The sequence below is a fragment of the Beduini sp. genome, from assembly GCF_047239305.1.
GTDB lineage: Bacteria > Bacillota_I > Bacilli_A > Erysipelotrichales > Coprobacillaceae > Beduini.
On the sequence record NZ_JBKTEM010000012.1, the window covers coordinates 1 to 57671 of the forward strand.

At 36.8% G+C, this 57671-nt stretch carries 61 protein-coding genes, 1 other RNA gene and 1 riboswitch (1 of these 63 running past the window's edge); of the genes, 9 read left to right on the forward strand and 53 right to left on the reverse strand.

What is annotated here, in order from left to right:
- Window positions 1–167: 167 nt before the first annotated feature.
- The 18 genes from dtd to gpsB form a co-directional block, all read right to left on the reverse strand.
- Window positions 168–617 (reverse strand): D-aminoacyl-tRNA deacylase, encoded by a 450-nt coding sequence (gene dtd, locus ACLRVU_RS12800; RefSeq protein ID WP_412892147.1) that lies wholly within the window; start codon window positions 615–617, stop codon window positions 168–170.
- Window positions 614–1837: a tRNA (adenosine(37)-N6)-dimethylallyltransferase MiaA gene (gene miaA, locus ACLRVU_RS12805; RefSeq protein ID WP_412892148.1), complete on the reverse strand. Its 1224-nt coding sequence runs from the start codon at window positions 1835–1837 to the stop codon at window positions 614–616. The genes dtd and miaA overlap by 4 nt, the downstream gene beginning before the upstream one ends.
- On the reverse strand, window positions 1830–2180 hold the full coding sequence (locus tag ACLRVU_RS12810; RefSeq protein WP_412097122.1) for a phage holin family protein: 351 nt from the start codon (window positions 2178–2180) through the stop codon (window positions 1830–1832). Before ACLRVU_RS12810 ends, miaA begins: the two co-directional genes overlap by 8 nt.
- On the reverse strand, window positions 2181–3980 hold the full coding sequence (mutL, locus tag ACLRVU_RS12815; RefSeq protein WP_412892149.1) for a DNA mismatch repair endonuclease MutL: 1800 nt from the start codon (window positions 3978–3980) through the stop codon (window positions 2181–2183).
- 3 nt (window positions 3981–3983) lie between these two features.
- Window positions 3984–6506: a DNA mismatch repair protein MutS gene (gene mutS / locus ACLRVU_RS12820; protein ID WP_412892150.1), complete on the reverse strand. Its 2523-nt coding sequence runs from the start codon at window positions 6504–6506 to the stop codon at window positions 3984–3986.
- A gap of 48 nt (window positions 6507–6554) precedes the next feature.
- Window positions 6555–7034, reverse strand: coding sequence for an outer spore coat protein CotE (gene cotE, locus ACLRVU_RS12825; RefSeq protein ID WP_412892151.1), 480 nt, complete (start codon window positions 7032–7034; stop codon window positions 6555–6557).
- Window positions 7035–7093: 59 nt separating this feature from the next.
- On the reverse strand, window positions 7094–7420 hold the full coding sequence (locus ACLRVU_RS12830; RefSeq protein ID WP_412892152.1) for a YlbF family regulator: 327 nt from the start codon (window positions 7418–7420) through the stop codon (window positions 7094–7096).
- Window positions 7413–8858: a tRNA (N6-isopentenyl adenosine(37)-C2)-methylthiotransferase MiaB gene (miaB, locus tag ACLRVU_RS12835; protein WP_412892153.1), complete on the reverse strand. Its 1446-nt coding sequence runs from the start codon at window positions 8856–8858 to the stop codon at window positions 7413–7415. Before miaB ends, ACLRVU_RS12830 begins: the two co-directional genes overlap by 8 nt.
- Window positions 8859–8940: 82 nt before the next feature.
- Complete coding sequence (locus ACLRVU_RS12840) at window positions 8941–9168, reverse strand: hypothetical protein (protein ID WP_147553219.1); 228 nt, start codon at window positions 9166–9168, stop codon at window positions 8941–8943.
- Between the two features lie 58 nt (window positions 9169–9226).
- Complete coding sequence (locus ACLRVU_RS12845; protein ID WP_041138509.1) at window positions 9227–9487, reverse strand: stage V sporulation protein S; 261 nt, start codon at window positions 9485–9487, stop codon at window positions 9227–9229.
- 47 nt (window positions 9488–9534) lie between these two features.
- Window positions 9535–10302, reverse strand: coding sequence for a TIGR00282 family metallophosphoesterase (locus ACLRVU_RS12850; RefSeq protein WP_412892154.1), 768 nt, complete (start codon window positions 10300–10302; stop codon window positions 9535–9537).
- Window positions 10303–10341: 39 nt separating this feature from the next.
- The gene (gene rny / locus ACLRVU_RS12855; protein WP_041138511.1) at window positions 10342–11901 is read right to left on the reverse strand and encodes a ribonuclease Y; all 1560 of its coding nucleotides are present in this window, start codon (window positions 11899–11901) and stop codon (window positions 10342–10344) included.
- Between the two features lie 268 nt (window positions 11902–12169).
- The gene (gene recA, locus ACLRVU_RS12860) at window positions 12170–13213 is read right to left on the reverse strand and encodes a recombinase RecA (RefSeq protein WP_147553223.1); all 1044 of its coding nucleotides are present in this window, start codon (window positions 13211–13213) and stop codon (window positions 12170–12172) included.
- A gap of 38 nt (window positions 13214–13251) precedes the next feature.
- Complete coding sequence (locus tag ACLRVU_RS12865) at window positions 13252–13707, reverse strand: CinA family protein (protein WP_412892155.1); 456 nt, start codon at window positions 13705–13707, stop codon at window positions 13252–13254.
- A complete protein-coding gene (gene pgsA / locus ACLRVU_RS12870; protein ID WP_412892156.1) occupies window positions 13707–14282 on the reverse strand; it encodes a CDP-diacylglycerol--glycerol-3-phosphate 3-phosphatidyltransferase in 576 nt (191 codons plus the stop codon). The genes ACLRVU_RS12865 and pgsA overlap by 1 nt, the downstream gene beginning before the upstream one ends.
- A 3-nt stretch (window positions 14283–14285) precedes the next feature.
- Window positions 14286–15233: a helix-turn-helix domain-containing protein gene (locus ACLRVU_RS12875; RefSeq protein ID WP_412892157.1), complete on the reverse strand. Its 948-nt coding sequence runs from the start codon at window positions 15231–15233 to the stop codon at window positions 14286–14288.
- Window positions 15234–15434: 201 nt separating this feature from the next.
- Window positions 15435–15757: RNase P RNA component class B (rnpB, locus tag ACLRVU_RS12880), an RNA gene on the reverse strand.
- Window positions 15758–15797: 40 nt separating this feature from the next.
- Window positions 15798–16139, reverse strand: a complete 342-nt coding sequence (gpsB, locus tag ACLRVU_RS12885; protein ID WP_147553232.1) for a cell division regulator GpsB — start codon at window positions 16137–16139, stop codon at window positions 15798–15800.
- Window positions 16140–16261: 122 nt separating this feature from the next.
- On the opposite strand from gpsB, the gene recU reads away from it, so the two are divergent.
- The 3 genes from recU to ACLRVU_RS12900 all read left to right on the forward strand — a co-directional run bounded on the left by recU (window position 16262) and on the right by ACLRVU_RS12900 (window position 22640).
- A complete protein-coding gene (gene recU, locus ACLRVU_RS12890) occupies window positions 16262–16849 on the forward strand; it encodes a Holliday junction resolvase RecU (protein ID WP_412892158.1) in 588 nt (195 codons plus the stop codon).
- On the forward strand, window positions 16850–19672 hold the full coding sequence (locus tag ACLRVU_RS12895; RefSeq protein WP_412892159.1) for a transglycosylase domain-containing protein: 2823 nt from the start codon (window positions 16850–16852) through the stop codon (window positions 19670–19672).
- Window positions 19673–20000: 328 nt separating this feature from the next.
- Window positions 20001–22640 (forward strand): Ig-like domain-containing protein, encoded by a 2640-nt coding sequence (locus ACLRVU_RS12900; protein ID WP_412892160.1) that lies wholly within the window; start codon window positions 20001–20003, stop codon window positions 22638–22640.
- Between the two features lie 55 nt (window positions 22641–22695).
- Here ACLRVU_RS12900 and nth read toward each other — a convergent pair whose 3' ends face one another.
- The 11 genes from nth to ACLRVU_RS12955 form a co-directional block, all read right to left on the reverse strand.
- Window positions 22696–23358 carry an endonuclease III gene (gene nth / locus ACLRVU_RS12905; RefSeq protein WP_412892161.1) on the reverse strand — a complete coding sequence of 221 codons (663 nt, stop codon included), beginning with the start codon at window positions 23356–23358 and terminating at the stop codon, window positions 22696–22698.
- On the reverse strand, window positions 23351–23953 hold the full coding sequence (locus tag ACLRVU_RS12910; RefSeq protein WP_412892162.1) for a DnaD domain-containing protein: 603 nt from the start codon (window positions 23951–23953) through the stop codon (window positions 23351–23353). Before ACLRVU_RS12910 ends, nth begins: the two co-directional genes overlap by 8 nt.
- A gap of 5 nt (window positions 23954–23958) precedes the next feature.
- Complete coding sequence (locus ACLRVU_RS12915; RefSeq protein WP_412892163.1) at window positions 23959–24426, reverse strand: hypothetical protein; 468 nt, start codon at window positions 24424–24426, stop codon at window positions 23959–23961.
- Window positions 24427–24495: 69 nt separating this feature from the next.
- Entirely contained in the window at window positions 24496–25182 is a 687-nt protein-coding gene (locus ACLRVU_RS12920) for a zinc metallopeptidase (protein WP_412892164.1), read from the reverse strand.
- Window positions 25183–25262: 80 nt separating this feature from the next.
- A complete protein-coding gene (locus ACLRVU_RS12925) occupies window positions 25263–25538 on the reverse strand; it encodes an HU family DNA-binding protein (RefSeq protein WP_041138522.1) in 276 nt (91 codons plus the stop codon).
- An 89-nt stretch (window positions 25539–25627) separates the two neighbouring features.
- Entirely contained in the window at window positions 25628–27100 is a 1473-nt protein-coding gene (gene spoIVA / locus ACLRVU_RS12930) for a stage IV sporulation protein A (RefSeq protein ID WP_412097118.1), read from the reverse strand.
- A gap of 102 nt (window positions 27101–27202) precedes the next feature.
- Window positions 27203–27445, reverse strand: a complete 243-nt coding sequence (locus ACLRVU_RS12935; protein ID WP_412097117.1) for a stage VI sporulation protein F — start codon at window positions 27443–27445, stop codon at window positions 27203–27205.
- A gap of 44 nt (window positions 27446–27489) precedes the next feature.
- A complete protein-coding gene (locus ACLRVU_RS12940) occupies window positions 27490–28491 on the reverse strand; it encodes an NAD(P)H-dependent glycerol-3-phosphate dehydrogenase (RefSeq protein WP_412892165.1) in 1002 nt (333 codons plus the stop codon).
- 1 nt (window position 28492) lies between these two features.
- On the reverse strand, window positions 28493–29800 hold the full coding sequence (gene der / locus ACLRVU_RS12945; RefSeq protein WP_147553255.1) for a ribosome biogenesis GTPase Der: 1308 nt from the start codon (window positions 29798–29800) through the stop codon (window positions 28493–28495).
- Window positions 29785–30468, reverse strand: a complete 684-nt coding sequence (gene cmk, locus ACLRVU_RS12950) for a (d)CMP kinase (protein ID WP_412892166.1) — start codon at window positions 30466–30468, stop codon at window positions 29785–29787. Before cmk ends, der begins: the two co-directional genes overlap by 16 nt.
- A 43-nt stretch (window positions 30469–30511) precedes the next feature.
- The gene (locus ACLRVU_RS12955) at window positions 30512–31276 is read right to left on the reverse strand and encodes a hypothetical protein (protein ID WP_412892167.1); all 765 of its coding nucleotides are present in this window, start codon (window positions 31274–31276) and stop codon (window positions 30512–30514) included.
- A gap of 122 nt (window positions 31277–31398) precedes the next feature.
- Here ACLRVU_RS12955 and ACLRVU_RS12960 point away from each other — a divergent pair, with 122 nt between their 5' ends.
- Complete coding sequence (locus ACLRVU_RS12960; RefSeq protein WP_147553261.1) at window positions 31399–31596, forward strand: ferredoxin; 198 nt, start codon at window positions 31399–31401, stop codon at window positions 31594–31596.
- A 134-nt stretch (window positions 31597–31730) separates the two neighbouring features.
- Here ACLRVU_RS12960 and ACLRVU_RS12965 read toward each other — a convergent pair whose 3' ends face one another.
- Entirely contained in the window at window positions 31731–33104 is a 1374-nt protein-coding gene (locus tag ACLRVU_RS12965; protein WP_412892168.1) for an MATE family efflux transporter, read from the reverse strand.
- Between the two features lie 127 nt (window positions 33105–33231).
- Window positions 33232–33765 carry a hypothetical protein gene (locus ACLRVU_RS12970; RefSeq protein WP_412892169.1) on the reverse strand — a complete coding sequence of 178 codons (534 nt, stop codon included), beginning with the start codon at window positions 33763–33765 and terminating at the stop codon, window positions 33232–33234.
- Between the two features lie 140 nt (window positions 33766–33905).
- On the opposite strand from ACLRVU_RS12970, the gene ACLRVU_RS12975 reads away from it, so the two are divergent.
- Genes ACLRVU_RS12975 through ACLRVU_RS12990 form a run of 4 tightly spaced genes read left to right on the forward strand, consistent with a single transcriptional unit; the run spans window position 33906 to window position 36764 of the window.
- A complete protein-coding gene (locus ACLRVU_RS12975; protein WP_147553272.1) occupies window positions 33906–34925 on the forward strand; it encodes a D-alanyl-D-alanine carboxypeptidase family protein in 1020 nt (339 codons plus the stop codon).
- Entirely contained in the window at window positions 34918–35475 is a 558-nt protein-coding gene (locus ACLRVU_RS12980; protein ID WP_147553274.1) for a hypothetical protein, read from the forward strand. Before ACLRVU_RS12975 ends, ACLRVU_RS12980 begins: the two co-directional genes overlap by 8 nt.
- On the forward strand, window positions 35468–35962 hold the full coding sequence (locus ACLRVU_RS12985; RefSeq protein WP_147553277.1) for a hypothetical protein: 495 nt from the start codon (window positions 35468–35470) through the stop codon (window positions 35960–35962). Before ACLRVU_RS12980 ends, ACLRVU_RS12985 begins: the two co-directional genes overlap by 8 nt.
- Before the next feature lie 40 nt (window positions 35963–36002).
- Window positions 36003–36764: a pseudouridine synthase gene (locus ACLRVU_RS12990; RefSeq protein ID WP_147553280.1), complete on the forward strand. Its 762-nt coding sequence runs from the start codon at window positions 36003–36005 to the stop codon at window positions 36762–36764.
- Window positions 36765–36775: 11 nt separating this feature from the next.
- On the opposite strand, the gene ACLRVU_RS12995 is transcribed toward ACLRVU_RS12990, so the two are convergent.
- Both ACLRVU_RS12995 and ACLRVU_RS13000 read right to left on the reverse strand, forming a co-directional pair.
- Window positions 36776–37897: a hypothetical protein gene (locus tag ACLRVU_RS12995; RefSeq protein ID WP_412892170.1), complete on the reverse strand. Its 1122-nt coding sequence runs from the start codon at window positions 37895–37897 to the stop codon at window positions 36776–36778.
- 4 nt (window positions 37898–37901) lie between these two features.
- Entirely contained in the window at window positions 37902–39029 is a 1128-nt protein-coding gene (locus tag ACLRVU_RS13000) for a hypothetical protein (protein ID WP_412892171.1), read from the reverse strand.
- Window positions 39030–39149: 120 nt separating this feature from the next.
- Window positions 39150–39268, forward strand: a riboswitch (FMN riboswitch).
- Window positions 39269–39346: 78 nt separating this feature from the next.
- Here ACLRVU_RS13000 and ACLRVU_RS13005 point away from each other — a divergent pair.
- Window positions 39347–39991, forward strand: a complete 645-nt coding sequence (locus tag ACLRVU_RS13005; protein WP_412892172.1) for an ECF transporter S component — start codon at window positions 39347–39349, stop codon at window positions 39989–39991.
- 33 nt (window positions 39992–40024) lie between these two features.
- On the opposite strand, the gene ACLRVU_RS13010 is transcribed toward ACLRVU_RS13005, so the two are convergent.
- The 20 genes from ACLRVU_RS13010 to ACLRVU_RS13105 all read right to left on the reverse strand — a co-directional run.
- Window positions 40025–40825: an HAD-IIB family hydrolase gene (locus ACLRVU_RS13010; protein ID WP_412892198.1), complete on the reverse strand. Its 801-nt coding sequence runs from the start codon at window positions 40823–40825 to the stop codon at window positions 40025–40027.
- Between the two features lie 15 nt (window positions 40826–40840).
- Entirely contained in the window at window positions 40841–41251 is a 411-nt protein-coding gene (locus ACLRVU_RS13015; RefSeq protein WP_412892173.1) for an RrF2 family transcriptional regulator, read from the reverse strand.
- On the reverse strand, window positions 41248–41661 hold the full coding sequence (locus tag ACLRVU_RS13020; protein WP_412892174.1) for an RrF2 family transcriptional regulator: 414 nt from the start codon (window positions 41659–41661) through the stop codon (window positions 41248–41250). The genes ACLRVU_RS13015 and ACLRVU_RS13020 overlap by 4 nt, the downstream gene beginning before the upstream one ends.
- An 83-nt stretch (window positions 41662–41744) precedes the next feature.
- Window positions 41745–42782 carry a S66 peptidase family protein gene (locus ACLRVU_RS13025; RefSeq protein WP_412892175.1) on the reverse strand — a complete coding sequence of 346 codons (1038 nt, stop codon included), beginning with the start codon at window positions 42780–42782 and terminating at the stop codon, window positions 41745–41747.
- Entirely contained in the window at window positions 42779–43639 is an 861-nt protein-coding gene (locus ACLRVU_RS13030; RefSeq protein WP_412892176.1) for an MBL fold metallo-hydrolase, read from the reverse strand. The genes ACLRVU_RS13025 and ACLRVU_RS13030 overlap by 4 nt, the downstream gene beginning before the upstream one ends.
- A 72-nt stretch (window positions 43640–43711) precedes the next feature.
- Window positions 43712–44722, reverse strand: coding sequence for a P1 family peptidase (locus ACLRVU_RS13035; protein ID WP_412892177.1), 1011 nt, complete (start codon window positions 44720–44722; stop codon window positions 43712–43714).
- A 52-nt stretch (window positions 44723–44774) separates the two neighbouring features.
- The gene (locus tag ACLRVU_RS13040; RefSeq protein ID WP_412892178.1) at window positions 44775–46439 is read right to left on the reverse strand and encodes a Na/Pi cotransporter family protein; all 1665 of its coding nucleotides are present in this window, start codon (window positions 46437–46439) and stop codon (window positions 44775–44777) included.
- Between the two features lie 231 nt (window positions 46440–46670).
- A complete protein-coding gene (pyk, locus tag ACLRVU_RS13045) occupies window positions 46671–48098 on the reverse strand; it encodes a pyruvate kinase (RefSeq protein WP_412892179.1) in 1428 nt (475 codons plus the stop codon).
- Between the two features lie 92 nt (window positions 48099–48190).
- Window positions 48191–48784, reverse strand: coding sequence for an SMC-Scp complex subunit ScpB (scpB, locus tag ACLRVU_RS13050; RefSeq protein ID WP_412892180.1), 594 nt, complete (start codon window positions 48782–48784; stop codon window positions 48191–48193).
- Window positions 48781–49506 (reverse strand): segregation/condensation protein A, encoded by a 726-nt coding sequence (locus ACLRVU_RS13055; RefSeq protein ID WP_412892181.1) that lies wholly within the window; start codon window positions 49504–49506, stop codon window positions 48781–48783. The genes scpB and ACLRVU_RS13055 overlap by 4 nt, the downstream gene beginning before the upstream one ends.
- Window positions 49507–49577: 71 nt before the next feature.
- Window positions 49578–50891, reverse strand: coding sequence for a spore germination protein (locus ACLRVU_RS13060; RefSeq protein WP_147553312.1), 1314 nt, complete (start codon window positions 50889–50891; stop codon window positions 49578–49580).
- The gene (gene spoVAE, locus ACLRVU_RS13065; protein ID WP_412892182.1) at window positions 50888–51238 is read right to left on the reverse strand and encodes a stage V sporulation protein AE; all 351 of its coding nucleotides are present in this window, start codon (window positions 51236–51238) and stop codon (window positions 50888–50890) included. The genes ACLRVU_RS13060 and spoVAE overlap by 4 nt, the downstream gene beginning before the upstream one ends.
- On the reverse strand, window positions 51238–52239 hold the full coding sequence (gene spoVAD / locus ACLRVU_RS13070; protein ID WP_147553316.1) for a stage V sporulation protein AD: 1002 nt from the start codon (window positions 52237–52239) through the stop codon (window positions 51238–51240). Before spoVAD ends, spoVAE begins: the two co-directional genes overlap by 1 nt.
- On the reverse strand, window positions 52223–52660 hold the full coding sequence (gene spoVAC / locus ACLRVU_RS13075; protein ID WP_412892183.1) for a stage V sporulation protein AC: 438 nt from the start codon (window positions 52658–52660) through the stop codon (window positions 52223–52225). Before spoVAC ends, spoVAD begins: the two co-directional genes overlap by 17 nt.
- A 69-nt stretch (window positions 52661–52729) precedes the next feature.
- Window positions 52730–53365, reverse strand: a complete 636-nt coding sequence (locus ACLRVU_RS13080) for a DUF2238 domain-containing protein (RefSeq protein ID WP_412892184.1) — start codon at window positions 53363–53365, stop codon at window positions 52730–52732.
- 57 nt (window positions 53366–53422) lie between these two features.
- The gene (locus ACLRVU_RS13085; RefSeq protein ID WP_412892185.1) at window positions 53423–54229 is read right to left on the reverse strand and encodes a Cof-type HAD-IIB family hydrolase; all 807 of its coding nucleotides are present in this window, start codon (window positions 54227–54229) and stop codon (window positions 53423–53425) included.
- Between the two features lie 91 nt (window positions 54230–54320).
- Window positions 54321–54890, reverse strand: a complete 570-nt coding sequence (locus ACLRVU_RS13090) for a Maf family protein (RefSeq protein WP_412892186.1) — start codon at window positions 54888–54890, stop codon at window positions 54321–54323.
- Window positions 54883–57033 carry a polyribonucleotide nucleotidyltransferase gene (gene pnp, locus ACLRVU_RS13095; protein ID WP_412892187.1) on the reverse strand — a complete coding sequence of 717 codons (2151 nt, stop codon included), beginning with the start codon at window positions 57031–57033 and terminating at the stop codon, window positions 54883–54885. The genes ACLRVU_RS13090 and pnp overlap by 8 nt, the downstream gene beginning before the upstream one ends.
- Window positions 57034–57157: 124 nt before the next feature.
- Complete coding sequence (gene rpsO, locus ACLRVU_RS13100) at window positions 57158–57424, reverse strand: 30S ribosomal protein S15 (protein WP_147553331.1); 267 nt, start codon at window positions 57422–57424, stop codon at window positions 57158–57160.
- A 113-nt stretch (window positions 57425–57537) separates the two neighbouring features.
- Window positions 57538–57671, reverse strand: partial view of a GNAT family N-acetyltransferase gene (locus ACLRVU_RS13105; RefSeq protein WP_412892188.1) — the 3' portion only. 355 nt of this gene lie beyond the right edge of the window; the window shows 134 of its 489 coding nt (coding positions 356–489); the start codon falls outside the window, past its right edge; its stop codon occupies window positions 57538–57540.

A 57671-nucleotide genomic window follows, 5' to 3' on the forward strand; every position in this document is an offset into this window, starting at 1 on the left:
CTGATTGGACTGCCTGTTTATATTACCACGTCCTTTCTCCTTTGACAAGTCTTTTCTTGCTTTTTTTTACTTTTTTTGCATTTTTGTCAATTTCTGTGGTAATCCTACTATATTATTATCCACTTTTATTTTTTTATACAAAAAACATCTGAAAAATTTCAGATGTTTTATAGAATTTCATTTGAATCTAAAATTATGGTAACAGGTCCGTCATTTAGAAGTTCGATTTTCATATCGGCTCCAAAGATCCCCGTCTCCACTTTCACTCCCCTGTTTTTAATATAAGTATTGAAGTGATCGTAAAGCATGGTTGCTGTTTCCCCTTTAGCGGCTTGAATGAAACTTGGGCGCCTTCCTTTTTTACTGTCAGCATACAAGGTAAATTGTGAAATCGATAGGATTGCTCCATTCACATCTTCTAACGCCAAATTCATTTTATCTTCATGGTCACTAAACACACGCAGACCAATCATCTTACTTGCCATTTTTTCAACGATTTCAACAGTATCGTTTGAGGTAAATCCAACTAAAGCCAAATAGCCTTGGTCGATTCGCCCAACAACTTTACCATCTACCTTTACCTGTGCATAAGTGACTCTTTGTAATACAATTTTCATACAAGCTCCTTTATTCGTACTAATTTATCGATTTGAATGCCTTCATCATCCCATTCAGGCTTAACATAGCTGCATAATTTTTCATCCAGTCCCTGCTGATACAGTGATTTCAATTCTTTCATGGAAATCAGCGTCTCATCAAAATATATAACAATTAAAACTTGGTGATGATAGCGCTGTGTACGAAGCTCATACATTGTAGGATTTTCTTTTTCTCCCTGAGTGTAGCCAAACCAATAGTCTAAAATGCCAGAATGCTTAAAATAGCCTAAATCTTGAAAAGCATAATTAAATGCAATGTAGTGATAATGTTCACCTTTTTCCACATACCTTAGAGCTGCTTGCACTGTCTGATCGAAATCGTCTATATTTACATTCAACCAATGGATATCCATCTGATTTCTAAACCAGGTATATTGTCTTTTGGCATACCGACGTGAATTCTGTTTGATCTTTTCCAGTGTTTCTTCTAAACCTATACTTTGATTGAAATAGTCAAACCATTCTTTATAGCCGATAGCTTTCATGCTTTGATGTGACGAAAGTGCGCCAAGATGTATCAACCGTTCGACTTCTTCAATTAACCCCTGCTGCATCATGGCATCGACTCTTTGATTGATTCGCTCATAAAGAAGCGAACGTGGCAATGTCAGTCCAATAAAGCGAACATTATATAAACAAATATGCTGTTGCGAAGATAAATGATCGCTTTTGCTTTTACCGCTTTGTTCAAAAATCTGCAAAGCACGCAGCACTCTTCTGCGATTATTAGGATGAATCTTTTGCGCACTGAGTGGATCAACCTGATTTAAGCGAAGATGCAGTTCCTCATTTGTTAAATCCGAATAAGGATCGGAAGCAGACTCGACCTCCTCTTGAAATGTATAGTCATACAATGCTGCTTTAATATACAGCCCGGTTCCACCGACAATAATCGGAACGTGCCGACGTTTCTGAATTGCTTGAATACAATCTCTGACATTTTGCTGAAACTCTTTAACAGAATACTCCTCATCAAAATTTTTAATATCAATCAGATGATGAGGCACTCCCTGCATTTCTTCTTGCGTTACTTTTGCGGTTCCGATATCCATTTTGCGATAAATCTGCATGGAATCCCCACTGATAATTTCTCCGTCTAACTTCAACGCTAATTCGACGCTTAGCTTTGTCTTTCCAACTGCTGTCGGTCCAACGATGACAATGACTTGATCAGTCATTTTTAATGCCTACGATACTAGACATGATCGAGATACAAACAGACGTCACGATCATCATGAAGAAAGAACTGATCTGAAAGTCAGGAGCTAAAATCATTGTCGCTAACTTTAAGATAAATCCATTGACGATCAATTGGAAGATTCCCAATGTCATCAATGTAATAGGAAAAGCGAGAACCGTTAAGATCGGTTTGATTAATTTGTTTAAGATTGCCAGCACTACTGCAACTAATAAAGCTACTGTAAAATCTTTAACGTAGACACTATCAAACATGTAACTGATGATCATAATGATAATGGCACCTAAAACGAATTCTAATATGGTTTCAATAATGGATTTCAATTATACCACCCTCTTAAATAATTTTTCTAATTCATAGGCTGAGTAAAAAATAACAGCCGGACGTCCATGCGGACATACATAAGGATTATCACAGCGCATTAAATCATCTAAAATGGTCTGCATATCCTGCGAAGTCAGATAAGTATTAGCTTTCAATGAAGCTTTGCAGCTCAATGTCGCAACCGCATGTTCCTGAAGGCTTGGCAGATCTACCTTATTAATCGTTAAAATCTGTTCCAACATATCTTCAATATATTTCTTTTCATCTATATTATTCATCCAAATTGGCAATTTTTTCACCGTAAAGCTACTATTGCCAAATTCAATGAGTTCTATTCCTACTTTTAATAAAGCATCTTTCTTTTCTTTTAAAATCATGAATTCACTCATTGGAAATTCAAACACTAGCGGAATCAGTAAATCTTGATAAATAGGAATAAACGTTTCAAACTTACGTTTATAATATTCATAATTAACACGTTCTTTGGCTGCATGCTGATCCACTAGATAAAGCCCTTCCTGATTTTCACCAACAATATAGCTGCCATGGATTTGTGTTTTAGCGTAAATTTTCTTCTTAATTGGTCGTGGTGCTTCCTCTTGATAAACCGGCTGTGTCTCTTTAATAACTAATGGTTCTTTAGTTTCTTGTGCAACAGTTTCAATATGATGATTGACATATTCCGGAATCTCGTACGCTAATCCTACCTTTTCTTCCCCCGTCATAGCTTCCGGTTCTAAATCAAGCGATGGCTGAGCGAAAGGTTTATTAAATGTTTCTTTTTCAGTTTCCTTATTTTTGGGTTGATAAAGCAGATCATTTTCTTTTAAAGCTTCTTTTACGCCATTATAAACCAATTCTTTTAATTGTCCTTCTTTAGAAAAACGCACTTCCATTTTAGCTGGATGAACATTGACATCCACTAAATAAGGATCAATCTCAATATTAATAAAAGCTATGGGATAGCGATCAGACGCTAAATAATCACGATAGGCTAAATTAACTGCATCGATCGTCATTAAATTACGCACTACCCTTTGATTGATTAAAGTAATAATGTTTGCTTTTGATGCTCGTGAAGTATCAATTTTAGATATGTAGCCGCTGATGGAAAACTCTTCATCACTAAATTCTACTTTGATCATATTTTTAGCGACTCCCAATCCATAAATCTGTCCGATGACTTCAATCAACTGTCCATTTCCACTGGTTCTGAAAATCAATCGATCCTGATGATATAAAGAGAACGCAATATGAGGAGAAGCTAAAGCAAATTTTTCAACAAAACCTTGAATATGTGAGAACTCCGAATTGACACTTTTTAAATATTTTAAACGTGCCGGAACATTATGGAATAACTTTCTGACTGTGATGGTTGTTCCTTTTTTCGCATCGGATTCGCCTTCTTCTACTAGTTCACCAAAATCATAGAAGGCACGATAGCCCTGCACCCCCTGTGATGTCTTTAACTCAAATTGTGAAATGGATGCAATGGAAGGAATCGCTTCGCCACGGAACCCTAAAGTAGTGATATTGAATAAATCAAAATCATCTTTAATCTTACTGGTGGCATGTGTTTTTATACACATACGGGCATCAATGGCATCCATCCCGTCACCATCATCAATGACTTTAATCATCTGCATTCCGCCTTCTTCAATATAGATTGAAATTGAACGTGCTGAAGCATCAATACTATTTTCTACCAGCTCTTTTACAACGTTAGCCGGACGTTCAACCACTTCTCCGGCAGCAATTTTATTCGCCAACTGCTTGTCTAATTGTCTGATAATCCCCATATACTACCTCCCTGCCATATTTTTAAGTTCAATTAATGTAGATAATGCATCCAACGGTGATAAAGCCATTGGATCAATTTTATCTAAATAGAGTTCAACCATTGATTTTTCAATCACCTTTTCTGTCTTTTCAATGGCTTTTATTTCGACTGTATTATTTTCTAAAGACATTAAGATATCATTTGCCCTAGAAAGCAGACTATCTGGTAAATGTGCCAGTTTTGCGACATTAACCCCATAAGATTTATTTGCCTTTCCAGGTTTCACTTTATATAAGAAAATAATATCATGTCCATCTTCACTTACACTGGCATGGACATTTTTTATATTTCCTAAGGTGCTTTCTAGTTCTGTTAATTCATGATAATGGGTAGAAAACAGCGTTAAGCAATGGATTTTATTGACAATATATTCAATGATTGCCTGCGCAATCGCCATTCCATCATAAGTGGCAGTCCCGCGCCCGATTTCATCAAATACGATCAATGAATTCTCGGTTGCACCCTGCAAGGCTTTATTCGCTTCCAGCATTTCCACCATAAATGTTGATTGCCCACTGATGAGATCATCACTTGCCCCAATGCGTGTAAAGATCTTGTCAACGATGGGCAGATTCGCTGATGCCGCACAAACAAAACAGCCGATTTGAGCCATAATAATCGTTAATGTAATCTGTCGCATATAAGTCGATTTACCACCCATGTTTGGTCCGGTAATCATCAAGACATGACTGGACTGATCCATATAGATATCATTTTCTACATAACGCTGTTTTTTCATCACTTCATTAATGACAGCATGCTTTCCTTCACTGATATCAATCACATGATTATGGTTAAAGGTCGGTCGCACATAACCATTTTGACTTGAGACCACTGCCAAAGACTGATAAGCATCGATTTTTGCAATGGCACTGGCTACCTGCTGAATCTTTGAAACAACTTTTCTTAGTTCATCTCTCAGTTCTGTAAACAACTGATATTCTAGTTTTGTAATCTTGTCTTCCGCACTGAGAATCTTATTTTCCATTTCTTTAAGTTCCGGTGTAATGAAACGCTCAGCGTTCGCTAAACTTTGTTTACGTGTATATAAAAATTCATCTTTAATTTGTGATAAGTAACTCTTGGTTACTTCTATGTAATAGCCAAATACACGGTTATATCCGATTTTTAAATTTTTAATACCGGTGCGTTCTTTTTCTTTCGCCTCGAATTCCAGAATCCATTGCTTGCCATGATCTCTCGCATCGGTAAACTCATCTAATTGAGCACTGTATCCGCTGCGAATCAATCCCCCGTCTTTTAAATTGATTGGTGGATTATCCACTAAGGCACGATCAATTAAATCTGTCGTTTCAGAAAGATCTATTAAATCTACGAGCAGTTCATTGGTCAGCGGATGATTCAACGCCAACAGCTGATTGCGTAATTCCGGAACAACTTTTAAAGAAGTACCGATCCACTTGATATCACGGGGATTGACATTCCCATAAGCGACACGAGCAGCTAAACGTTCCAAATCATAGACATCTTTCAGAATCTCCTTCAATGACTCTCTTTCTAAATAATTGTCGATCAGAAGTTCTACTAAATCCAGTCGTTTTTCAATGGCATTCTGTTCAATCAAAGGCTTATCGATCCATTGTTTGAGTAAACGCGATCCCATTGCACACTTTGTATGATCCAACAGCCAGAATAAACTTCCATATTTCTCATTTTGACGAATCGTTGTCAGTAGTTCCAGACTGTTTTTAGTAAACACATCCATATTTAAATAGTCTGTATTTTCAATCAGCCGCACTTCCTGTAAATAAGGAAGTTCACGTTTCTGTGTTTCTACCAAATAATTAAATAAGATGGACATCGTCTTGATCATTTTCATATCACTAATGTGTTTAAACAACGGTTTATAAGCTTCCTTAAAAGTGACATTATCGGCATAGGAAATTAAAATATGATAATTTTCCTGAAGTTTACGGTGATCAAGATTCACTTCGTTTTCCAAAACTACTAATTCCTTAATATTATTAGAGAGCAAAGCATCGATAAGGGCTTCTTCATTTTTATCGATCATCATCACACTTGTCTCACCCGTTGAAATATCGGCAAAACCAACGACACTGTTGAATTCATACGACACATAGCAGGCAATGAAATTATTCTCTTTAAAGTTCATTGCGTCTTCCATTACGGTTCCCGGAGTAATTACCTGAATAACCCCACGCTTTACGATCTTATCAACACCGGGCTGTGTCAGTTGTTCGACAATAGCAACCTTGTAGCCTTTATCAATTAAACGCTGTATGTATCCATTAACCGCATGGAAAGGGACTCCGCACATTGGAACTCTCTCCGCTGTTCCGGCATCCCTCCCGGTTAATGCAATTTCTAATACTTTTGATGCTGTTTTGGCATCTTCAAAAAACATTTCATAAAAATCGCCTAAACGAAACATCACGATCGCATCTTGGTATTGTTCTTTTATTTCTAAATACTGCATCATCATTGGCGTATATTTTTCTTTCATTTAACCACATCCTTGCTTCATATTATACCATAATTTTTCATCTGTTTGCTACTTAATAAAATTCGGATCGATCTGATTGATGTCATCTCTCATCTCAATCTTGATCATCGTTTCTCCCAACACACTAATTTCCATTATTTTCTCTAGCTCGACTTCTATTTCTTTTTCTTCAAGAACGGTTGCTTTAATGCATTTTGGCTCCTGTAAGCAGGTACTTATCGTTTCATCGCTCTCATTAAATTCTTTTGGATCTAATTTTTCCGGAACAATTTCATCACAGTAAGTAATCTTGCTGACAAAGACTTCGCTTTTGTTTTTGTCATAGCTGTACCATAAATGAACATCATAACTTCCAACGGAATATGTTTGGTTATCTCTGATCTTGGCCTGATGGTGATGATCCACGATCCAACACCCTAAGATCGAATCACATGTATTAGGTAAAGTGATCTTATATGTGGATAATGTCGTTTTCATCCCTTTGGCTAACAGTGCTTTGGTGTAAATTTCTCGAATCATATTAGACATCGTATCCCTCCCTTAACACTATATGCGATAAAAATAAAATAAGACAATTCTTTTTTGTCTTATTTTATCCCCCCGTTAATATATTGATTGATATATTGCAGATATTCGTTAAGCGCAGCTTTAGCTGCCAAATAATTTACCACTAAGGGATGAAGTTCATAGGCCTCCATTCTCTTTTGATATTCCGCTTTTAATGCTTCTGCATTTTGTGCCTCATGATACGTTGCATTGACGATTTCCTGCTGCATCCTTTTTAACGCTGCTTCTTCTTTTTTCAACGCTTCATTTTCAAGAATCTTTTGCTCATAAACCTGATATTCCTGATAAATCTCACTTTCTTTAATTGCTTTATTTATTTTTAAAGCAATGTCCTTTGCATTATTCACAAATCTTACCATTTAATGACCATGTTTTAGCATCGGTGATTTCAACTTCAACAATTTCTCCAATATGTTTAGGATCACCGGAAAAATTAACTAATTTCTGTGTATCTGTATACCCCATCAGCATATCATTTCCTTTTTTAGAATATCCTTCTACCAAAACTTTCACCGTTTGTCCTAAATATTTTTTGTTTTGTGCAAGAGAATAACGATTAACCGTTTCATTTAAACGCTGTAAACGTTCTTCTTTCACTTTTAAGTCTACGTTATCTTCCATTTTAGCGGCCGGAGTTCCCGCTCTTGGTGAATAAATAAATGTATAAGCATTATCATACTGGCAGTATTCAACCATCTTTAAAGTATCCTGGAATTGTTCTTCGGTTTCATTTGGGAAGCCGACAATGATGTCTGTCGAAACACTGACATGTGGAATCTTCGCTTTGATTTTATCAAATAGCGCCTTATAAGAAGCCGCATTATATTTTCTCCCCATTAATTTCAATACTTCATCATTTCCTGATTGAACCGGCAAATGAACAAACGGCATTATATTTTCATATTCCGCAATCACATCGACCATCTCATCAGTAAAATCCCACGGATGAGAAGTTGTGAAACGGATTCTTTCGATTCCTGTCTTAGCGACATCACGCATTAAATCGGCAAAACTGTAAGCCTCTTTAAAGTCCTTACCGTATGAATTAACATTTTGTCCAAGCAAAGTAATTTCCTTATACCCCGATGCTTTTAATTCTTCTACTTCGTGAAGAATATCTTTTGGTAAACGTGAGCGCTCTTTTCCTCTAGTATAAGGAACAATGCAGTATGTACAGAACTTATCGCAGCCATACATGATATTCACCCATGCTTTTAATGGATTTTCCCTGGAAGCCGGCACATTTTCAACAATATCGCCTTCTTTAGACCAAACTTCAATCACCATTTCCTTTGACATCATCGCTTCATGCAGCAATTCCGGCAATCGATGAATATTATGGGTTCCAAAGATTAAATCCGTATGTGGGTGTTTTTGCAGCAAGCGAGCAATTACTTCTTCTTCCTGTGCCATACAGCCGCACATTCCAAAAATCATATCCGGACGATCACGTTTAATTCGTTTTAGATCTCCGATCTTACCAAATACTTTTAACTCTGCATTTTCACGGATCGCACATGTGTTTAATAAAACAACATCTGCCTGATCCATTGCTTTTGTTTCCTGGTAACCCATGCTTTCCAAAATTCCGCGCATTGTTTCACTGTCACGTTCATTTGCTTGACAGCCATAAGTTTTAATATAATAAGTTTTCCCTTCCCCAGCATTCTTCATTGCTTCAGGAATAACAAATTCATCTTTTAATATTTTGACTTCTTCTTTTCCGCGATGCTTCGCTTCTTTTAAAGAAGGTCCTTTAAAATATTTTGTGTAATCTTTTTCCATCATTTCACCACTTTCTTTAATGAGTATACACGAAGAAGCTTATTTTTTCCACAAAAAAATAAGGGACAAGCCCTTATTTGATTTATTGTGGTTTAACTGAGAAATAAAGTGAAACGCCTTCAGGCATTGCTTTCACTGTTTTTTTGATATAAGCTGCTGCTGTTGCGGCATCCATTTCTGTTTCTACATCAAATAAACAGTTGATTCCAGTCTTTTCAACAAATTTACATGAAATTTTGTCATCTTTATAACCATCTAACATTTTGATGATAAGTGCTGACATCCCTGCGCTAACAATAATTTTTTGCATTTTCCATACCTCCTGTATACGTTTACATTATACATCACAGGCTTATGAAATTCAATGATTAAACTAATTTTATCAGTAAATTTATAGCGGTACGTTCTTTCTCATCAACGACCAGCTCTTTGAACGAAGGGACAATAACGAGATCATGTCCGGTTGGAACGATAAACCCTCTGGCGATCGCTACCGCTTTTACAGCCTGATTCAAGGCTCCAGCGCCGATCACGACCATTGTCACCGTTTCTTCTACCCGGATGATATTGGCAAGTGCTCCTGCTACCAGATTTGAATTTGATTGTCTTGATACTTTCATTGTTTCCATATGTTTCCTCCTCGGTTCATTCATATGTTAAACAAAAAGAATTATGACTAAATCATAATTCTCTCAATCTTAATTGGCAGATTCGTCTCTTCATCAAACTCAATAACCACCCCGCACAGCTGTGCAGGACCTTCATCCACCTCAAAGCGATGATTCAAACCTGTGGTCATTTTATAAAGAATAGATTCTTTAGAACAGCCAATGATCCCCTCTTTAGGTCCGGTCATTCCCACATCACTGATAAAAGCTGTTTTTTGATCAATGATTTTTTCATCCGCTGTTTGAACATGAGTATGCGTTCCTAAAACAGCACTGACACGCCCGCTTAAATAATAAGACAAAGCAATTTTTTCACTGGTTGTTTCAGCATGGAAATCGACGATATGATAATCTTCGTCACATTCCTTCAGCAATTCGTCCATGGCAATGAAAGGATTATAGTTATAGCCATTCATAAAGGCAACACCTAATAAGTTGGTTACACGAATGCGCTTATTTTTCCAAGTAAAGACACGGCTTCCTACTCCCGGCAATGTTTTCAATTGATTATAGGGAACGACTAATCGATCCGCTTCATCAATAAAATCCAACAGCTCTTTTTTAGCGTAAGTATGGTTTCCCATTGTGATTGCCTGGACACCATTGAAGATCAATTCTTCATAAACACGCTGTGTGATCCCTTTTCCATGCGCTGAATTTTCACCGTTCGCAATAACAAAATCGATTTGATGCTGCTTTTTTAATGCATAAAGATGATCTTCAATCATCCCTCGGCCGCTGCGTCCAAATATATCTCCGATAAATAATAATTTCATAAAAATCTCCTTATTTAAAAAAGTAGGTTTTAAAACCTACTATTTTGCAATTTCGCTCGCTCTGATTTCTCTGATCACTGTTACTTTAATATGACCTGGATAAGTTAATTCATTTTCAATTTTTTCTTTAATATCTCGCGCTAATTTATGACAAGCCAAATCATCTAAGCGTTCCGGCTTAACCATGACACGAACTTCACGTCCGGCTTGGATCGCAAATGTCTTATCAACGCCGTCAAACTCATTTGAGATTGCTTCTAATTTTTCTAAACGCTGAATATAATTTTGTAAGCTTTCTGAACGGCTTCCTGGACGGGCAGCAGACAATGTATCCGCCGCAGCTACTAAAATCGAGATAACACTCGTTGCCGGTACATCTCCATGATGGGATTCGATTGCATTGATCACAACCGCATTTTCACCATGTTTTCTGGCAAACTTAGCCCCGATTTCAACGTGACTTCCTTCAATTTCAAAGTCAATCGCTTTTCCTAAATCGTGCAGTAATCCGGCACGTTTCGCTAAATTCTGATTCAATCCTAATTCAGCTGCCATGATTCCCGCCAAATGAGCAACTTCCAATGAATGCTGTAAAGCATTTTGCCCATAGCTTGTACGATATTTTAAACGTCCTATCAAAGTTACAATTTCTTTATCCACTTTCGCCAATCCTAACTGGAAGACCGCATCTTCTCCGGCTTGACGAATAATTTCATTTATTTCTTCTTTCGTTTTCAAAACAACTTCTTCAATACGTCCCGGCTGAATGCGTCCGTCACGAATCAATACTTCCAATGAACGTTTCGCGATTTCACGGCGGATCGGATCAAATGAAGAAATTGTGATCGCTTCTGGCGTATCGTCAATGATCAATTCGACACCTGTGAACTGTTCAATCGACTTGATATTACGTCCTTCGCGACCGATGATACGACCTTTCATCTCTTCAGATGGCAGAGCGACAACAGAGACAGTCTTTTCAACTGTTTCTTCCTGAGCATAGCGATTAATTGCAGTGGCAATGATTTCTCTTGAGAGCATTGATGCTTTAGATTTGGCTTCTTCTTCCTGTTCTTTAATATAAGCAGTCACTTCCGTTGCCATTTTCTGTTCAACTTGTTTAAATAGTTCGATTTTAGCTTCCCCTGCTGTCATCGCAGCAATTTTTTCCAATTCAACTATTTTGGCATCAATTTTTTCCTTTAACTGTTCCTCTAGTTTGTTTAGTTCTAATTCCTTTTTGTTCAACTGCTGAACCTTTTGATCATATGAATCTTCCTTATTTTGTAAGATCATATCACGACGATCAATATTTTGTTCACGTTGTAATAACTTGTTTTCAAAATCTGTTGATTGCTGTTTTTGTTCTTTAATTTCTTTTTCAGCCTGTAATTTTAATTCATAAGCCTGAGTTTTTGCATCAAGTATAGATTCTTTTACAATATTATCCGCTTTACTATTGGCTTCATCAATGATTTTTTCAGCATTGACGTTTGCTTTTGACACTCTTACCATATAGTAAAAGCGCAATAAGCCAACACCTAAAAGCACAGCTAGAACATAAGACAAACCAGTTAAAAACATGTTGTCACCTAACATAATGTTCCTCCCTATTGTCTATGTTGAAGTTATGTATTTGCATACATAATCGTATTAATTAAAATACAAGTATCATTTTAAACTAAATAGTCCTTTTTTGCAACAAAGTATAAAAGAAAAAATAAAAAGCTATCAATTCCCTATAGGCTACCAATTTTGTAGGATTTAGCTGTATATATATTCTATTCTTACCGTTTGACCTCTATGAAAATCCCCTTATGAAGACTTTGTTTGCCATTTCACAGCAAAAAAAGAGACCGCAGTCTCTTTAGCTTATTTTTTCTTCTACGACTTCTTCACCCATAATTTTTGATTTAATACCATTAATCAGTTCTTCCATTATTTCCGGATGTGTTTTAATATACAGTTTTGAATTTTCACGTCCCTGACCGATTTTTTCACCTTTATACGAATACCATGCTCCGCTCTTTTCAACAAGTTCTAATTCAACCGATAAATCCAACACTTCTCCGTCTTTAGAAATTCCCTGACCGTAGATAACATCTACACTTGCGGTTTTAAATGGCGGCGCCACTTTGTTTTTCACGACTTTAATATTGGTTTTATTTCCGACAATCTCGGTACCGTTTTTAATCGCTTCACTTCTTCTGATTTCAATACGAATCGAAGAATAGAATTTAAGCGCACGTCCACCGGTTGTTGTTTCCGGATTACCGAACATAACCCCGATTTTTTCTCTCAACTGATTAATGAAGATGATCGTACATTCAGATTTATTTAAACATCCTGAAAGTTTTCTCAGTGCCTTAGACATCAAACGTGCCTGCAGCCCCATCTGAGAATCGCCCATCTCCCCATCTAATTCCACCTGTGGCACTAATGCCGCCACTGAATCGACAATAATCAAATCGATTGCCCCAGAACGAACTAAGGTTTCAGTAATTTCCAAAGCTTGTTCTCCGCTGTCTGGCTGAGATAAAATCAACTGTTCAATATCTACACCTAAATTTTTAGCATAAACGGGATCGATCGCATGTTCTGCATCAATAAATGCTGCACGTCCTCCCTGTTTCTGCACTTCCGCAATAGCGTGCAAAGCCAAAGTCGTTTTTCCACTCGATTCAGGTCCATAAACCTCCACGATACGTCCTTTGGGATACCCGCCAATACCTAACGCTAAATCCAAAGTTAATGATCCTGTCGGAATCACATCCACACTTAAATCAGCACGATCACCTAAACGCATGATCGATCCTTTTCCAAACTGCTTTTCTATTTGCTTAATCGCTTCATCCAAGGCTTTTTCTTCGCCTGCTTCAGCTTTATCCGTCTTCTTTGTTTTTTCTGCCATAATATCCTCCCATCTAAATCATTCTTCTCTTTTTATTATTATCCTAACATATCAAGCAGCTTTTTTTCCGCAATATGTACTGCCTGTTTTTGAATCATGGCTCTACTTCCTACCAAATGATACTCGTAGGTAGTAATTTTATCTAAAAAATTAATGCCAATATAAATAAGTCCCACCGGTTTATTTTCCATAGCTTCCGGTCCTGCATTCCCGGTAAAGGACACACAGATATCCGAAGTAAAATAAGTTTTTCCTTTAAGACACATCTCTTTGGCAATAGCTTCACTGACTACACCGTATTCATTTACTAATTGGCGGTTTACTTTTAAAACATCTGTTTTAATCATCGTTTGATAAGTGACCAATGTTCCTTTATATGTATTGGAGGCACCGGATACACTGCCTAACCCGGCACCAAACTGACCGACCGTAAAACTTTCACAGCTGGCAATCGTCAGTTTCTTTTCAACGAGCTTATCAATCAAATCTCTCATTACATTGACTCCAAAATAAACTGTCTGTTTTTCATAAAGTAATCAATTCCGGAGATGAGAGAAATCATGGTTGCCGCTGCCATGGTTATTAGATCAACGCGCACTCCTAAAAAGCAAAAAGGAATATTATTCAATAAAATAAAGATGATTCCCAACATTTGGGTAAATGTTTTTGCTTTTCCCAACTGACTGGCTGCCAGCACTACATTATTCTGACTTGCCAGTAAGCGAATCGCATCAACAACAAGATCACGAGAAATCATAATTAAAGGAACAATCATATGGATCTTGCTGGTACACGCTAAAATAATAATCAGCGAATTGACAAGTAATTTATCAGCAATCGGATCCATAAATTTCCCAAAAGTCGTGATAATATTCTGTTTTCTAGCAATCTGTCCATCTAAAAAATCAGTAAGTGATGCCACAATAAACAGCATCACTACGATAAATTGATTAATAGGTAAAACCTGTCCCCAAAGGTTCCAGCTGCCACCGATAGGAAAAATACATAAAACGATGATAACCGGAACTAAAAGCATGCGAAAGACAGTGAGTTTATTAGGCAAATTCATAGACTACTCCTTTATAAATGTAAATGTGACATCTGCGTAATTACCGCTTTGATCACTTTCAGGGATATCAAGTTTTTCACCATTAATATAGTAACGGTGATATAAATTATATCCGTTGCTTAAAACAATGGTATTCACATCTTTAGTATTGAAAGTCAGCTCCACTGTTTCCGGGGTGGCGTTTTTGTCATTTGCTGTATTTGCACTATTATAAGCCTTTCCAGCAAAATTACTGTAGTTCGTTCCGTTAAGTAGCATTGAGGACCAAGTATATGCGACAAATTCAATCTTCATTGTGAATGTTTCACTGTCTGAAGGCAATTTAATCGAATACTGATTCGCCGCTGTACGCGTCATTTCCACTTTTGGTGTTTCTTTATCCGTTGGTTTTTCATCATCTTTGTTATCTTTGGCAGGTGGAATCACCGGATCTTCATTATCATCAACATTAGGAGTTCCAGAAATATGATTCTGATTCTGATTATCAAATCCCGCCTTATCTTTGCTTGATAACTTTAAGGCATACCAGACACTAAAGATGATTAATAAACACAGCGCAACAATAATCGTATATTTAACAAAGGTTCTGCCGCCATGGTTATCATAAACTTTAGGTGCTTTCGTAAAAGCAGGTTTAGTGATTTTCGTTGCCGGTGCTTTTTTAGGCTCCGCTTTCAGCTTTTCTTCTTTTTCCTTTATTTTCGTCAGACTAATCTCCTGAGTCAGCGTAATATAGGTATCCACCAATTCATCTGATTCAATCCCTAAATAATCTGCATACTTTTTAATATATTTTTTTATATATTCTTCATCACCGATATATTTATCAAACCTGCCGCTTTCGATATCTTTTAAGACACCTACTGAGATATGCGTCGCTGCGCTGATATCCTGCAATGTGATGTTTCTTAATTGACGTTCTTCAAGAAGTTTTCTTCCTAAATCCTCCACATTATTCCTCCTAACTGCACTATCTTACATTTAGTATAATTATAGCATAATCATCTGCAATTACAATCATCTTAATTGTAAAAATTTATCGATTTGAGTGATTATTTATTAAATTTTGAAAGGCTATCTATTTATATGTAATCTTCCCTTTATTTATACCTGTAAAATAAAAACTGGCAAATCGCCAGTTTAAAGCTCATTTTGTAAGCCAAGTTCTGTTTTTCAGATAATCATTTATCTACATATTGCTATGTCCAATACATCGTTCGTTTCCTCTGTATTGATTCCCCTACCAAATTTGGGTTTCTCGCTTGCGGAGTTTACCTCTTTTCATCCTTGTATTTCTACATGGTATAGTTTCTGTGGCACTTTACGGCTTATCAACCATGCTTGCGTTTAGGTTTTAGGCCTGTCGTCAGTTTGCACTGCCATAACTTATTGATTCGTTATGCACAATCACTACAGTCATCACAGACTGTGCGAGCCTGGACTTTCCTCTGTTTTACAGCGATTATCTTCCATGAGCGTTCTTATTTTACGTTAAATTTATTCTGAATGCAAGCCTTATTCTGCACTTCGATTGCCAAAAACGGCTTTTTCCAGTAAAGAAAGGCGTTTTAAAATATCCACCTGCGGTGATAATTGTTCTTCTAAATTCTGAACACTTTCTTCTGCGACACTCTTATCACGTGATAACTGTGCGATTTCTTCCTTTAATTTTTTATTTTCATTTTCCAGTTCTTCCAATTCTTTATTGGCAAATTCAATGATCTTCGCAAAATTTTCATAATCTGCTAAGATCGTATCCAAGAAATAATCTACCTCAGCAGAGTTATATCCTTTAAAATCAACTTTAAACTCCTTGTTTAATATCTTTTTCGGAGTTAACTGTATTTTATAATCCATTCTATCACATCCTTATATTATATTTTACAAATAACGAACAAAAAAGCAATACAAAAGCGCATTTTATATAAATTACTTTTAATCCCTTCAAAAAAACAGTATAATAGAAGCGGTGATAATAAATGGTAAACTATCCAAATGGGATGAAAAAAAACATTTCTCAACCTGTATCTGCCTTAAAGCAAGATACAAGACACCGCGGTTATTCGTTGGAACAAGATCTTAATGAATCCAATGAATACTATCTCACTTTTGATAAGGCAGTCATTCATAAAAAGCCGACACCGATCCAAATCGTGAAGGTGGATTATCCATCGCGCAGTTCTGCTAAGATCATTGAAGCCTATTTCAAGATTCCGAGTACGACAGATTACAATGGTATATATAAGGGAAAATATATTGACTTTGAAGCGAAAGAAATCAACAAGATGAGCTTTCCCTTTCAAAATATCCACCCCCATCAGATTGAGCACTTGGATAAAGTGTTAAGACATGGCGGCATTGCTTTTATCGTGATGGCTTTTACAAAATTAAGTGAGGTTTATCTGCTTCGGGCAGATTATATGATTGAAAAATACAACTCATCAAAAAAGAAATCACTATCTTATGAAGAAATCAGTCAAAACGGATATCGTATCCAGTATGGATTTCGACCTCGGCTGGATTATTTAAAGATTGTGGATGAAGTATTTTTTAAGGAGGAAAAATAAATGACAAATACACCAAATGAAAATAACAGACGACGACGAAGTCAGCCAAAGAAAGTAGATAAGGCAGCAAACAAAAAGCGAAATAAGCGCATTATCTTCAGTGTTTTAAGTGTTCTCGTTGTTGCCGTGATTGGATATGGAATCTATTTCGTATATGGTATTATCAAATCAACCGATACGTTCAGCATCGAAAAACTCGTTTCTCAAGAAGCAACAGAAATGTATGATGCCGAAGGCGGCAGCATGGGAATGTGGGGGAACGATGAAGCCGGAACCAGAGAAAACGTTACATACGAGCAATTACCGCAAGTATTAGTGGATGCTGTTGTGGCAACGGAAGATTCACGTTTCTTTGATCATAACGGATTTGACCTGCCTCGTATCATCAAAGCAGCATTTGGAAACCTGCTAGCCGGAGATATTACCAGCGGAGGATCTACGATTACTCAGCAGCTAATCAAGAAATCTTACTATCCTGACGAACATACGAATCGTTGGCAGAGAAAGATTGGTGAGATTTATCTCGCTATCCAGGCAGACAGTCAATTAGACAAAGAAAAAATACTGGAACTTTATTTAAATAAGATTGCATTTGGTCGTGGGAACAAAACCATCGGGATTCAAGCTGCAAGTAAATATTACTTTGATAAAGATGTTTCTGAATTAACTTTGCCGGAAGCCGCTTTATTAGCCGGAACACTAAATGCTCCGGATGCCTTCGATCCTTATTATCACCTTGAAGACGCAACTAAAAGACGTGATACGGTTTTAGATTTAATGTATCGCCATGGCTACATTTCAGAAGATGAAATGAATGCTACCAAACAGATTAAAATTGAAAACACATTAAAGAAAAGTGCTAATGCCGATACTGACTATACAAATTATGCAAGTTATACGGACACTGTTCTTTCTGAATATTACGAGTTGGCCAACTCAGGAAAATATCCTGAACTTGCCGGATTAGATCCATTGGAAACACCGATGGAAATTCATACTTTTATGAATCCAGATGCGCAGTCTTATGCGGATTCCATTGCTTCTGGTGAGCTCTTTAACTTCTATGATGACAACTTGGAACTTGGTGCCAGTGTTCAAGATACACATACCGGAAAAATTATCGCTGTAATCGGCGGACGTCATTACACCGGTGTAACCACACCGGAACGTGAAGCGGTTGAAACTGCGCCAATCAACTATGCATTGGAAAAACATCAGCCGGGTTCTTCATTAAAGCCAATCATCTCTTACTGTGCCGCTTTTGAATTCTTAGATTGGTCAACCGGTCAAAGTGTGTCCAATGAACCGTATACCACTCCGGAAGGACACAAAATCAACAACTGGGATTTCTCATCAGGTGGTGAAGTACAATTACAGGAAGCACTTCGTAATTCATTGAATTTACCTGCAATTCATACTTTTAATAAGGTTCTCGAAAAGATAGATCTTACTCAATACCAAAAATATGTAGAAGGATTCGGTTTTGATTTAAGTGATGAATCTTTCAATACAACTTATTCGATCGGATCTTGGGATCATGGAATCACGCCAGTTCAAGGTGCCGGTGCCTATGCGGCTTTATCCAATAACGGAAATTACATTCAGCCACATACAATCGATTATATTGTCTTAAAAGATACAGGAACAAAAATTGATATTCACAATTCTATTACACCGACTCAGGCATTATCTGCGGAATCTTCATTCATGATCCAGCAAGTATTAAAGACTTTCGCAAAAACGCAATATATCGGAACAAACATTAATTATAACCTTGCTGCAAAATCCGGTACAAGTGACTGGGGAGATTCAGGAGTTCAATTTGGCATTCCTGAAGGAGCAAATAAAGACAGCTGGTTCCAAGGATATACTGAAGATTTAGCCGTTTCTGTATGGGTCGGCTATCCGGGAAGCATTGCTTCTACCTACGGTTATTATCTAAGTTATGATCAAACCAATTTTGGCAGCAAGATCGGAGCCATGCTGATCGATCATATCCAAAATGGTACGACAGTAAACAGTTATACACAGCCAAGCGGTGTTTCTCAATCAACGATGGTAAAAGGAATTACCCCTTATATGAAGCCGGATTCTTCTACCCCATCAGACAGTGTGATTACCGCATGGTTTAAAAACAGCAATATGCCAAAAGATTATAGTTTGGCAAGCCAGCTTGCTGCTTTAACATCATTTGATGTTACTGGGGAAGCGAATAACTTAAACGTTAAATTCGGAGCCTATGATAAATCAGCTGATGACAAAAATGTTGTCAATATCTACGGAGATGCGATCTACGGTGTAGAGGTGCGTGACCCGGATACCGGTGCTGTTCTTTATAGTCAAACAAGCGAAACACCTGAATTTAAATTAAATTACACTCCAGAAAAGAGTGTTGTTATTGTTGGATTCTATACACGTTCTAAAGCATTGACGATTCGTTCATCAGAGAAATCAGTAACGGTAACAATCAAACCAAAAACGGCAGAATACACTATCAATTATTACAAGGACGATGTTTTATTCAAATCAGAAAAAGGAACCGGAACGATCGGTGCAACTATTACTCCGGATATCAAGAAATATCAGGATGCTGCTTATAACACCGGAGTTGCAAATCCTACTTCAATCAAAATTGCTGCTGACGGAAGCTCAGTAATCAATGTCTATTATACAAAAAAGACCCCATCAACACCTGAAACTCCGGACGGCTCAACGGGGGGAAATGATAATACAACCAATAATGGTGGAAACAGCGGGAACAATGCCAACAACAACGGAAATAATCAAAACGGCGGTGGTAATACGCAAACGCCAAGCAGTTAAGCAGAAGGATTCTCCCTTCTGCTTTTTTATTATTGAAAATATACGCTTCTATTATAAAAAAACTAATTTTACTAAAACTACGTTATATAGCGGACATTTCAATTATTAATTTATGATAAACTTGTGACAATCTCCTTGTGAAAAGATTATTCTAAGAGTATGATTATATTAGAATGACAAATATATCAGAGATCTTATTAAAAAGGCGAGACGACACGTACTACGAGATGGATGAAATCCCCTTTTTTCTGCGTTTATCCTATATATTTACATCATATCATACATAGAATAATTGATGATTATTTAAAATGGGAGGTCATATTAAATCATGAAACACAAGTATAACATTAAAAAAATTTTCAGAATCTGCTGGGTGATCTTACTGACGGGAACAATGTTCGCCTCGCTGCTGACTACAAATTTTGTACATGCAGCTGGGGGAATTATCCTTAATAAGGGAACGATACCCATAGAATACGCCACCATTCAAGAAGCTATTGACGCTATCGGAGATGGAGAAGTAGGCACGATTGATATCCCCGCAGGAACCTATAATGAGTCTATTAAAATAGAAAATCTTAATAATTCCCAAAAGCAACTATCAAGAACCGTTATATTACGTGGTGCACAGGCGGATGTCAGTGCGGTTGCTGATCAAAATCAAAGAACGGGTAATGAAACGATCTTGACAGGCGGTATTGAAGTCAATGGTCTTTTAAATGCCGATTCCTTAGAAATCAACGGCTTTACCTTTAAACAAAAAGGAATTAATATGATAGGCTGGGGAGCCCCAATTAACACTACGGGCAGTATGACAATCCTCAATAATGTGATCACCGATATTGCTGATAACCAAAACTCTGCAATCCACATCAATGCTGCCAGTAATGAAACGATTGATTCAATAAAAATAAAAAACAACTATATCCGCAACATTGGAGAAGGTAATAATTCTGCGAACGGAATTTATATTTCTCTTACTGCTAATAAAGTAGACATAAATGATAATTATATAGGTTATATCAATCACAGCAGTATTCAAATATCAAATTTAATTGTGAAATCAGAGCTTAATATACTTGGCAATTCAATTATAGACTGGAATCAGGACGGAGCTGATGGAGCCGGTTCACTCACCAGTCAAGGAGATGGGATATATCTTCCAAAAGGAAGTGTAAGTCCTGCCGTACCGATGAGAGTTAACTATAATTACATTGTCCGAAATAATGCTTTGCCCGGAAATAGCGGTTGGGCAGTCCGATGCGGATACAATAAAGGGAGCGTAGACTTATCGAAAAATTACTGGGCAGCGGACTTCCCTCTATCAAAGATATCTGGAGGCACATACCCAAATGTCATCATAACTTCTGTCTGTGATGAAAATATGAATGAAACCCAGCAAAGTATCGGTGATTTCAAATGTTCGTTCAGTTCACTATACTTGAGTGGTTCAACTAAAGAAAAGGCATTGAACCCTACGATCACCTTGCTTAATGGGGAAAATAAACCAAAAGTGGAATGGACGAGTGATCATAATGAAATTGTAGCGATCGAGGAACGCGAAGATCAAGTGTATTATGTCGCTAAAGGAACAGGAACTGCTAGACTCACAGGTAAAATCATCGACTCAAAGACAAATAAAGCTTTTATTGTGACCGGTGATGTTAAGGTCATCGATATCGATATGCAAAATATAACGATGCCGACATTATCTCAATGTCAGCTGCAAATTGCTGTGCTGCCTCAGGATGAATCCCTTGGCAGCAGTCGAAAAATCGAATATACGTCAAGCGACGAAAGTATTGCTGCCGTAGACAGCACAGGGCTTGTGAGCAGCAAAGATAAAAAGGGACAGACCGAGATTACCACAACCGTATACATGTATTCTTTCGGTACGACTATCTACGCACAAAAAACCATTACCTTAACTGTTGATAAAGAAATTCCTATCACAGAAATCACAATGAAAAAAACATTACTGCTTGAAAAGGGGGACTCACAGCAGTTACAGGTAGAAATTTTACCCATGGATACGACAGCAGATAAAACAATAACATGGGGTTCTTCCGATGAAAGCATTGCAACCGTTGATAACTCCGGAACCCTTATCACTCATACAAATGGAAAGGCTACCGTTACTGCGACTATCGGCAATCTCAGTACCTCATGTGAGGTATCAGTCTATGAAATCAAAGAGCCAAATATTCAGCCTATAGATCCTACTCGACCAACCGAGGTTATTCAAACAGGAATTTATGACACTCTTTCTCAAACAGTCATTACAAATGATGTCAATACAATCCTAACAGATCTTTCAAATGATAAAGAAATCTCTGCGGATATCATAGACAATACGACACTTACTGCCATTAAAACAGCAATGAACGCCGGAAAATCCATCACTACCGAAGTGGTAATGAAGCATCTTTCAAATGATTCTGTATCTCCTGATATTAGAAATCAGATTGATGCCTCTCTCTCAAATCAATCCGGTAAAACAGATATTCTTCAGTATTTCGATTTTAGTATTCTGCTCATCACGAATGAAGGTGAGATCTTAGGTGAGATTAAACAGTTCAGCAAACCACTGACCTATAGGGTTAAGCTAGCGGAAGGAACAGAAACATGGAATAAACAATTTCATATGATACGATCTCACAAAAATGAAATTACAAAGATCCCACTGATACTTCAAGATGATAATACTTTATTATTCAGCACTGACCAATTCTCACTGTATGCATTAGTCGCTGAAACAAAAGATATCGATATCTCACAACCTGAAATAAAGCCAACTCAGCCCGTTAACCCAAAGAATGATATCGAAATCATCCCCACTAAGGAATTAGGACCAGTTAAAACGGCGGATGAGAGTCCTGTGAATGTATGGCTCCATACTATTACAGTATCCGGTATTGCATTCGTTATCTTGTGGTTAAACAAAAAGCGAAAACAAATAAATAAATAAATAATAGAAAAAAAGGCAGAAAAATGATCTGCCTTTTATCCTATAAAAAAACGTTTTATTTTTCATTCATATGTTTCATTTTTATATCTTTGCGCTTAGGTTCCTTACAGATATCATATAAAGGACATTCATAACAGGTTGGATTGGTCGCTTTACAAAAATAACGACCAAAGAAAATAAATTGATGATGTCCCTTGATCCAGCGATCTTTCGGGATAGCTTTCATCAGCTTCTTTTCTACGGTTAATACTGAATCATCCCATTTTGCAAAACCTAAACGCTTCGAAATCCTTTCCACATGCGTATCGACCGCAAATGCCGGCTGACCAAAAGCGACTGACACCACAACATTGGCAGTCTTTTTGCCTACACCCGGCAGTGTTGTTAGTTCCTCGATTGTATGGGGAACTTCTCCATTGAACTGCTCTAATAACTGAATGGACATATTATGTAATGATTTTGCTTTATTGCGATATAATCCGATTGTTTTAATATCTTTTTCAATCTGTGCTAATGGCGCTTGGGCAAAATCTTCTGGTCCTTTATATTTCTCGAATAAATTTTTTGTCAGTTTATTCACACTCTGATCGGTTGTCTGAGCAGACAGCATGACAGCCACCAATAATTCAAACTCATTATGATGAACCAATTCGCAATAGGCATCCGGAAACATTTCATCGAGTGTATTCAATATTAAATCTAATTTATGTTTAATCATCTTCTTCCCACCACCTATACTCTACTAATTCTTCTTCGTTGCCGCTTGGCTCAATCGGTTCAGCCCCAGATCGGCGAACCCCGTTTTGTGACCAATTGATCAAAATCTTTTCAATGTACCGAAATGAATGTACATTGCTTAAAGCTGCTTCCTTCAATGCATCCAAAATAAATTGATCACTGTAGCCGCTTTGCTTCCAACTCTTAATTGTCTCTAATTCCATCGGAGTTAAGGCTTTAGCAAATTCATTTTCAAATGCTTCTACCAGATTAATGCCATCCATTTTCTCCACTTGTTCAACAGGAGCATCAAACACCAGCCGTTTATAAAAAGCATCCAAGGAGATCGATGTACCAATCAGATTAATCATCCTTTTATTTACCAGTCCCACCAGTACACTATCAATCACTTTATCATCTAAATGCACATAGTTCGTTAACATCTCATAATTAATTCCTTTTTGACCGGAAGCTTGTAATGTCATAATTAAAAGCAAAATCAAAATTTCATTGTCATTTAATCCCAATGCTTTATATTTAAGAATTGCCAGTCCTTTTAAATCAATTAAATTATGTTCCTTCAAAAATACATCCATCTTTATTACTTCCCTAATTCATAAAATTTTATTTCACTGCCATCTTGTGCATTTAAGTAGATATACTGAGTAACATTACCCAAGTTCTGGCGACATAAATAACTAAGCATTTTATTTTCATATCCTAATTCTAAGGTGCTGAAATCTGTAACATTATAATCTGCAGCTAGGCGTTCTTTTATTAAATCTAATTGAATAGTCTCTAACGGTTCTTTTTTTACCATCAAGTAATCACTGTTAAACACATAGACATTTTCTTCATCCTGCCCGATATAATAGATATCCTGACTATTATATTGAACAAATTCTGTAAATGATTCGATTTTATTCATTGCCAGTGCTTCTTTTTTTGCGCTCAAAACTTTGTTTTCAGCTCTGTTATAGGGTTCATGAAAAAAATAAATGAACCCGCTGATAAAAATTAAAATCACGGATAACGTGATGAGTAACACATAAAATTTTCCTTTTTTCATAATCCCTCCGCCTTTTATTATACACCAATATATTTTAGGCGCAAAGAAAAATCCTTTAGATATAAAGGATTAATCTCTTCTTGAACTTCCTAATACCATTAAAAGCAAACGCAGGATGGATAATAATGAAGCGGCTACCGCTGCTACATACGTCATCGCTGCCGCAGACAGCATCTGACTTGCACCACCTACTTCACTTGTCGGAATCATCCCGGTATCTAAAATTTCCAATGCTCTGCTTGATGCATTAAATTCAACCGGTAAGGTTAATAGCTGAAATAACAAAATAGCACTAATCAAGCCAATTCCCAATAAGGCAATATTTAATTCACCCATAGCAAAACCAATAAATAAAACGATATACCCTGCCCACTGTGACACATTAAATAAAGGTACCAAAGCATTACGATAAACCAATGAACGATATCCCACTTTATGCTGAATAGCATGTCCGCATTCGTGGGCCGCAACAGCAATCGAAGCAATACTATGCCCATTATACACATCACGAGACAAATTCACAGTTTTATTTTTAGGGTTATAGTGATCACTCAATTTTCCATTAACAGCATTAATTTCGACATCCTGTAATCCATTCTGATCCAAGATGCGTCGAGCCGTTTCATAGCCGGTCAGTCCGCTGCTTGAAGGGATTTTACTATATTTACCATAAGCGCTTTGAACTTTCATTTGCGCTCCCATTGTTAAAATAACCCCAATAAATAATAGAAAGTAACCAAACATATAATAATTCATACCTCTCACCTCGAATCTATTATACACTACTATTATGAACAATATATTGCAAATAATAAAAAAGATGCATCAGATGCATCTTAGCTGTTCATTGAATCTTTCAAACGATTACTAGGTTTAAATGTTAAAGTCTTTGAAGCTGGAATTGTCATGATTTCTTTTGTTTTTGGACTGACACCTTTTCTTTCTTTGCGATGATTTACTTTAAAAGTACCAAATCCAGAAATCAATACTTTATTCCCCTCTAGTAAACTATCTGTAATTGTATCAAACACTGTATCTACTAAGTCTTCTGCTTCTTTTTTCGTTAATTCTTTTTTAACAGATACAGCTTCCACAAGTTCTTTCTTATTCATTTCAAAACCTCCATACGTGAATATTGAACGTGTTTATAATACCATTTTTCATGCTTTAGTTCAATAAAATTCGTCAAAAAACGCATCAACTAAAGGACTATCGCAATGACGTTAGTTTTTCCTTTATTCACGATTTTTGAAAGAATATCATGAATACGTTGACAGGTTGCTTCCGGGATCGTTCCCAACTTCATTTTCATGCTTTCACTGATTACATCCCCAAGTTTTCGTCCAAAGACTTCACAGTCATAAATGGCTTGCGGGTTGGTGCTGTGTTCTTTCATCAAGTAATCAATAAACATTTCTGCCTGTTGTTTTGATCCGATAATCGGTTCAAAGGCATTCTCTACCTCTACCTTAACCATATGAATAGTGCTGGCTTTTGAGATCATTTTAATACCATAACGTGGTCCCTGTTTAACGACTATCGGCTCAGAAAGTTCAATATCTAACAAATCCGGTAATGCGAAACCATAACCAGTATGCTGTACCATGCTTAAAGCACTGGAAATATGATCATACTCATTTTTCGCCATTACCAGCTGCTGCAGCAATTTAATAAATTCGGCTTTATCAATCATATCAGAACCAAGAATTTCCTTAAGAATATCATTATATAACCCGCTCTTAATGCGAATATCCACACAAGCGCTTCCGGTTGATGTATTAATATCGACGATCTTTGATTCTTCAATCGAATTGAAAGAAGAAAGCTTACTAATTACATTTTTAACATCTTTTAATTTATGAATCTCACTTAATGATTCTACTAAACTATTGTCAATATCCTGTTTCAACCAATGGCTTTTATCCAATACGGCTACCCATTTAGGCACATTGATCTTTACTTCCGTTACCGGGAATTCATATAATGATTGTTTTAAAATATTTTGAATATCGTCCCCTGTCATATCGGCAATGCTCATTGGCAGGATAGGGACATCATATTTTTCTTTTAAATGACTCACGCAGCTTTCGCAATTAAAGCTATGTGGATCCGTAGTATTCACAATAATGATAAACGGTTTTCCAATCGCTGTTAATTCCTCAATGACCTGTTCCTCACTCTCAACATAACAATCACGATCAATGTCGGTAATGCTTCCATCTGTAGTGACTACTATTCCAATCGTAGAATGATCTTGAATTACTTTTTGTGTTCCGATCTTTGCCGCTTCATCAAACGGAATAGCTTCCATAAACCATGGTGTTTTAATCAAACGAATTCCATTTTCATCACGATATCCTTTTGCCTGATCAATGACATATCCAACGCAGTCTACCAATCGGACATTAACAAAAAAATCTTCATCCGCTTTAATCTTTGCCGCTACATTAGGAACAAATTTTGGTTCCACGGTCATAATCATTTTTCCCTGTCCTGACTGCGGCAGTTCATCAATGGCACGGCGACGTTCATCTTCGTCATTGATAAAAGGAATGACCACCAGTTCCATAAAACGTTTTATAAAGGTCGATTTCCCAGTCCTTACCGGACCGACTACACCTAAATAAATATCTCCTTTTGTTCTTTTACCAATATCCATTATCATCTGGTCCATTTTTAATTCCTCCATTTCACAAAAATATATGAAATTGAATAGAATTTAGAACCAATCTATGCCAATAAATAGATAAAAACCAGTCTCTTATAAGGAGACTGGCTAATTATTCATAAAATCTTTTGGAATTTTATCATTTTTTACCATACTGATGATTTGATCTTCTTTCGATTTTGAAACATCACGTCCAGATAATCGTGATACCTGCTGAATCAATTCACGAAGATTGCTTTCGGAAGAAAGATCTTTTGTTTGAAAAGAATTTGCTAAATTTAAAATATCATCTTTATTTACATTTGTTTTACTTGCCACTTTATTTAAAAACTGATCCTGATTATTTTTCATATTAGAATACCCCCACTCTAATCTATGTAGGGGCACCATTTTTGTTACAACTCTTGTTTCAAATCTCTTAACATTAATGAACGAATGACATCTTTAGGATTCGCACCATCATAGAGTACCGCATAAGCCGCATCAATAATCGGCATTTGAATCTGCGGATAATGAATGAGATCATCATGAACAACTTTACAGGTTCGGATCCCCTCCACTGTTTTTGTATTATGCTCCATGAACCCTTTTACATCCTGTGTCTTTCCAATTTCATAGCCGGCCTGAAAGTTGCGGGAATGAATAGAAGAACAGGTCACTACAAGATCACCGATTCCGGTTAACCCCAAATAAGTTTCGAATTTACCGCCCTTTGCCATTCCATAACGCACCATTTCTGCCAATCCGCGCGTAATCAGCGCTGCACGGGTATTATCCCCATAGCCTAATCCTGCCGCACAACCGGAAGCCACAGCAATAACATTTTTCAAAGCAACTGCATATTCCGCTCCTATTTCATCATCTAAGCGATACACACGGAAATATTCGTTAGAAAATAAATGTTGCACTTCTGCGGCAATCTCTAAATCCAATGAAACAGAGCAAATAACCGTTAACATACGAAGAATGACTTCTTCGGCATGACTGGGACCAATCAATGATACTACTTCATGACGCTGATCTTCTCCCAACACACTGCGAATAGTTTCACTCATTCGCATATTATTTGTATTGTCAAATCCTTTTGAAGCATTAACGATGATGACTTTATGATCTAATACCGCTTTTACTTCTTCTAAAACAGAACGAACAAATTGTGTCGGTATTGTAATTAAAACATACTGAGCATCCTGTAAACAGACCTTTAAATCTTTCGTTGCCCTAATTTTTTCATCTAAATCTACGGCAAAATATTTATCATTTCGATGATGAAGATTGATATCATCAATTTCATGCTGGTCGATCCCATATAGTAAAACCTCATGTTCATTGTCCACTAAAACTTGAGCCAAAGCAGTTGCCCAGCTTCCGGTTCCTAATATTGCGATCTTGCTCATTTTAATCCCTCTTTCTTGCAATGATATGGATTGGTGTTCCTTCAAAGCCAAAACTATCTCGAATTCTGTTTTCTAAATAACGCTTATAACTAAAATGCAGATATTCTGGATCATTGACAAATAAGATGAATGTCGGCGGACAGATGCTGACCTGATTTCCGTAATAGATTTTTAAACGACCACCGTTAAATGATGTTGTTGGATTCATTGCCTGAGCATCAATCAGCACATCATTGAAGACACTTGTCTGCACACGCTTACGATTATTTTCATACACCATTTGAATCAAAGAGAAGATATTTTGTACACGCTGATGCGTTTTAGCGGATAGGAAAATAATCGGTGCATAGTCCAGATATTTGAATTCTTCACGCAGTTTCTTTTCCATCTTCTGCATTGTTTTCTCATCTTTTGTAACAAGGTCCCATTTATTCACAACTAATACAACCCCTTTACCGGCTTCATGAGCGTATCCGGCAACATGGCGATCCTGTTCAATGACACCTGTATCTCCATCAATCAACACTAAAATAACATCACTCTTTTCAATCGCACTTAACGCTCTTAGAATAGAATATTTTTCAATGTTTTCATAGATTTTCCCTTTTTTACGCATTCCGGCTGTATCGACAACACGATATTTCTGACCGTCTTTTTCAAAAAGAGTGTCCACCGCATCACGAGTTGTTCCGGCAATATCTGAAACAATAACACGTTCTTCACCTAAAATGGCATTTGTTAAGCTTGATTTCCCGACATTCGGACGTCCGATTAATGAAAAACGAATTTCTCCTTCTACATGATCATCTACTTCTTCTGGCAATAATTCAATAATCTTATCTAATAAATCACCGATTCCGATCCCATGGCTACTGCTGATAGCGATTGGATCCCCAACCCCTAAAGCATAAAATTCATAGATATTATTCATAAATGCCTGATCATCAATCTTGTTAATGGCTAGAATGACTGGTTTCTTTGATCGCTGCAGCATTCTTGCTACATATTGGTCATCCGCATTCATACCTTCACGTCCATTTGCGACAAACACAATCACATCGGCTTCTTCAATCGCAATTTCAGCCTGCATTTTGATCTGTTCACCAAAATCTTGTCCGGCAACTTCAATTCCGCCTGTATCGATCAAACGGAATGAACGTGTCAGCCATGTTCCATTTGCATAAATTCGATCGCGGGTTACTCCCGGTGTATCTTCAACGATCGAAATACGTTCTCCAACAATACGGTTAAATAAAGTTGATTTACCAACATTGGGACTTCCTACAATCGCTACTACTGCTCTTGACATGTACTTTCCTCCAATCGTTCATTGACTAATTTTATTATCTTATCCACCACTTCATCAATTGTCATTTCTGAAGTATCGATTTCCACAGCATCTTTAGCTTTTACTAAAGGAGAAATCGCACGGTGTGAATCATTATAATCACGCTGTTCGATATCTGCTTTAATCTGCTCTAAATCGCTTTGAATCCCTCTTTCAAGGTTTTCTTTATAACGGCGCATCGCTCTTGTCTCCACACTGGCAATTTGGTAAATTTTAAGCTGAGCATCAGGTAAAACGACACTGCCGATATCACGACCATCCAAAATTGCTCCGCCGTTTTCTGCCATCTTTCTTTGCAATGCCACTAAATGATGACGCACAGCTGAGTAAGCCGCTACTTTTGAAGCCCCTTTGGATACTTCATCACTGCGAATTTTATCTGTAACCACCTGCTCATTCAAAAGAACTGTATTATCCGGCATCAACTCAATTACAACATCATTTAAACAATGTTCGATTGATGCTTCATCATTCAAATCAATTCCTTTTTGAACCATGTAGTAAGCGACACAGCGATACATCGCTCCAGTATCAATATAAGTATACCCCAATATTTTAGCCAATTGCTTCGCAATTGTACTTTTTCCCGCTGCTGATGGACCATCGATCGCTATGGATATCTTTTTCATTCTTTATTACCTCCTACAAATGAAAACTAAGGTCAGCCCTTAGTTAAAATAAAAACAATTTAATAATATACCCTAATAAGGCTACCAGACAGATACTTAATACCACGATCATCCCTGTCAGCACTTTCATGGTGACACTTGATCCTTCTTCTTCGCCCTCTAGTTCCTCTTCATCTTCTATTTCATCGCTCTCATCTTCTTCAAACACCTTATGACGTTTAAATAAAGAACGTTTTTCTACTTTTTCCTCTTCTTCTTCAAAAGCAGGTTCAACTTCTTTTGTATCTTCCTCTTCTTCGTCTTCATCCTCAAAGAAAATTTTAAAATGTTTCACTGGCTCTACAGGAGTAGGTTCAGCCACAACAGGTTCTTCTGCTTTTTCTTCTACTGTCTCCTTCACCGGTTCTAACAGCACTTCTTCTGCAGGTTCATCCTCTTCAACCAAAGGAACTACGATCGGTGTCTTATCCACCTTTTTGATCGCACCGGATTGAATATGATTTAAAATATCTAAACGAGTATTATATTGTTGCCCTTTACCTGAAGTCATTCTGACTCTGCCGATTGCTTCTTCAATTTCTTTACTTTCTAACTCGGATTTTACTCCATCCAATTCATTTTCCTGATCACCTTCGTAATCTTTCACTTCCTGAATGAATTGTTTCATACGATATTCTCTCAATGTTGGAATTTTAGTATCATCTATTTCATCGCTGGGTTCTTGAATGTCCTGTTTTGGCAAGGTTGCATCCTCTTTCAAAGACTCTCTTAAACTACGATATTTATTCACTCTTGAACTTTTTTCCATGTCCTTCACCACCGTTTCCATTATAGCATACTTTAATTATTAAATGATAATATTATAAAAAAAACTTTAATTTTCATAGGAACTGGTTTATAATGGTTTATATATAAAGGAGGTTTATTATAATGGCAAAAACTAAAGTAAACGAAACTTGTATCGGTTGCGGTGCATGTACAGCAGTATGTCCTGAAGTATTCGATTTAAACGGAGACGGATTGGCAGAAAACATTTTAGGAAATGACACTGAAATCCCTGCTGATTTAGAAGGTTCAGTGAAAGAAGCTGCTGAAGCTTGCCCTGTATCTGCTATCGAAGTAGAATAATGGATATTCAAAACCATTGAGCAATCAATGGTTTTTTTATATAATAATTTAGCCTATTAAAAAGCTGTGATAGAGAGAACCTGATCTTTATCACAGCTTTTTATGTTAGAAAAAAACCATGTCATTGACATGGTCTACTCTGTAACTTCGTTCTCTTTTTCAATATGTTTTTTAAGCCAGCTTCCTTGAACATAATAGATGATGAACAATATCGAAGTTGCTGCCCAAGTTACCGGATAACTGACGGTGACCATTGTGAAACTTGGGAATATCGGTACAATTACAAGAATCCAAGCTACACGTAAAACACAAATACCTAAGCAGGTTAAAATCATTGGCTTCAATGATTCGCCGGTTCCTCTGATTGCACCGGATAATATCTCAACACAGACATAAGTAAAATAGAATGGCGTTAAAAAGCGAATGATTTCACTGCTTTTATTGATAACTGCAGCATCGTTGGTAAATAACTGACTGAATGTTCCGCCAAAAAAGAAGAGGATCACACTTAAAGCGATGGATACTCCCATTGCCATTTTCAAACAGACAACGACACTCTTTTTAACACGGTCAAATTTCTTTGCCCCAAAGTTCTGTCCCACAAATGTAGTGATCGATACCCCAAAGGCCCCCATCGCCATCCAAAACAGCGAATCAATTTTTCCATAAGTGGTCCAAGCTGCCATCGTATCCGTCCCAAAAGCATTAATATTAGACTGAATGATAATATTTGAGATTGAATACATCATCGACTGCACTCCTGCCGGAAGTCCAATTCGAACAATCTTATGCAAAACTTCTTTGTGAAAGCCAATTTTACGCCAATATACTTTATAAGCCTGACTCGTTCTCATCAAGACAGCTAAAGTTAACAGGGCACTGACAATCTGTGAAATAACAGTTGCCACTCCAACCCCGACAACCTCCATCTTAAATACAATGACAAACAATGCATCGAGTATAATATTGACGATACAACTGATAATCAGGAAATATAACGGACGTTTTGAGTCGCCAATCGCACGTAGGATTCCTGATCCCATATTATAAATTAAAGAAGCAATCATCCCAATAAAATAAATACGGGTATATTCGACTGCATAGTGCATGATATCGCTGGGCACTCCCATTGCCTTTAAACAGCTGGGTGCAAATATGATTCCGACCACCATAATGATGGCTCCGCCAACGATCGATAAGGCAATCGAAGTATGCACGGCTTTAGAAACACCCTCGTTATCCTTCGCCCCAAACAACTGCGCAATAATAACCGTTGCCCCCGAAGATAGTCCGACAAAAAATCCTACTAATAAATTGATCAAGTTCCCCGTTGATCCAACAGCGGCTAAGGCCTCTTTTCCCACATATTGACCAACAATAATCGCATCGATTGTGTTATATAATTGCTGAAAAAAAGTTCCCACTAATATAGGAAAGAAAAAGAAAAGCAATTGTTTCCAAATAATCCCCTCCGTAATCCCATTTAAGCCTGGTTGTTTTTGTTTCATAAATTTCCCCCTCCCCTTACAGTGTCTATATCTTAGCACTTTTTATATCTAGTGACAATTTAATTTTACATCATTTTTAAATCTCGAAAAAAAGACATATCTTCATGATATGCTTTTGATTATTTAACTAAGCTACTGCTAATTTTACTATGTATTCCTTATCTGAAGGAAGCTTTTTAATAGCGAATAAATCCACTGTTTCTGCAGCATATCCTTTATATTCTAAAAACTGCATGGTATAAAGTGAAGCACTTTCCTTTTGTGAAACATGATAGCATTCCACAAACACATTATCCCATTTTGCTCCAATCTCTATTCTTTCGTACTCACCATCAATTCCTATCGACAGATAAGCTAGTCCATTATTATATTCCATACTCACTTCACATACAGTTTCATCACTCAAATCTGTCTTTAACACAGTCTTTTTCATAATCACTGTCTGATCATTCGCATTTTCAACAATTAAACTCAGTTCTTCAAATTCTGCGTTCTGTGCATAAAACATTACTTTAGCATAAAGTTCATCTTTTTTTATTATATAGTCTTCATCTTTCATTGTCCCTTTAACAAGAAATTCGAGTTTATCAATACCATTTACTCCACAGCCAATACAGGCTATCATCAATAATACCGACATACATAGTTTTAATAATTTCATCTTTTCCCACCCTATGACTTTAGTATTCATTCTGTTTTCATTATATAATAAAAAGAAAATAAAAGATAGCTCATCATAAAGACACCAGATGTCAGTGGTATGAAATAAATGATTAAATCATATAGTGTAAGGGTGATAAAATGAAAAGACTTTTAAGTTTCTGCCTTATTTTTTGTTTTTGCATAACCCCTGTCAACGCCACAGAGTATTATGCAAAGAATTATATTGTGATGAATGCCGATACCTTGCAGGTTTTAGAAGGTAAAGAGATCCATCAGACACAAAGTGTGGCAAGTATTTCGAAGATCATGACTGCAATCGTAGCCATAGAAAACTGTGAACTCTCCCAAGAGATCGTCTTAAATGAATCCATTTCCAAAGCATACGGTAGTGCCGTCTATATACATATTGGCGATACTATCACCATGCAGGATTTATTGTATGCTTTATTGCTTCGTTCGGGAAATGATGCTGCCTTAGCCATTGCCGATCATGTTGGTCAAGGCGTAGATCAGTTTGTAGAAATGATGAATCAAAAAGCAAGAGAAATTGGAATGGACAATACGCATTTCAATAATCCCAGTGGTTTAGATGAGGAGGATGACGGAAATATATCCAGTGTCTATGATATGGCACTATTAATGTCCTACTGCATCAATAATCCCATTTTCGCTAAAATCGTAGGTACCCAGACATATCGTCGATTGGACCGCAATGGCAGCTGGACTAACAAAAACAAACTGCTGGCTAATTATGAATACTGTCTTGGAGGAAAGACCGGCTACACTAAAAAAGCGAAGCGTACATTGGTCAATGCCGCTAGAAAAGACGGCATCACACTCGTTTGTGTAACCTTTAACTGCGGAGATGACTTTGGACTGCAGGAAAATCTCTTTGAAACCTATTTTAACTGTTATGATGAAATCCTTCTTTTTAACAAAGGAACCCATATTATTGATCATTATAAGTTTACCTTAGATGAACAATTGACATTTCCGGCTAAAAAAGATGAGGAAGTGAAAGTTTCTTATACCGTTCAGCAAGATAAAATTGATCTGTATGCCAATTCAAAATTAGTCGGTTCCTATTCTTATGAATACCTACGCTCACCATTGCTCGATAAGATTTATGAAGTATTCAAGCGTTTGATCTATGAATAAGATTTGGTCAGTCTGCATTGTCATCTGTATCGGTTATGGTTTGTTAACGCATCAAGAAAACACCTTGTTTGCCTTACTTTTCGAAGTACCAAACGATGCCCTCAACATGGCGCTTAAACTCACTTTAAATGCTTGCTTTTTTAATGGTATATTGAATATGGCTAATGGATGCGGCTTATTAGAGAAAGTATCTCATTTAATTCAGCCTATTTTAAAACATTTATTTAAAGGGGTTAATCAAGAAACAATGGGATATATCAGTGTACATCTATTAAGTAATCTTTTTGGATTGGGAAGTGTTGCAACTATCAGCGGATTAAAAGCGATGCGCCTGCTTAAAGAAGCGACTCCGGATCGCCTGTCTAAAGCGATGATGACTCTCTTTATCCTTAATACTACCGGATTATCTTTCTTTCCTTCAACCGTAGTTGCCTTAAGACAAACTTACGATACTACCCATAGTGCCGATTTTATTCCTTATACTATTATGATCAGTCTGCTTGCCTTATCCATCGGCTTACTGATTATTAACTATAAATACCGTGAATAAAATCATTCTTATTTTTATTGCTTTTATAGTTATCTATGGGACCTATAAAAAAGCAAACTGCTTTGATTTATTTGTTGAAGGAGCTAAAGAAGGATTTACGCTTTTTATTCCACTCTTTACCGCTCTGCTGGCATTGATGTTTTTTATTAATATGATGATTAAAACCGGACTTGTACAAACGATCTGTCAAATCCCACTCTTTAAAAATGTATCGAGCGAATTATTATCTATGATGTTTTTAAGACCTTTTTCTTCCAGTGGTTCTTTATTGTTGTTGGATCAGATCTATCAGCAGTATGGATTAAACCATTTCTTTAGTATGGTAGCCACCTTTATTCAGTCTTCTACAGACACTACCCTTTATGTCGCCAGCTTATATCTAGGCTCATTAGGAATCAAAAATGACAGCAAAGCAGTAGGCCTAGGACTGTTTTTAGATGCGCTTGCAATCCTCTTCGCTTTTATCATGACAATTATTTTCTTTTAATCTTAACCGTTTTCCTGTATAATGCATTTGGGTGATAAAAATGGAAAGATTACAAAAAGTCATTGCCAAAAGCGGATATTCTTCTAGAAGAAAAGCAGAAGAACTTATCGCAAAAGGAAAAGTGACAGTTAATGGTGAAACCGTCACAGAAATGGGTACAAAAGTGAAAAAAGGCGATGTGATCCAAATTGACGGAAAAACCATCGAATTTGAAAATAAAGTTTATTATGTTTTATACAAACCAAAAGGAATGATCTCTTCAGCAAGTGATGAATTAGGACGTCCATGTGTCGTTGACTTATTCAATGAAATTGAAGAACGTGTATATCCTGTTGGTCGTTTGGATTATGATTCTACCGGTTTATTGTTCATGACAAACGATGGTGATTTTGCAAATTTAATCATGCATCCGAGCAGTCATTTAGAAAAAGTATACGATATTACTGTACGTGGCATCGTAACAGGTGAAACGCTTCATCAATTAGAAAAAGGAATCTATTTAGATGGTGCCAAAACACTGCCATGTAAAATAAAGGTGACAGCTAAAAATATGGAGCATAAAAACACACGTATGTTAATTCGCTTGGTCGAAGGTAAGAATCGTCAGGTTCGCCGTATGTTTGAAGCGGTTGGACACGATCTGATTCGTTTACATCGTGCTGCCTGTGGCGGGATCAACCTAAAAGGAATGACTCCCGGAGAATATCGTATTTTAAAGCCTCAGGAAGTCAAAGATTTAAGACGATTAGCGGAAGAGGCCAAAGAAAAAAACAAAAACTTTAGACAAAAGAGAGGAAAATAACCCCTCTCTTTTTATATTTTCATCTTCGCCTTAGCAAAACCGATGATATTTCCACCTTCTATAGGATAGATAATTAATATTTGATGATTACTTTCAAAATAATATTCGATGATTTCTGTTTCTTTTTGATAAACCACTTCACCGCCTTCTACCTCTATTTTTTGATAGTCTATTTTTTCTTTTACCATTACACGATCAAATCCCTCAATCTCAATATCTCTAAAATTCTCAGGGCTATATCTTACAAAACTTTTTAATCGGTTAAAAGCATAATCGCCGCTTGTGCGATAATAGATATAGTGAACTGATTTCCATGCATCTTCAATTTTTTGACTGGCATAATACTCTTCATATTCAGGCACAAAGCCAGTTTGATCTCGCTTGATATCTTCATTCGTTATTTGAATTGGAAAATAATTTTCTTCATAAACCCTGTCAACAGTGGTTGGAGGAAGTATCACTATTCCCCACATCGTAATAGAAGCAAATAAACACCAAAAAACATATTCTTGAATTGGAATAAAAAGGAAGAAGATCGCCGCTATTAGGAATAAAATAACCCGATAGCTGATACCAAAAACAAGAAGAGAAAAAGATAAGAACAAAACGAAAAGCCCAATATAATCCAAAATCGGAATCACCTTGCTTGTTTTTCTAATCTCCGTTTTAGAGGATCTCTTTTTCTTTTTTTCATGTTCATAATAGATATAAAGGATACATGATAGGATTAATAAAATGAGTGTTCCGATCCTGCCTAAAACATAGGCACTGTTTGCCAGTTCAAAACGATAAGATCCCGACGCTAAAATTGGAATGATGATCATAAACAAAAACAGCCACCAGTTCATTGAATAAGATTCTTTATCTAATTTAACACTATCCGCATTGGGCGGTGCTTTAGTTTCATAGATGACATACTCGACAGAGGTTCTCAGCTGTTTCCCGTCAATATCTCCCTTTAATTTCATCGGTCTAGGTAAGACAACATAATAACAGTTCTTTGGCTGTTCATTTTTAAAGATTAAAAATAGTCGTGAAACATAACGAATATGATGCCCTAATTTAGCTTCATCACTTAAATAGCGTGATAAGCCTACCGTATCAAAACGGCGAAAACGATTTAATACAATCATATTGTCACCCTCCTATATTCAGTTTCATTTTAGCGAAACGAATGACTTGTTCAGTTGTGTTCGGTGAATGATTCGTTAAAATTAAGATGTGATCGCCGGATTGAAAATAATAAAGCTGAACTTCTCCTTCTACTGTTTTGATATAAGCCCGCTCAAAGGCATCATCGCTAAGCGATTCATATGTATCTAGTTGGATAGGATTTCTCTGATGAATAAAGAGATACTCCTCTAGCTTATTCAAGGTCCAAGAAGAAGTCACATGATAATAGTCGTACATGATGGTTACGTTGTGACTTGTAGTATAATCCCATGCCACTAAATTCTCATATTTTGATACAAATAAGGTTCGATCACAATTATACATAGATACACTTGAAGTGGATGGTAAATATTCCTTCAATAAAAAGCTTTGATCATTCCTTGAATCTGTAGGAATAAATATAAAGATATAAAGCAGCATGATTGTAATAAAGATAGGTAAAGTAACATCGGATAAGATAAAGTGAAATAAGAGATAGAGTACTATTATAAGTAAACTAATATTGCTGAAGCCTAAAGCAATAAAACAACTGATAAAAATCACAATGATCGCAAGAAGCTTACCTATATAATCCCATTTGCTTTTAAAAAGATATTCATGATTTTTCTTTGCCGCTGCTACAGCTTTCTTTTTTCGCCATAGCCAAAAACAATAAAAGATAAAAACACCCACACAAATTGGAAATGTTATTACACTAAATAAACGTCCGCTGTTACCCAAAATAAAATTATTCATTGATCGGTTAATGGTAGAAATGAGCAGCAAGCTAAATATTATATTGGCTAATGGGGTGATGCAAATATATTTTGATAAGCGTGACTGTTTGCACAATTCGATAGAAAATTCTTCATCTTTATTATAGGGATAGATTTTATATTCATAAGAAGAAGATACAGCTTCTCTTTTCACTTTCTCGATTGGCCGATCGTCCGATAATAACACGGTAAAATAGATATCTTTTGGCTCTCCCTTTTTAAATACCAAAAAATCAGAGGTAACATATGTAATATGATTTTCGTCTAATGCCTGCTGATGCAAATACTCCGATAATCCATCTTTATCAAATAAATAGACCGGATTTAATTTAATCATCGCTCTCCCCTCCTTTTTGTAACCCCTTTCTTTATTTTATCATATCATAATTCATATTATAAAAATAGTAGGCAAAGGGATTGACAAGAAAAAGAAATTGACATACACTATATATGAAAAGAACGTCTTCAGGGCAGGGTGAAATTCCCGACCGGCGGTAAAGTCCGCGAGCTGTTTAACAGCATGAATTGGTGCAATTCCAATACCGATAGTACAGTCTAGATGGAAGAGAGACATTTTTTTGTATTATAAAATGCCCTTTTATCGTGAAGATTAGTATTTTCACGATATTTTTTATATATAAGGGAGGAATATTTGTGAAAAGTACTAAAACAAGAAAAATGGTGATGATTGCGATCTTATCCGCATTAGGAATGATCCTCAATTTAATTGAGATTCCCTATCCGTTTGCTCCGTGGCTGAACTTTGATCTTTCAGAGATTGTGGTACTGTCAGCCGTTTCAACAATGGGAGTGATTCCAGCCGTCTTTGTTTGTATCTGTAAATTTTTAGCGTCTGTTTTATTTAAAGGTCCTGTGGGACCAATAGCGATCGGGCAGATCACCTCGTTGATTGCCAGCTTGAGTATTTGCATGATGTATTACCTATTAAAAAAGGTATTGCATTTTAAAAAGCCATGGGTGAACTATGCAGTGAATATGTTTCTAACCATGCTGACATTTGCTTTTATTATGTATATCATTAATTACTTATTTGTTACACCTACGTATCTGATGAATAAGCCTATCTGGTATACACAACTGCCTTTTAATGTCGATATCATGGCATTTAATAAGCAATATGGTTCCAACATTTCAATACCGTCATTACTTAACTTTTTATCTCCATATGCACAGGCGATCTTTATTATTTATTTTCCATTCAATTTTTTAAAAGGTATCATCTGTGCGGTTGTCTATAGTTTTGTAAGACCGATAGAAAAGAATTACACATTAGAATAAAAACAATCCCCGTTCAATAAAACGGGGATATTTTTAAATATTAAAGTATTTTTTAAACGCTTTTGCAATACCATCCTCATCGACAGTGTCCGTAATATCATCAGCAACAGCTTTGATTTCATCTAATCCATTACCCATTGCAATACCGTGACCGACAAGCTGAAGCATCTCTTTATCATTAATCCCATCACCAAAAGCATAAGTATTTTCTCTAGGAATGCCTAATTTTTCATACATATATTGACAAGCAGGTCCTTTAGTAAACCCCTTTTTATAAACATCCATGCGAATTAGTCCCGTATAATAAGGAACCATTGTGAAATCTTCTTTCAACTCATTATAGCAGGCTTCCAACTGTTCAGTCGTTTCAAACAATACACAGCAAGATATCGCTTCTACATCCTCCGCTGTGAATTTTTCAATCTGATCCATTGGTCGTGCACGTGTTCCGGAAAACATTTCCCGATGATCAATCACCATCGGATTGTCTAAATATTCACACCAAGTCTGAACATGTCCACAAAATGTACTTTTTCCGCCATGTTTTTTATAAGCCGCCATTTGCTTAGCGATATCTTCCTTCGAAAAAATATCATCCAGCCATACCTCTTTATCAAAAAGAATATAGTGTCCATCATTGAAGATATAGCCGTCAAAATCAATGTCCTGCACACTTCCGGGTGCACTTCCTCGTGCGGTCGCAACCACAATATAGTTTCCCTGCCTTTTAAACTCATTTAAAACTCGCATCGTTTCACTGCTGGGATGCATCATTCCATTAGGAACATTCACCATTGTCCCGTCAATATCAAAAAAAGCAATTTTCTTATCCAGCTATTTTCTCCCTCATTAAAACAAGCTGATATTTTCAATATCCTCTTCAGCAATCTGAGCTAAAGTGATTGATTTTAAATAAGTATAAAGCTCTTTATCCAAACGCTCATATACACATTGATTTATGATGTCATTTAGCACATCATGTTTTTTATTGCCGCCAACATGAATTTCGTGATCCAGCATCTCCATAATATCAACAATGCTGATTTCATTTGGATCCACTATCAAGCGATAACCACCTTTTGCACCTTTAACACTCTCAATAATGCCGGCTTTTTTTAATTCCGCAAAAATATTTTCTAAATAATTTTGTGAAAGTTCTTGTTCGCTGGCAATAACACTGATCGAAAGCAGCTCTCCTTTTTCCTGTGCCAAAGCAATCAGCGAACGCAATCCATATCGTACTTTTGTTGATAATCTCATAACTGTCTCCTATATTCATCCGCTAAAGACTGAATCGTTACATCTTCTAACACCAATTTCATATGATCATACATTTTTTCCCATACTGGCTTGCTTTTACAAATAGCTTCTCGCTTGCATTGAACCGACTGAATACATTTTACCGGTTCCAAGCTTCCTGTCAAACATTCTAAGACTTCTAGTACGGTCAAATCTTTAGGTGCTATCAAAAAATGATATCCGCCATATTTTCCTCGGCTGCTTTGAATGATCCCGCCCTTTTTAAGTAAGGAGAATATCTGTTCCAAATACTTTTCTGAAATATTTCTTTGTGTTGCGATTGTATTAATTGAAAATTGTGTATTTTCAGGACAGCTTGCCATATACACAAGTGCTTCTAATCCATATTGCCCTTTTGTTCCTATTTCCATAAAAAGTCTCCTTTAGATATATTCTAAAGGAAACCCTTTACAATTACAAGATTCGCCCTCCTATTTTACAAAATTGAAAATAATTACTGAATAGTCGCTTCTTCTAACAAGGTAATTGTTTTCTTTATTGGATCAAGCTCACATGTTACACCATAAGGCAAGATACCAATTGGCATGGCATGTCCAATATTTATATTATAGAAGATAACTAAATCTTCAAGCTGTTTTTCTTGAAGCACAACTTGCATGATGACTTCTTTATATTCTTCATAATAGGTTTCACTCTGTGGCTTTCCGACCACTATTCCCTTAATAACCCGCAGTATTCCCTGAGCTGCCAGATTACGCAAGGTATACGTTACAAATTCCGGAGATGGCTTTTCCTCACTGGTTTCAAAGAATAAAATAGCGTCCTTCCATTGTGATAAGTCAGGCCAGATGGGAGTCCCAACAACCATCATAAAAACATCAAGGCAGCCTCCTAACAGATGCCCCGTGACTGTCTGCCTTCCCTGCAGAATTTCATAACCATGCTGATCTAGAATCAGCTTTTTTAGTGTATGCTGATTTTCTTCTTTACATTCAACAGAATCTTTGCTCCAAAGAGGACTTGAAGGAATGGCATATCCCGTGATATCCTGAAATAAAATTTTTCGCACAGCTTCTAATGTATAGTCAAACATCTTGGTATATTCTCCAAATTCACACATGATAGAAGGACCATAAAAAGAAATCAATCCGACTTTATACATCATAAAATGATTTATCGTACTATCTGAATATCCCATAAATATTTTAGGGTGATCTTTGATAACTTGAAAATCAATATAGGGAAGCAAGCGAATGGTATCATCCCCGCCAATAGCACAAAAGATAGCCGAAATATCATCATCTAAAAAAGCCATCATTAAATCCTCTGCTCGTTTTTTGGGATGTTTCATAATATATTCTGTACCTTTTAGGGCATGAGGCATTGGAATCAGTTCAAGATCCAACTCATCTTTTATTCTTTTTTTAGCGATATTATATTTATGAATAAATTCTTTATCTCCAATACCACCCCATGACAGACTGACCATCGCTACTTTATCTTTGGGTTTTAATCGTTTTGGTTTAATCATGATTTTTTCTCTTGTAATCGATCTTCGCTAATGACAATAGCTGGGCATTCCGGCTGACCGATAAGCGTCTGGTCAGCTCCTTTAAGCGGACAGATACGGGCTTTATATTGAGGAAACAGAGTATTTTCAAAGGGAATTCCCGAAGTATAGTCCAGTTCTTTAGCACAACGAATAAAGCTTTCCAAGATCGTATAATCTAATGGCTCTTGATGATGACTGATACATAATTGATTACAGTTAAATGTCTTTGCTTTTTCAAGGGATTTTAAATAAATCGATAAAGAAAGTGCATCCGGCAGAAACAACCAAACAAATGGATTCATCGCATCACCGGCATAAAACCAGTGTTCTTCTTCATAGATTAATCCAATGCTTCCGGCAGTATGTCCCGGCACTTCTTTTACGGTTAAGGTAATACCGCCTAAATCAAACTGATCATCTTCTTTTATCGGTAATATCGGTATTATTGGGGCATGAATATAGTATTCTTCATCAAAGTCACTCGGTAAAGCATCTTTAGTATCTTTCATCCGTTCTATATTGTCTCTTCTAGCACTTTCACTGTTAAAATATTCATAAGATTTCTTGTCTTTTAAATGCATATAAACCGGGCGGTCACTAAACTGAAAATTACCGCAGGCATGATCTAAATGTCCATGGCTGTTGACTACAATCAACGGTTTATCTGTAAGTGCTTCGACAGTGTGACGAAGATTACCAAAACCATAGCCGGTATCCCATAATAATGCCTGATTGCTTCCCACAAATAAATCCATAAATACGCCTTCTGTACTGCCAATATGATAAACGCCTTCTTTTACTTTGCATACATTATAAAATTCTTTGCTCGTTTTCATCATTTTTCCTCCCTATATCTTTACTTTACTACACCTATGTTGTTTCATCTAGTAAAAAAAGAATGAACGATATCATTCTTTTTCTTGATTAGCTAACATTTCTTTTAGACAAAGCGTTGTATTGCCATTTCTTCCTATAACGGTCTCACCATGAACTAAAGATGAAAAGATGGCTTCCTCACATGCATCTATAGCTGCCCGAAAAACTTTATCTATTTTACTTTCATGCAGTGTTTTAACATTCAGAATTTCCTCATTGGCATAATGAGGAATCGTATTAGCAGTCGAAAAAGCGATGGCTATATCTCCGCTGCCATTTCCCATATAAGAGCCTAAACGTCCTAACGCAATCGGCATGCGACGGCAGACACGTTTTAATTGTCGTGCATCTAAAGGAACATCGGTAGCAAGAACCATCATGATTGATCCTTTTTCTATCTCTTCAATATCCTCTGACTTTAAATCATGATAAGTAAAATCCTTTTTTAACCCAAAATTAGTTAATACTAAACTACCGACATGATAGCCTTTATGATCAATTGTAATGATACGCGAAGCTGATCCAATACCGCCTTTTGCCCCAAAGCAAGTCATGCCGCGTCCTGCTCCTACTGCTCCTTCTTCAAAGTGTTCATCAGCATTTTGAAAAGCCTCAAAAACATGCTCCTCTTTTATATGACAGCCGCGAATATCGTTCAGATAGCCATCATTGCATTCACCCACAACAACATTAATGGTTCCGGTGGTTGTCCCAATATCTTCATTATCTTTCAGCATCCATTTTACTACTGCCTGTGCAACTGTCCCAACACTGAGCGTATTCGTTAAAGCAATCGGACTTTCTAATGTCCCCAATTCATCAAGCTGAACCAATCCCATACTCTTGCCAAACCCATTGATAACCTGAAAAGCCCCAACATATTTATTTTGAAAAATATTATCTGTACGTGGCAGAATCACTGTTACACCGGTCTGAATATTATGATCAGACAATGTGATATGCCCTACTTTTACGCCCGGAACATCCGTAATCAAATTTCTTTTGCCACGAATTAACTTTGTTTTATATAATAGTGTTCCCATCTTAATCCTCCTTTTTGATATTATATAATATTGCAAAAGAAAAGGACACAGTTTATTCTGTATCCCCATTCAGTAAGGTTAAATGATCGATAATCTCATTAAAGCTAATCGCAATGTTCAATCCATGATCACCGATTCTTTCAAAATCCGTTAATGTTTCCGTATAGAAAGCACTATGTTCCGGTGTACACTTCTTGTCTTTTAAACGGATCAACTGATTCATTGAAAATTGCTTGTTGGCATCATCAATTTTATTTTCATAAACATCTACTTTTTCAATAATGCCGATCAGTTCTTTACGATCTTTAACATTCAGTTCTTCAAGCAGCTTTGCTGTTAATTCACACATCTGATGAATTTCTTCAATTGCCTCAGAAGAGAAATGTTCATTATTGCTGTACAGCCTCAATGAACGGCTGGAAATATTAACCGCATGGTCACCGATTCTTTCTAAATCTCCCGCTGCCTTCAAGAATAACCCAATCGTTTTACTTTCCTCAACAGGAAATTCAATAGAGATAGCGTTGGTCGTATAGGTAATGATTTCTTTATTTAAATAATCGATATATTCTTCATCTTCTAATAATTTTTTATATGTTTTTTCATCAAATTTCTCAATCAGATCAAAAGAGCGCTTTACATTGGCTGTGACATAGGTCAGCATATTTTCTATCTCTTTAAACAGCTGAGTAATAATAATAGCGCTGGTTCCAATATGGAAATCATTATTAAATACTTTATAATCCAAGAATTTAGTTTCCATCTTATCTTCCATTCCTGCTTTTTCAGGTAAAATCTTATATGTCAGATTAACAAGCTTATACCCAAATGGCAGCAGGAGAACTGTGGTTACAATATTGAAAACCGTATGTACATTGGCAATCTGTGCCGGAACATTGCCTGGTGTGATGGATGCCATAAAGCTGGCAAACGGTGTTAACATACTAATCAACACAAAGATAATCGTTCCGATAATATTAAAGGATAGATGGATCAGTGTCGTGCGCTTAGCGTTGCGGTTGGTTCCGATAGAAGCAATAACCGCTGTAATACAGGTTCCGATGTTTTGTCCAAATAATACGAAAATAGCGTTTGGCAAAGTAATAATGCCACTTAATGCCAATGCCTGAAGAATTCCGACAGATGCACTCGAAGATTGAATCACCGCTGTAAACAATGCCCCTACTGCAATTCCAATCAATGGATTTTGAAAGTTTGAAATCATACTGATAAACTGTTGGGATTCTCTTAATGGTGACATCGCATTGGTCATCAGCTCCATCCCCATAAATAAAATTCCAAGTCCGGCAATGATCTGTCCAAAAGCATCTGCTTTTTTATTTTTCACAAAAGTGACTAGGGCAACCCCGCCAAATGCAATTAATGGTGCAATCGCAGTAATATCCAGTGCAATCAGCTGTCCGGTAATCGTAGTTCCGATATTGGCTCCCATGATCACCCATACCGCATTTTTCAAAGTCATTAGTCCGGCGTTCACAAAACCTACAACCATAACTGTCGTTGCTGATGAAGACTGAATGATCGCCGTAATCAAGGCTCCCACACCGACACCTAAAAAGCGATTAGAAGTCAATTTTTCTAAGATCGATTTCATTTTATTTCCGGCTGCGATCTCTAAACCACTAGACATCATATGCATTCCATAAAGGAACAAGGCAAGTCCGCCTAACAAAGTAAAAATATCCGTTATTTTCATTAATTCCACCTCATAACACAACTTTAACACAAATAAATACCGAAATAAATATACGTAACATAAACTTAACGTATATTTAACAAAACTCTGCCAATACATAAATTGAGGTGTTTTTAATGATTTGGATCTATTTATTTTTAGGAATCAGTATCTTTATTTTATTGTTGTTTATCTTTTGTGCATTAAAATTAAATCATCAGGAAGAAGAAAAAATAAGCCACCATCGGTGACTTATTTTACTTCGATTAAATGTAGGAAATTGGTTGCTCCACTGATGCCCGGTGTTCCTCCGGTCACAATGATTGTTTCTCCGGATTTAACGCCATTTTCTTTCGCAATCACTTCTGCTAAGTTCAGCATGGCTTCACTGCTTTTCATAGATTTACAGCTAGCTGGAATAACCCCCCAGTTTAAGGCAAGCTTCTGCATCGCATCTAAATCCGGTGTCGCTGCAATCAACTGACATTCCGGACGATAGCGTGACATTTTACGTGCTGTGAATCCTGATTTTGTAAAAGCAATGATCGCCTTCACATCAAACTGCATGGCTAATTCCGCTACAGATAAGCAGATCGCTTCTGACTTATCAGCAGGTGCTGTACGCAAAGCACGGCGATGTAAATGACCATAATCTAAATTATCTTCTGTTGTGCGTGCAATTTGTGCCATCATCGCAACTGCTTCCACCGGATATTTCCCAGAAGCAGATTCCCCTGACAGCATGATACAGTCAGTTCCATCATGAATCGCATTAGCGACATCCGATACTTCTGCACGTGTCGGTCTTGGGTTTTGCTGCATGCTTTCTAACATTTGTGTGGCGGTAATAACAATTTTTCCCACCGCATTGCATTTCTTAATTAATTTTTTCTGAACGACCGGAACTAAATCACCTGGAATTTCTACCCCTAAGTCCCCTCGGGCTACCATGATACCATCAACCACTTCAAGGATCTCATCCATATTTTCGACCCCTTCTTGATTTTCAATCTTGGCAATGATCTGAATTTCCGGACAGTCATGTTCCACTAATAGTCTTCTGACATCTAAAACGTCTTGAGCGCGGCGAACAAATGAAGCAGCAATGAAATCCACTTTATTTTCACAGCCGAAGATAATATCTGAGATATCCTTTTCTGATAAGTAATCAAATCCTAATTTAATTCCAGGAACATTGATTCCTCGTTTATTTTTTAAGATTCCATCATTTAAACAAGTACAATAGATATCACGGTCTTTAATGCTGTCGACTAATAAATCCATTTGTCCGTCATTTACTAAGATGTGATCCCCCGCTTTCACATCCATATAAAGGTTTTTATACGTAATAGAGAAACGATCCTTATTCCCTAATACATCTTCATAGCACACAACGACTTGGTCACCTTTAACGATTTCAATCTGTCCGTTTTCAAAATCTCCTGTACGGATTTCTGGACCTTTTGTATCTAATAAAATAGCGACATTGGTTCCTAAGCTGTCATTGATCTTTCTCATCATATGAATCTTTTCCAAATGATCCGGATGAGTCCCATGTGAAAAGTTAAGACGCATACAATTCATTCCGGCTTTTACCATTGCAGTCAATGTATCTTCTGTTGAAGAAGCGGGACCGATTGTACAAATTACTTTTGTTTTCTTTGGTGTTAATTCTGCCATTTCATATCCTCCTACTATCATGATACCTCTATTCTACATCAAATAATCATAAATTAAAATAAAAATTATATAGAAAAAGGATAACCTCTCGGCTATCCCGCTGATTCGTCTGCTTTATCATCTTCTTCGCGATATTTAGCGTCGAACAGATCTTCTTCCATGCTGGTTTGAGCAATATTCTGCAAATCCGGCAATTCATCTAATGAAGCAAGATTAAAGGCATCCATAAATTCTTCGCTGACCCCATACAAAATAGGTTTCCCCGGCGTATCTTCACGCCCGACTTCTTTAATGAGTGCTTTTGCTTGCAGTTTCCTGACCATTGCATCACTGCTGACTCCGCGGATTTCTTCTATCTTGGTCCTTGTTACCGGTTGATTATAGGCAATGATTGCCAATGTTTCCAAAGCCGCATTAGACAGACTGGCTTCTGCTTGACTGACCATCTTTTCAAAATAGGGCTTAAACTGTGTTTTAGTCGCTAATTTATATTTACCACCTAAATAGACGATCATCAATCCTTTTTGTTCATCTGCTTCAAATTGTTCCATCATATCTTGCATCATGGCTTCTGTTTCTTTTACTGACAATTCTAAAATCGCTGCCATTTCTTTTACGCCGCAGCCTTCATCACCAACTAAAAACAATACACCTTCAATGACCGCTCTATATGTATTTACATTCATTCTATAGCCTCCAAAAATATCTGATCAAACTGCTTTTCCTGTGTGATAGCTAATTCCTTTTTATTCGCTAAAGTCAGAATCGCCAAAAAAGTAACGACAAAATAATGACGAGTAGGATGATCAAATAATTCTTCAAAATTAACTTTTCGGTGTTTTTTAAAATAATGGCGGATTTCATCACAACGGTCATCGATCGATATTTCTTTCTTACCGACAGATGTGATCAATGGAGAAGACAAGATCTTACGCTGATACATTTTCTGCATCGCTTTCATCAAATCATAAATCTGTAAATTATCAGGAATCAGATTGGCTGTATCAATGGCATATTCATCCATCGAACTGCTTGACTTAATATAAAACTGTTGACGAGATTCATAATGTTCCTTAAAATTCTCAACAACATCCTTATATTTTTTATATTCGATCAAACGCTTAATAAGTGCTTCACGAGGATCTTCTTCATAATCTTCGTTGATCTTAACCACCTCAATCGGCAGCAGCATTTTACTTTTTAATTCGATCAAAGAACTCGCCATGACTAAATACTCACTTGCTACTTCAAGATTGACTGCCTGATACTGATGCAGATAATCTAAGTATTGATCGGTTATCTTTGAAAGCTCTAAGTTTTCTAAATCCATTTCTTTTTCTTTGATCAAATGCAGTAAAAGATCTAACGGTCCGACAAATTGATCAAGAGATACACGATATTCTTCCATATTCCACCTCTAATTTATGATTTTATCATATTTCTATTTAAAAAACTACATAATAAAAAGCGAAATGAGTATCACTTCGCTTTGCTTGATTTTGGTTTACGTATAAAAAAGTACAGTACTTTCTTAGGATCGAAAGGAACAAAAGGATAAAGATAGTCATAGCCAAAAATGTGCAGATGCATCAGGTAGAGAATTAATATAAAGTTATATAAGACAAAGCCAACATTATGGAATATCCAAATAGCAAGGATCATCCCTAACTTAATATATTTGTTAGCTAGTGAGAGTTCATAGTTCGGGGTAGCAAAGCCGCCGACATTGCTGATGGCACTGTATAAGAGAATTTCAGGTATAAACAGCCCCATATCGATCGCCATTTCACCTAACAGCACCGCAGCGATGATCCCCATCGCACTGGAGAGTCCGGTCGGGGTATGAATGGTCGCAATACGCAGGAGCTCGATGGCAATTTCCACCACAAATAACTGCATTAATAAATGATTGAATTCCAAATCATTGACTCCTGCAAACAGGAAGATTCCTTTATTTCCATTCATCAGTGTAAGCAGCCAAAAGGGAACCAAATAGACAGAAAGAAACACTGCCAATAAACGGACTAAGCGAATCATGGTTCCGATAATCGGCACTTGGCGATGTTCTTCCACATGCTCTAAAATCTCAGATAAAGACGTCGGCAGCATCATGACCGAAGCGGACGTATCTGTAATAATCGCAAAATTTCCTTTTGTCAAATGGGTAGAAACGATATCCGGTCTTTCACTATAACGAACTAACGGATAAGGATTATATACCTGATGAATAAGCAGTTCTTCTAAAGCTCGATCCGACATTACTAAATCTTTAGTCGATACATTTTTTAAACGTTCCTGAATATCTGCTTTGATTTCAGGGTCACATATTTCATCTATATAACATAAACATACATCGATCGGTGCCAAAGAGCCAATCGTGATGATTTCAAAGGTTAGGGACGGATTGCGGATACGGCGGCGAATCAGTCCGGTATTCGTTAATAACTGTTCAACAAATCCGTCTTTTGCTCCTCGCACGCTTTTTTCCGTTTCCGGTTCGTTGATTGAACGGCTGGGGTATTTTCTTACTTCTAATACATAGTATTGCTGTTCTACTTCAATAACGGCATTGCCGGATAACAAGGCAAGATCCAAAGTGCTTAAATCCGTTACTTTTTTGACACTGCCGTTAAAAAGATTTCCATCTAAATCTTTTGGATCTTTAATTAACTCTATTCCAGCACAAAGCATCGTGATCTGATCATCACTAACGAGACTGGTAATAAATTCAATAGTATAAACATGCTTTCCTGATTGAATGATTCGCTTAGAATAATCGTAGGATTGATTCATGAACGTGGTTTAAAGATAATGGCGACAATAAAGCCAAATAAGATGGCTGTTGTAATCCCAGCTGCTGTAAGATCAAACATTCCCATGGTCAATCCAAGCAAACCATATTCAGATACTTTTTCTAAAGCTCCATGCATCAAGGAATGTCCGAAGCTGGTTATCGGAAGCATCGCTCCGGCATGGAAAATACCGATTAAGCGATCATAAATATGAAATAAATCCAAGAACGAACCAATACAAACAAATAAGCTGGTAATATGTCCCGGTGTCCATGATGTAAGTTCATAAATCAGCTGGGCGATGACACAGATGGCACCACAAAACACAAAAGCGAGTACATAATCCATTAGTCACACACCTCCAAACTAATTGCATGTGCAATTGAAGGAACACTTTCCTTCTGCATGATCGTAATCGGGGACATTAAGGCTCCGGTAGCGACAATCAATACTTTTTTCCATTTCTTTTGTCTTAACTGATCCATAATATAACCATATGTAACTAAGGCACTGCAGGCACAGCCGCTTCCGCCTAAAAAGACATCCTGCTTTTCTATATCATAAAGCAAAGTTCCACAGTCATTGTAATGATTGACTTCCATATTATCTTCTTCAAACATCTTGGTTAAAATCTTTTTACCGTAATCCGATAAATCTCCGGTCACAATCAAATCATAGCTGTTAAAGTCACGATTGGTATCTGTAAAATGCTGTTTTAAGGTATCGTAAGCTGCTGGTGCCATGGCACGCCCCATATCATTGACATTCGTTTGCTTAAAATCAATAACTTTTCCAAAGGTAACTGCTTCAATACGAATATCTGACGGCTGGTTAGATAATAAGATTGCTCCCGCCCCAGTAGCCGTATAAGTTGTTGTTTCGGGTTTCTGGATACCGTATTCAAGCGGATAGCGATACTGACGTTCTGCGGTCGCATTGTGTGAAGAAACAAACGCTAAAACAGAAGAAAAATAGTTGGATTCGATCAGCATGCTGCTGACTCCCATACTTAAGCATGAAGAAGAACAGGCTCCGTAGATTCCGATGTAAGGTACAGGATATTTCGCCGCTGTATATGACGTAGCCGTGATCTGATTAGTAAGGTCACCGCCTAAAATCAAATCAATATCGTCTGGTTTTTTCTTTGCTTTTTGCAGACAGCTGTTGATTGCAACTTTCTGCATTTCTCTTTCCCCTTTTTCAAAGGTCTTCTGGTGACAATACAAATCATCGAAGTAAACATCAAAATAACTTCCTAACGGTCCGGTATGTTCCATCGGTCCGGCACAGGTTCCGGTACTTTGAACATAGACGTTATGGAAAAAATGGGTACTAGATTTTGAAGACATAACGAATCACCCCGAAAATAAATGAAGATACAATTCCATATGTAATGACGCTGCCGCCATATTTAAAGATATTAGAACCGATCCCTTGAATTAATCCCTCGCTCTTGCTTTCTAAAGCAGCACTGCTCATCGCATTTGCGAACCCTGTGATTGGAATAAACGTTCCTGCCCCTGCATGTTTAGCAATCTTATCAAACACACCAAATCCGGTCAATAAACATGTAATAAACACGATTGTAATGATCATCGGTGCAGATGCTTTTTCTTGTCCGACATTCAGAAGCTCCATATAAAACTCTAATAAGAATTGACCGATCACTGCAATGACGCCACCAAAAACAAACGCATTAATGCAGTTTTTTACAATACTGCTTTTTGGTTTACAGCTATCGGCAATTTTGTTGTATTTTGTTTCATCCATTTTTATCACCTCAATGATAGTATGTATAAAGATGTCGATTATATGCAAAAAGAAAAAGATTTGAGAAACTCAAACCTTTTCGTTCGCATCAAACAGCTCTTCATAAATTTTCGTTAAAAAATTGGGTTTATGACGGTGGTAAGAATGATAAATTCCTAATGTAATCAGCAAGCCGCCGACACAGGCACAAAGCATATCGGTCATACTGTCATGAATTCCCGAAGAATAGTGGTTGATACAGTCATAATTGAAAAAGACCAACATCGAATATTCGTAAAATTCCCAAAGTACCGCTATCGCTAAATTAAATGCATTAATAAAGATCAGCATGACATAAGTATCTTCCTTATTTTCAACACGGCGTATTTTTTTTAGAACACAAAACAGGATATAGCCTGCCATCGTCAGCAATAATCCACTTCCAAAATGAACGATCTTATCGTAATAAGGCTGATTATAGCCTCCTAAAGTACTGCCTACAATAGCGGCAAAGAAACAAAATAATAAATTTAAAATCATGATTCTTTCTGTCAGTCGAATATGTAGGAGTTTAAATACGATTGGGACAATAAACGGTACAAGACAAGATACAGGAACTAACCAGAGTTCCGTATGACCATTTAAATTATAATAAACGGAATAAGCTAAACCAGCAATATAAAAAAGGATTGCTGCGTTCAGCCAAAATGATTTTCTTTTTTTCATATTACACCTCTAACTCTATTATTATATGCCCCATTTAAATAGATTACCATGGATATACTAAATTAAATTCATTTCTTTAAAATGCTTTTCAATGGTTTTAATCACTCCACTTTCTTCATTCGACAAAGTTTCATAGCGGGCAGCTGCTTTAACACCATCACTTCCGTTTTTCATAGCATAGCTGTAAAAACATAGCTTTAACATCTCGATATCATTATCTCCATCACCAAATGCCATGCATTCCTCCGGTAAAATATCATATCGTTCACAGATTCGCTGAATACCGCTGGCTTTATGATAGCTTGGCACAATCAAATCAATATAGCCATGTCCACTTGTAACCGGCGTAATTTTTCCACTCATTTCTTTTTTTAAAGCATCTGTCAGTGGATATGTTTTTTCCGGCGGACAGGTCAAGGCAAATTTCAAAAACTGGTCATCTACACTATAAAAATCCGCTACTTTATCTAAACGATGCAGATACAGCTGCATGAGTTTATAAAATTCATCGGGTACTTTATTTGAGATATAAGCACTGTTTAATCCGCATAGGATCTTTTCAATCTCTGGATAACGTTCAAGAATATTTAAAATCTGATGTACTTCTTCCTTTGGAATATCAGCTGAAAACAAAACCTCCTGCCGATCGATGACCAATGCTCCATTTTCAGCAACATAGATCAGTTCATCTTGGTAATCTTCAAAAAAAGATTTTAACTGATAATACTGATTCCCACTGGCAACGACAAATTTAATATCATTTTCTTTCATTATTTTATATAGTTCTCGAAAACGCTGACGGTCATATTCTAAATGACGATTTAAAAAAGTACCATCCATATCTACTGCAATTAGTTTAATCATTTTTGATCCCCCTTATGCTTAGAATCCTATCACATTAAAATAGGAATAAAAAATAAATTCCGTTTTTTGAAAGAAAAAAACCTGAAATGAATCAGGCTTCTATATCAAATTCTTCTTTTAAAACCTTATGCAGCTGTTCCACTGGCAATCCGACAATTGTATAGAAATCACCCACATAATGATCAACAAGCATATTACCAGCGCCCTGAATCGCATAAGCTCCCGCTTTATCCTGCCATTCATTATAGGCTAAGTATGCTTCTACTTGTTTTTCATCCAAGGTTCTAAAAACCACTTCTGTTTTACTGGTAAAACTAACTCTTTTTTCCTCTTGAAGTACTGTGACACTGGTATAGACATATTGAGATTCTCCGGAAAACATCAAAAGCATACGCTTAGCATCCTGATAATCTTTTGGTTTACCCAATACCTGATCATGGAAACAGACAATCGTATCTGCTCCAATCACAATCGCATGAGGATGAAGACGGGCAATCGGCAATCCCTTTTGATACGCCAAATCTTCTAAGCGTAAATCTAAAGGCAGGCGATCGTCCATTACTTCTTCAATATTTGCACTCTCAACCCTAAAAGGTACTCCCAGCTGACTTAACAATTCACGGCGGCGGGGAGAAAGAGAAGCCAAGATAATATTATTCATTTGGCTTTGCTTCTTCTTTTTTAACTGGTTCTTTCTTTTCGGGTTTAGGCAGCAATGCTTTTGCTGAAACATTGACACGTCCCTTTTCATCAATATCTGTAACGACAACACGGACAGTATCTCCTAATTTTAATACATCAGAAGGTGCTGCTACTCTTTCATGAGCAATCTGAGATACATGAAGCAATCCGTCTGTCCCTTCAAACAAGTTAACAAAAGCTCCGTATTTTTCTAATCGAACCACTTTAGCTTCATAAATTTCACCTTTTTGGGCTTTCTTTACAATGGCTTCAATTAGTTTTGCTGCTGTATTAATTGCGTTTTGATCGGTATGATAAATGACAACACGTCCATCTTGTTCAATATCAATCTTAACATCATTTGATTTTTCAATGATTTCATTAATCATTTTTCCACCAGGACCAATAACGTCTCTAATTTGATCAGGATCAATATGCATTTGGAATACTTTTGGTGCATAAGAAGATAACTGAGGTCTTACTTCACTGATTGCATCCAGCATTGTTTTCATGATCTGTTCACGTCCGATCTTTGCTTGTGCCAAGGCTTCTTTCAAGATTTCCTGAGTAATTCCATCGATCTTAATATCCATCTGCAAAGCACAGATCCCATTTGTTGTTCCGGCTACTTTAAAATCCATATCTCCCAAGTGATCTTCCATCCCCTGGATATCGGTTAAGATTGTATAGTCATCCCCCTTTTTAACAAGTCCCATAGCAATTCCCGCAACAGGTGCAGAAATAGGAACTCCAGCCGTCATCAAGGCCATTGTAGAGGCACAGATTGAAGCTTGTGAGGATGAACCATTTGATTCTAATACTTCTGATACGACACGAATCGTATATGGGAAATCTTCTTCAGAAGGAATGACTTGAGCTAAAGCTCTCTCTCCTAAAGCCCCATGTCCGATCTCACGTCTTCCCGGTGCTCCCATTCTTCCAGTTTCTCCAACTGAATAAGGCGGGAAGTTATAATGATGCATGAAGCGTTTTTGATCTTCTAATCCCAGACCATCGATTTTTTGATGTTCCCCCATAGCGCCTAATGTACAGGCAGATAACACTTGTGTTTCGCCACGAGTAAATAAAGCTGAACCATGAACGCGCGGCAGCAAATCCACCTGTGCATCCAAAGGACGAATTTCATCTAATTTTCTTCCATCCGGACGAATCTTCTGCTCTGTGATCAAACGTCTTACTTCTTCTTTTTCTAGATCATGCAGAACAATTCCCACTTGTTTTAAGACAGATTTCTTATTGTCTTCACTATCATAAACACGTGCTTCAAAGTCCGCTTTTACTTCTGCCATCAAATCATCGATAGCACCATAGCGTTCTAACTTACCTGGAATACTGACAGCTGTTTTCATACGGTCATAAGCCATGGCAGTCACTTCATCGACAATCGCCTGATCCAATGTAAATAAAGGAATTTCTTGTTTTGCTTTTCCACATTGCATAACGATCTGTTCCTGGAAAGCAATTAATTCTTTAATTTTTTCATGTCCGAAAGCTAATGCTTCCAAAATAACTTCTTCACTTACTTCTTTAGCATCTGCTTCTACCATGTTGATAGCATCTTTTGTTCCTGCTACTTCTAAGTGAATTTCACTTTTTTCCATTTCTTCCGGTCCGGCATTGACTGTAAATTCCCCATTTACATAGCCAACAGTTACTCCGGCGATAGGTCCATTGAATGGAATATCAGATAAACACAACGCCAAAGACGCCCCAAACATAGCCGCCATTTCCGGTGTTGCATCTTGATCTACAGATAATACAGTGTTCACGATCTGAACTTCATTTCGGAATCCATCCGCAAATAACGGACGAATCGGACGGTCAATCATTCTCGCTGTTAGTGTTCCATGCTCACTAGGACGTCCTTCTCGTTTTAAAAATCCTCCCGGGATCTTTCCTACAGAATACAATTTTTCTTCATAAGTTACTGTCAATGGGAAAAAATCAACATCCTTTGGTTCTTTCCCTGCGACAGCTGTTGATAAAATAACGGTATCATTATAACGTACTAAAACAGAACCATTGGCTTGTTTTGCTAGTTCTCCGGTTTCTACTGTTAATTTTTTTCCATAAAAATCTATACTAAATACTTGTTTTGACATCTGCTTTTTCACCTCATTTTTTCTCAAAATACATTATAGCATTTTTATTATGTTAATCCAAACAAAATTGAAATAAATCTTATCGTTAATAAAAAAGACATCGCAGAGCGATGTCCTAGAAGGATTATCTTCTTAATCCTAATTTTTCGATTAAAGCAGCATATCTTTCGATATCTTTATTTTTAAGATATTTTAATAAATCTCTTCTTCTACCGATTTTCTTTAATAAACCTCTATTTGAATGATGATCTTTTTTATGCACTTTGAAGTGACCGTTTAATTTGTTGATATCAGCAGTTAATACAGCGATTTGTACTTCTGGTGAACCTGTATCTCCTTCTTTAGTAGCATATTCTTTCATGATAGCTGTTTTTTCTTCTCTAGTTAACATTTGTTTTCTCCTTTTTTCTTAAACTTAGCGAATGCCAAGGTATCCGTCAGGAACTCAGATATCCTAGCGATTGCCGCAATAAAATTTATACCATAAATCTATGACTTTGTCAATTATAAAAGATAAACATCATGTTTTATCTTTTTTACATAGCCTTCAAACTCATCATCATTCAAAGCTTTTGGATAACTCATGATTTTCATTGGAATTGTTTGGGACGGATCCAGATAAGACTGCATTTCATAAT

Coding starts and splice junctions, on each gene's coding strand:
- ACLRVU_RS13055 (WP_412892181.1), bottom strand. CDS start 49,506: ATGGAAGAATATCGTGTATCTCTTGATCAATTTGTCGGACCGTTAGAT.
- ACLRVU_RS12980 (WP_147553274.1), top strand. CDS start 34,918: ATGAATAAGATTTGGTCAGTCTGCATTGTCATCTGTATCGGTTATGGT.
- pgsA (WP_412892156.1), bottom strand. CDS start 14,282: ATGAATTTGCCTAATAAACTCACTGTCTTTCGCATGCTTTTAGTTCCG.
- ACLRVU_RS13080 (WP_412892184.1), bottom strand. CDS start 53,365: ATGAAAAAAAGAAAATCATTTTGGCTGAACGCAGCAATCCTTTTTTAT.
- rny (WP_041138511.1), bottom strand. CDS start 11,901: ATGTTAGGTGACAACATGTTTTTAACTGGTTTGTCTTATGTTCTAGCT.
- der (WP_147553255.1), bottom strand. CDS start 29,800: ATGTCAAGAGCAGTAGTAGCGATTGTAGGAAGTCCCAATGTTGGTAAA.
- ACLRVU_RS12910 (WP_412892162.1), bottom strand. CDS start 23,953: ATGGATGTATTTTTGAAGGAACATAATTTAATTGATTTAAAAGGACTG.
- ACLRVU_RS13000 (WP_412892171.1), bottom strand. CDS start 39,029: ATGATTAAATTAAATCCGGTCTATTTATTTGATAAAGATGGATTATCG.
- pnp (WP_412892187.1), bottom strand. CDS start 57,033: ATGTCAAAACAAGTATTTAGTATAGATTTTTATGGAAAAAAATTAACA.
- ACLRVU_RS13090 (WP_412892186.1), bottom strand. CDS start 54,890: ATGAATAATATTATCTTGGCTTCTCTTTCTCCCCGCCGCCGTGAATTG.
- ACLRVU_RS13035 (WP_412892177.1), bottom strand. CDS start 44,722: ATGGGAACACTATTATATAAAACAAAGTTAATTCGTGGCAAAAGAAAT.
- ACLRVU_RS12970 (WP_412892169.1), bottom strand. CDS start 33,765: ATGAAATTATTAAAACTATGTATGTCGGTATTATTGATGATAGCCTGT.
- cmk (WP_412892166.1), bottom strand. CDS start 30,468: ATGAAAAAGATATCCATAGCGATCGATGGTCCATCAGCAGCGGGAAAA.
- ACLRVU_RS12975 (WP_147553272.1), top strand. CDS start 33,906: ATGAAAAGACTTTTAAGTTTCTGCCTTATTTTTTGTTTTTGCATAACC.
- nth (WP_412892161.1), bottom strand. CDS start 23,358: ATGATTAAACATAAATTAGATTTAATATTGAATACACTCGATGAAATG.
- ACLRVU_RS12900 (WP_412892160.1), top strand. CDS start 20,001: ATGAAACACAAGTATAACATTAAAAAAATTTTCAGAATCTGCTGGGTG.
- miaA (WP_412892148.1), bottom strand. CDS start 1,837: ATGACTGATCAAGTCATTGTCATCGTTGGACCGACAGCAGTTGGAAAG.
- pyk (WP_412892179.1), bottom strand. CDS start 48,098: ATGGCAGAATTAACACCAAAGAAAACAAAAGTAATTTGTACAATCGGT.
- ACLRVU_RS13060 (WP_147553312.1), bottom strand. CDS start 50,891: ATGAATCAATCCTACGATTATTCTAAGCGAATCATTCAATCAGGAAAG.
- cotE (WP_412892151.1), bottom strand. CDS start 7,034: ATGTCTAATATGATTCGAGAAATTTACACCAAAGCACTGTTAGCCAAA.
- ACLRVU_RS12850 (WP_412892154.1), bottom strand. CDS start 10,302: ATGAAATTATTATTTATCGGAGATATATTTGGACGCAGCGGCCGAGGG.
- ACLRVU_RS12990 (WP_147553280.1), top strand. CDS start 36,003: ATGGAAAGATTACAAAAAGTCATTGCCAAAAGCGGATATTCTTCTAGA.
- ACLRVU_RS12960 (WP_147553261.1), top strand. CDS start 31,399: ATGGCAAAAACTAAAGTAAACGAAACTTGTATCGGTTGCGGTGCATGT.
- spoIVA (WP_412097118.1), bottom strand. CDS start 27,100: ATGGACCAGATGATAATGGATATTGGTAAAAGAACAAAAGGAGATATT.
- mutL (WP_412892149.1), bottom strand. CDS start 3,980: ATGGGGATTATCAGACAATTAGACAAGCAGTTGGCGAATAAAATTGCT.
- ACLRVU_RS13085 (WP_412892185.1), bottom strand. CDS start 54,229: ATGATTAAACTAATTGCAGTAGATATGGATGGTACTTTTTTAAATCGT.
- ACLRVU_RS13025 (WP_412892175.1), bottom strand. CDS start 42,782: ATGATTAAACCAAAACGATTAAAACCCAAAGATAAAGTAGCGATGGTC.
- recU (WP_412892158.1), top strand. CDS start 16,262: ATGGTAAACTATCCAAATGGGATGAAAAAAAACATTTCTCAACCTGTA.
- dtd (WP_412892147.1), bottom strand. CDS start 617: ATGAAAATTGTATTACAAAGAGTCACTTATGCACAGGTAAAGGTAGAT.
- miaB (WP_412892153.1), bottom strand. CDS start 8,858: ATGGAAAAAGATTACACAAAATATTTTAAAGGACCTTCTTTAAAAGAA.
- ACLRVU_RS12955 (WP_412892167.1), bottom strand. CDS start 31,276: ATGGAAAAAAGTTCAAGAGTGAATAAATATCGTAGTTTAAGAGAGTCT.
- ACLRVU_RS13015 (WP_412892173.1), bottom strand. CDS start 41,251: ATGAGATTATCAACAAAAGTACGATATGGATTGCGTTCGCTGATTGCT.
- ACLRVU_RS12915 (WP_412892163.1), bottom strand. CDS start 24,426: ATGAAAAAAGGAAAATTTTATGTGTTACTCATCACGTTATCCGTGATT.
- ACLRVU_RS12840 (WP_147553219.1), bottom strand. CDS start 9,168: ATGCAAAAAATTATTGTTAGCGCAGGGATGTCAGCACTTATCATCAAA.
- ACLRVU_RS12920 (WP_412892164.1), bottom strand. CDS start 25,182: ATGAATTATTATATGTTTGGTTACTTTCTATTATTTATTGGGGTTATT.
- ACLRVU_RS13020 (WP_412892174.1), bottom strand. CDS start 41,661: ATGGAAATAGGAACAAAAGGGCAATATGGATTAGAAGCACTTGTGTAT.
- ACLRVU_RS12995 (WP_412892170.1), bottom strand. CDS start 37,897: ATGATTGTATTAAATCGTTTTCGCCGTTTTGATACGGTAGGCTTATCA.
- gpsB (WP_147553232.1), bottom strand. CDS start 16,139: ATGGATTATAAAATACAGTTAACTCCGAAAAAGATATTAAACAAGGAG.
- recA (WP_147553223.1), bottom strand. CDS start 13,213: ATGGCAGAAAAAACAAAGAAGACGGATAAAGCTGAAGCAGGCGAAGAA.
- ACLRVU_RS13030 (WP_412892176.1), bottom strand. CDS start 43,639: ATGAAAACGAGCAAAGAATTTTATAATGTATGCAAAGTAAAAGAAGGC.
- mutS (WP_412892150.1), bottom strand. CDS start 6,506: ATGAAAGAAAAATATACGCCAATGATGATGCAGTATTTAGAAATAAAA.
- ACLRVU_RS12925 (WP_041138522.1), bottom strand. CDS start 25,538: ATGAATAAGAAAGAACTTGTGGAAGCTGTATCTGTTAAAAAAGAATTA.
- spoVAC (WP_412892183.1), bottom strand. CDS start 52,660: ATGGATGAAACAAAATACAACAAAATTGCCGATAGCTGTAAACCAAAA.
- ACLRVU_RS12935 (WP_412097117.1), bottom strand. CDS start 27,445: ATGAAAAATAATCAGGATCAGTTTTTAAATAAAGTGGCAAGTAAAACA.
- ACLRVU_RS12940 (WP_412892165.1), bottom strand. CDS start 28,491: ATGAGCAAGATCGCAATATTAGGAACCGGAAGCTGGGCAACTGCTTTG.
- scpB (WP_412892180.1), bottom strand. CDS start 48,784: ATGAATGTAAATACATATAGAGCGGTCATTGAAGGTGTATTGTTTTTA.
- ACLRVU_RS13040 (WP_412892178.1), bottom strand. CDS start 46,439: ATGAAAATAACGGATATTTTTACTTTGTTAGGCGGACTTGCCTTGTTC.
- ACLRVU_RS12845 (WP_041138509.1), bottom strand. CDS start 9,487: ATGGAAACAATGAAAGTATCAAGACAATCAAATTCAAATCTGGTAGCA.
- rpsO (WP_147553331.1), bottom strand. CDS start 57,424: ATGTTAACTAGAGAAGAAAAAACAGCTATCATGAAAGAATATGCTACT.
- ACLRVU_RS12865 (WP_412892155.1), bottom strand. CDS start 13,707: ATGAGAGATTTGATTGATAAGCTCGTTGAAAAGAAACTGACGATTGCC.
- ACLRVU_RS12895 (WP_412892159.1), top strand. CDS start 16,850: ATGACAAATACACCAAATGAAAATAACAGACGACGACGAAGTCAGCCA.
- ACLRVU_RS12965 (WP_412892168.1), bottom strand. CDS start 33,104: ATGAAACAAAAACAACCAGGCTTAAATGGGATTACGGAGGGGATTATT.
- spoVAE (WP_412892182.1), bottom strand. CDS start 51,238: ATGGATTATGTACTCGCTTTTGTGTTTTGTGGTGCCATCTGTGTCATC.
- spoVAD (WP_147553316.1), bottom strand. CDS start 52,239: ATGTCTTCAAAATCTAGTACCCATTTTTTCCATAACGTCTATGTTCAA.